The following is a 49,750-nucleotide window of genomic DNA, read 5'->3' as shown; positions in this document are numbered from 1 at the left end:
CTCCGTGAAAAACAGCTGCAACACCCCCACCGGAATAGGCAGAAAGCGCTGCGAGTTTGAAACTGACCAAAAACAGAATGTCAAAACTGACTTCCATAAATTGATCCAAAGGAATCTCACCCACCCCCAAAAAGGGATGGCGAGGTTATTTGGCATTTGACAAGTGCACGCTGTTGAGTTCTCAAGGATCGGATACTCCCACCACCCACCCTCACGGGCTTCGCTGCGGGGCAACTTCTCTAACCTAGACCCACCCAACCAGACTGTCAAACCCGACACGCCGACGCTCCAATGAACACCAACCCGCCAACAGACAACCCAACCCAGGGGATCCAGGCAACCACCACCACAAAACCACGACAGAAACTGTCCAGATCTTGCGAAGGAGGCTTGTCCACCAACATGAGGGGAGCCGGACCCGAAGGCCCTCCGCTCTACCCTGTGGGGCGAACAGGTAATAACTTACGTGGATCCCACGCGGACGACAAATCCCGGTGAACAACGGGCGTGTCGCGACCTCTGGCTCAGGTCGCGAACCGGTCGCATGCGGCGCGCAGTGCGCGACGCATCCCGGGCTCGGCTGCCGAATGGCCGGCATCGGGAACGACGATGAACTCCGCTTCCGGCATCGCTTCGTGAAGTGCCCATGCCGTCATCATCGGCGTGCACATGTCGTAGCGCCCCTGCACGATGACCGTGGGGATGTGTCGAATGTGTGCAGCATCATCGATGAGCTGGTTCTCACGAAACCACCCGCCGTGCATGAAGAAGTGGTTCTCGATACGTGCGAAGGCCGCGGCTCGTGCAGCGTCGGCCATATCGTCGACGGCCCCCTGGTCGCGAACGAGGCTGACCGTTGCGGCCTCCCACTGCGACCACGCCACCGCCGCAGGCAGATGCACCGTGGGGTCCGGGTCGAAGAGTCGGCGGTGGTACGCCTCGATCATGCGGTTGCGCTCCACCGGCGGGATCTGTTCCTCGTATGCACGCCAGTAGTCGGGGAACACTGCGGCGGCACCACCCTCGTAGAACCACTCCAGTTCCTCGCGCCGCAGCGTGAAGATCCCCCGCAACACCAGCTCAGTCACGGCGTCCGGATGCGTCTGGGCGTACGCGAGCGCAAGCGCGGATCCCCAGGACCCACCGAAGACCTGCCATGCGCCAATCCCCAGGTTCTTGCGCAGCAGCTCCATGTCCGCCACCAGATGCCAGGTGGTGTTATGACGCATGTCCGCGTTCGGGTCGCTCGCGTGCGGAGTGGACTTGCCGGCACCACGCTGGTCGAACAGCACGATGCGGTACTTCTCCGGGTCAAAGAAGCGTCGCTGCCAGGGAGAGGTCCCCGAACCCGGTCCGCCGTGCACGAACACGACGGGCTTGCCGTCGGGATTGCCGCTCTGCTCCCAGTAGATGCGGTGGCCATCCCCCACCAACAGCTGGCCGGTCTCGTACGGCTCGATCGCCGGGTAAAGGTCCTCGTCGAAGCCCTGCTCGTCAGTCATGTCGTTCCCCCACCGGTGCGCTGTCGGCGCGCACCTGTCATCGTGCTTTCAGCGGTGCGCTCAGAGCGGGCCATCGAAGGTGTCGCACGCGTTGATCCCCTGCGTGTACCCCGTCCAGAACCAGGTCTGCCGCTGCTCGCTGGAACCGTGCGTCCAGGTGTCCGGGTTGACGTAACCGCTCCGGCTCTGGATGTTGTTGTCTCCCACGGCCGCGGCGGCGTTCAGCGCATCCTTGATCTGCGCTTCGGTCGGCTCCTTCATGTAGGACTCGCCGTTCTTGTCCTTCGACAGCGTGATGTCCTTGATCCATCCGCCCGCGAAGCAGTCCGCCTGCAGTTCGGTGCGCACGCTGTTGCTGTCGGCACCGGTGCCGTTGTTGGGATACTTCTCCATCACGCCGATGAGGTTCTGCACGTGGTGCCCGTACTCATGTCCCACCACATAGAGCTGCGCGAGGTTGCCCGCGCTGGCACCGAACTGATCGCGCATGATCTCGAAGAACGAGGGGTCGACATACACGCTCTGATCCGGCGGGCAGTAGAAGGGACCCATCTGATTGCTGGCGGTGCCGCACGCAGACTCGGTCGTGCCGGAGTAGACCACCTCCGTGGGCTTCACGTAGCCATCCATGTTGGCGGCCCAGAATTTATCGAGCAGGAGACTCGCGGCAGCCAGACGACAGTCGTCGTTCGCGTTGGCGTCGGCCCCCGTCTTGCAGTCGCCGAACTCGCCCGTCGTGGCGGTCGCCTCCTGCTGCTGTGGCTGCGCGCCACCACCGACGATCCCGCTCAGATCCACCTGGCCATTCGTGAGGATCGCGACCAGCGCCACGACGATGGCTCCGAGGCCGACGGCTCCACCGCCCACCACCATGCCGGTACGACGGCCACCGCCGCGCCGCTGCGCGGTGTTGTCGCTGACATCAGCGTTGGGGTTGAACGTCATGGGTCCACGGTACTCGCCCGGGGCCTCATCGCGCGGAACGATGCACACGCGTTCTGCGCCACCACGAGGCGGTTCCCGCATCGGATGCCCCTCTAAACTGAACAGGTCGGCGCGTGCGATGCCCCTGTCCGCAGGCGCCTCGGGAGGAGGGTCCACATGTTCATGCCCCTGTCCGAGTTCCCCGAGATCGACCATCTCATTCCGTTGTTCGCTCAGATCGACCTCGACCTGACGATCATCCTCGTCGTGGCCGGGATCCTCATCATCGCCCTGGTCACCGCGCTGGCACCGAAGGTGGGGGTGGCAGGCCCGCTCGTGCTGATGGCGCTCGGCATCGGCATCACCTTGATTCCTGGAACGCCGAACCTGTACCTGCCGCCGGACTGGATCCTCATCGGCATCCTGCCGCCGCTGCTGTACGCCGCCGCCGTCTCCCTTCCCGCGATGGAGTTCCGCCGAGATTTCAGCGCGATCGGCGGCCTGTCCGTCCTGCTGGTGCTCTTCTCCTCCCTGGTGCTCGGGCTCGTCTTCAGCCTGTTGATCCCTGACGTCGGGTTCGCGGTCGGTGTGGCCCTCGGTGCTGTGCTGAGTCCGACGGATGCCGTCGCCACCTCGATCGTGAAGAAGCTCGGCACCTCGCCACGCGTGGTGACGATGCTGGAGGGCGAGAGCCTCCTCAACGACGCCACCGCGCTCGTGCTTCTCAAGACGGCGATCGCCGCTGCTGCCGCGCCGTTCGCGCTGTGGGGCAGCATCGGCACGTTCAGCTGGGCCGTGGTGATCGCGGTCGGCATCGGTGGAATCGTCGGCTGGGTGAACCTGCGGGTTCGCGCCTGGATCCCGTCGACCACGGCCGCCACCGCCATCAGCTTCGTAGTGCCCTATGTCGCCTACCTCCCCAGCGAGCACCTCGGCGGCTCGGGACTCGTGGCGGCCGTGGTGGCCGGCATCGTGACCGGTCAGGGCGCCGCGCGCTACTTCACCGCCGAGCAGCGTCTGAGCGACCGCGTGAACTGGCGCACGATCGAGCTGATGCTCGAGGGCGCGGTGTTCCTGATCATGGGTCTGGAGCTCAGCTCGGTCATCAACAGCGGTGATGAGGACATCCTCGGTAATGCCGCTTTCCTCGCTCTGCTCTCCTTCCTCGTGATCATGGGCATGCGAACGCTCTACGTGATCCCGCTGGTGTGGCTGCAGGGGCGGCGGGCAAAGCGCGGCGAGACGATCCGTCCGCACCTGGAACAGGCGCGCGACCGGTTCCAGAACGTCACTGTGGAGCAGGTGGCTGAGCGCGGAGCACGCAACCCGGAGCGTCGCCTGGCGAACTTCCGCCGACGCATCTCCCGATCGCTCGGCGATATCGCCTACCTCGAGTCGTCTCAGCTGGGCTGGCGCGAGGGAACGCTCATCGTCTGGGCCGGCATGCGAGGAGCGGTGACGCTGGCGGCGGCACAGACGCTGCCGGAGGATGCGCCGAATCGCAGCCTCCTCATCCTGATCGCCTTCCTGGTGGCCGTCGGCACCCTGCTGGTGCAGGGCTCCACGATCAAGCCGCTGATCCGCGCGCTCGGGCTCACCGGGGCGAAGGATGATGCCGACTACGCCGACCGGCTCACCGAGCTCAACGCCGCACTTCGCGAAGCTGCATCGAAAGCCCTCGCCAAGCCGGACCTGCATCGTGAGGACGGTCGTCCCTTCGATCCCGAGCTGCTGGCGGCCGCCCGCGAGCGCATGGTGGCACCGCCGGACGAAGCGGAAGGCGCCACGATGGATGAGCTGCGCGCCATCCGACTGGTCATCATCCAGGCCCAGCGACAGCGACTCACGTCGGCTCGCTCGAACGGTCGCTACAGCACCGCGATGCTGCGACGGGTGCTTGAGGGGCTGGACGCCGAAGAGCTCAGCATCCGGGCGCACCTGCCGGAGGCATGACGGTCGGGGCAGCCGTACCGCCTTCGCGCCGTCGACTCCGGCCGCAATGTCGGTGGTGTCGGGCACAATGGGGAGCACACGACGAACGACGGAGAAGGACATGACGGACGGCGCGACGGCGGGCACGGACTCCGGCAACGACACGGGACTGATTCCTGTTGCCCACACGGCCGCGGAATGCCCCAAGTGCTTCTCAGAACTCCAGTCAGACAGCACGTGGTGGCGGGCGCGTCCCGAAGGATCACGACTCGTGGGTCTCGTGGTGGTGCGTGACGACATGCCCTCCCTCATCGACCAGCGCGAAGACCTCTCGCGTTTCGGCGTGCCCATTGAAGGATTCCGTCATCCTGCTCCAGAGACGCTCGAGTCATGGGAGCAGAGGCTCACTCGGTTCTTCGGCACGCTCCGGGGTGGTGATGTGCTGGTGATCTCCTCGGTGCACGCGCTCGGTCGCGATGTCTCAGAGGAGCAGCGGACGATGGCAGAGTTGCGCCGACGCGGAATCATCATCAAGGTGCTCAGCCACGGTGCCAAGCACCTCACCGACGCGATTCGGTAAGATACCCGACCACTCGATAGCCGGCTGTTCGATAGCGGGCACCCGTGGTTGCGTGCCTCAACCGCGCACCTAGTTCAGGGTGCGCAGAGGCGTGCGGGCTCGGTGCTCGCGGCACCGTTGTCGCGCAGGATGCTGACGGCGATGCACACCTGGACGGCGTTGCCACGGGGCACCGTCACCGTGGGCAGGTCCACGATCTCGGCCTCCTCGTCACGGCCCGCGCTCACGAGATTCCACAGATAGCGGTCGTCCGGAAGCGCGTCCGGATTGGTCCAGGTGAACACGACGGCGTCGCCCTCGACCCGGCCTGCGACGTTCTGGGGTGCGGGAACGGCCGCCACGACGATGTTCTGCGGTGCCGAGCTTGGTGTCGCATCCGGCGCGCGAACGGACGTCGTGAGAATGCTCGCGGCAAAGACTGCAGCGACCAGGGCAACTGCGGAGGTGATGATCGTCACGCGTCCCCACGGCTTCGACCAGAGAGATGGTGCGGCAGATCGGGTGCGACGGCGAAGCTGTCGTGGTTCGACATCGACCGCGGCCCGAGGGGCAGGAACGGCCGCGGAGTCCACGACAGGATCAGCGGGGGTGAGCGCGGCGGCCGCCGCGAGCGGCGTGATGCTCATGACGCTGCGCACGCGGGTCAGGCCGTCGGCTTCGGCGTCCTCATTCTGACGCCCCGGAGAGTCGTCGATGATGTCGATCACAGTGACAGCCATCGACAGCTCGATCTGAACCTTCTGCAGCGCCCGGGCGAAAGCGAGCGCGGTCGAATGTCGATCTGCTGGCGACTTCGACAGCGCGCGCAAGAGTGTCCGCTGCAGGGAATCGGGCACGTCCGGACGAGGCACCCCCTGCGCCGGCATCCGCTCGATCCGGTCGATCAGCTCGAGACTGTTGGCAGCGCGTTCAGCCTCGAACGGGCTGTGACCGGCGAGTACCGTGTACAGCGTGGCCGCGAGCGCGTAGACGTCCGCCTCGGGACCGCCGAACGGCTGATCGGCGAACATCTCGGGGGCGGACCACGGGATGGAGACGCCGGCGGCGGTCTCCAGTGCCGAGGTCGATGCGATGCCGAAGTCGGTGAGGGCCGGGTGGTCGTACTCCGTGAAGAGCACATTGGCGGGCTTGATATCGCGGTGCATCACGCCGGCGCGGTGCACGGTTTCGACGGCGGCCGCGATCATGATGCCGACGCGGAGCGTTTCCGCCACCGACAGCGGACGGGTCCGGTATCGCGCCTGCAGTGTCGGGCGCGGGGCGTACTCCATCACGAGATAGGGACGCCCGTCCGGAGCCTGCCCCACGCCATACACCGTGACGATCGAGGGGTGGGTGGACAGCATCGCCATCACGTTCGCCTCGGCGGCGAACTCCGCGAGCGCGGACCGACTCATGCGGTCGGTGTGCAGCACTTTGATGGCCACCCGCCGCCGGGGCATGTGCTGCTCGAAGAGGTAGACGTCGGCGAACCCACCCGAGCCGATCAGCTCCACAAAGGTGTAGCCGGGAAGCTCGGGTGGTGGTGCCGCGCGACGTCGGGAACTCACGGAATGTCCTCGAACCTCAGCGTCACATCGTCGCCGATATCCAGCACGTCCCCGGACAGGACCATGGTGGGCTCCCCCGGGTGCAGGCGCAGCGGACCGTCGCCCTCCCGCAACAGCATCGTGCCGTTCGTGGTGTTCAGATCGGTGACCGTGGTCGCCTCGCCATCCCGACGAATCTCGACGTGATTGCGGGAGATGTCGTGCGTCGGGCTGGCAACGGTGATGAGCTCAGGGATGTCGTCGCTCATGCCCTGCTCGATTCGCGGGCGCCGCCCCACGATCAGCGGGCGATCGAGTTCCAGGACTGCCCCGGTCGAGAGGACGACCCTGCCGCCGCCAGGAGCGCCATCCGGAAAGTCGCCCCCCTCGTCCGAGCTGCGATCGCCATCGAGATCAATGCCGAACTCCGCGAAGAAGTCGGGGGCGTCATCGAAGCCGGCCGAGGTCTGAGCGGCATCGGGATCGGTGTCCGCCACCATGCCGGCCGCACGCGCGGCATCCAGAAACGACTGCTCAACGGTCTGCCCATCATGATCACCGGTGCCGCCATCCGGGGTCATGTCGTGCTGTCCGGTGGTGGGGTCCGGCTCGGCCGCCTCGGGGGCGACGTGCTCGCCAGCGTCATCGACCACCGCGGTATCCGTGGCATCGACCACCGTGGCACCGTCTCCTGCGACGCCGCCATCCACAACACCGCCACCGCCACCGCCACCGCCTTCAGCGCTGCCCTCACCAGCGCCGTCTTCACCTTCAGCACTGCCCTCACCAGCGCTGTCTTCACCTTCAGCACTGCCTTCACCAGCGGTCGCTCCGGCATCGCCGTCCGCCTTGTGGTCGTCGACATCGTCGCCGTCGTGCTGTTCCGGATCGGCAGCCTCGCCCTGTTCGGCGTCGGCCGGGGTGGGGGCATCGATCGCGGCGGTGTCGGCGGTCGTCCCAACGGATGCCGTACCGGTGGCGGCTTGCGTCGGGTGCTCCTGCGTGCCCACCGCGACCAGGCCGGCGCGCGCGATTCCGGAGACCAGCGGGAGCAGGGTCTCATCGATCTGCGACTCGGGTGGCGTGACCAGCAGCGCCACGTGAGCGGGGAGTTCCTGCTCCACCCACGTCTCCATGCGTCCGCCGGTGATGAGCTCCTGACGGGTGCCGTCGTCGTAGACGACACGGACGTCGCCGCGCACGGCGATCCGCAGGTCCGCTCCGTGGCGGATTGCGATGGCGAACGGTGGAACCGCGGACAGCGGTGCACCTGCCGTGGCCGTCATCGCGTCGATCACTGCTGCGATGCGGCCGGAGTCCACTGCCGTCCACACGCGTTCCAGCGTGGCCACGGCCACGTGACCGGGCAGGAGCACGAAGCCGTTCTCTTTGGCGACGACGAACCAATCGCCGGTGGCGTACTGCATGGCGCCAATGGTTGTGTGTGTGCTCATCATGATGAGTCCTTCCCCAGATGCGGGCTCTCGCCCTGTCGCATTCCCCGTGGTGTCGCCGATGACGCGGCTGCCCGCGTCCCGTGTCCCCCGCCCCAGCGGGTGCCCGGTGCCGTGTCTTCGTCCGCTTCGAACGAAGACACCTCCCGAGCGTCGACGACGATCACGGTGATGTTGTCCCGGCCTCCGGCCGGCGGTTCGTCTGCCGCAGCTGCTCCGTGAAGCGCCGCGGACATGAGATGTGTGACCGCGGTGCGCGGGTCCCTCGTGTTCGCGAGGATCGCGGCAATGAGCTCATCGCTGACCTCGCTGGTGAGTCCGTCACTGCACACCAGGAGGCGATCGCCCTGTGTCGCGGGAATCATCCAGATGTCGGCGACTCCATCGCTGCCGGCACCGATCGCGCGGGTGATGACGTTGCGCGCGGTTCGGGCGGCGAGGTCAGGGCGGCTATGCGCGAGGAGTTCCTGCACCATCGAGTGATCCACCGTGACCTGCGTCAGGCGGCCGTCCGTCAGGCGGTAGGTGCGTGAGTCGCCTACGTTGGCGATCAGCCAGTAGCCGACCCCGTCCACATCCGATACCGCGACCCCGGTCAGCGTGCTGCCCGGGGGACGACCCGCCCCGCCGACCTGTTCCACGCGCACCCGGGCTCGCGTCAGCGCGTCCTGCAGCTGATCCACAGACACGGTCGACTGTGCCGCGAGACGCGCGCACTCGGCGACGACGATGCCGCTTGCCACTTCTCCCGCGGCGTGGCCTCCCATCCCGTCCGCCACGAGGAACAGCGGAGGCTGAGCGATATGCGAGTCCTCATTGCTGCGTCGTCGTAGGCCCGGATGCGTGGCGGAGGCCCAGTCCACGGTGATGGGAGCGGCGGCGGTCACGACGTCACCTCCACGCGTGCGCGACGCGAACCGATCTCGAGCAAATCACCCGTCTGCAAAGGGGTGAACTCCCCCGGTGTGGCCGCGGTAGTGACGCCTTCGCGACGGATTCGCACGCCATTCGTCGAGTGCAGATCGACCAACCCGATGTCGGCGCCGTTGCGCTGCACTCGGAAGTGCGACTTCGACAGCGAGAGCGAGTCATCGAAGACAACCGCGAGCCCGTCGTCGTCCTGCCCGATCGGATTGCGTCCGAACACGGTCTCTCGCTCCACCTCGCACAGCGTTCCGTCGTCCCACATGATGGTGACGAACGCCGACGCGTTCTGGAGAAGCTGCACGGTCACGGCCTCGGCGGCCGAGGGGCCGGACAGCGAAACGACGGGCAACCGTGGTGGGTCGCTCAGGGGCGCATCGTGGGTGGCTGCGGGCGTCGTGCGCAGGTCTCGCGCGGGTGGAGAGACGACGATAGCGGGTCGTGTCGAGCGGCCGGAACGCTGCGTGATCGTGAGGGGCGGAGCGGGGGGACGTGTGATGGCGGGCGGCTCATCAGCGGCCCGAGAGCGCTCACTTCGCGCCGCCTGCACGGGTGCCAATGAGCTCAACTGCTCGCCGCGTGCTCGTCGCGCAGTGCGCACACGCGCATGCTCGGCCCGCACCCGGTCATCGGTGATGCCGGGCACGCTCTCGATGACCTCGCCCGTGCGCTCCGGAGGTTCGGTCGTGAGATAGCGGCTCACTCGGGACACCGGCACGTCACGGATCGGCTCCGCCGGGCGCGCATCGACGCTCACTCCCGCGAGCCACTCCTCCGCGCGCTTCTCCTCCTGCAGCACAGGCGGCACCACGGGCATCCGTCGGTTCTGCTGCACCATCGAGGCCGCCACGATCCGGTCGTGCCAGCCGCGCCGCGCGCTGCGGTCGAAGAGCGGAGTGAAGAATCCGATGACCACAGCGCACAGGACAAGCAAGACAGCGTTTCGGGCGAGGGCGCGTGCAAAGCCGAGGGGGAGGAGGTCATGTGCGCCGATGAGTCGGATGCCGACGATACGCATTCCGAGCGAGCCCTTCCCGGCCTGGAGGGCGCTGTGCACAAGCAGCCAGGCCGCGGCGACGGCAGCGACCACCAGTCGTGTGTGCCCCGTACCCGCCGAGATCATCGCCGCAGCGATCCCCCCGATCACGACCGCCGGAATCACCGCGTCGATGACACACGCCAGAACCCGGCGAGCGATGCTGGCGGCTTGCCGCTGCGTCATCCTCGCCCCTTTCCAGCCGCCGCGGATAGCGCGGACGTGTCGTCGTCGGGCCCCTCACCGCCACGTGATCGCCCCCGCGCGCCGATCACGGAACGCAGACTGATCCTCGCACGCATCCGATGCCCACGACCGACCGAGCGACGCATTCCGTGGACAACTCTCCCGGCCTCCTGCCAGAACGCCTCCGCCTCGGAACCGTCGGCCGTGGCCGGCCCGTAGATGCTGGCATCGGCACGTCGCGCAAGCGGGACGACCGCGACGTCGGGGAAGGCGAGCTGCAGCGTCTGCGCTGTCTCCACGCGGGTAGCCCCGTCGTGGATCGGAACTCGCAGGTCGACGGCGCGGTCCACGATCTCATCCCAGCCGCCGGCGATGCGCGCCGGAGCGCTGGCCGACCGCTGACGCCGACGCCGTCGGATCGCCTTGACGAGCAGCACGATGATCAGCGGCGCGAGAAACACGGTTCCAGCCCCGGTGCCCACGAGCGTGAGGATCATCGGTCCCCAGTCGGTGACCTTCTCCTCAGGCTTGTCCTTCTCCTCGCCGTCATCACGATCATGTGGTGCGATCGGGGTGTCGTCCGCGGCCTCCTGCGGCGGAATCGGAGGCTGCAGAACCTGCGGCTTCGGATCCGTCCGCGGCCGTGGCGCGGACTCGCGCGGCACCTTGTCTGGCGGCGGTGCTGCGTCGAAGGCGACCCATCCGTGGCCGGCAAACGCGACCTCGACCCAGGCATGCAGGTTGTCTCCGGTCGCGACGAACGGGTCGGTGTCTGCGGCGTCGGCCGCGGGGTACCACCCCATGACCACGCGGGCGGGGATGCCGAGCTGCGTCGCCATCAGCATCATCGTCACCGCATACTGCTCGTCATCTCCGACGATGGTGTCCCCGTCGAGGAAGTCATGGAGGCGGACCGCACCGTGTCCGGAGAGCGACGGCGCATCGCCTTCGAGGCCGTGACTGAAGTAGCCCGACGAGGACAACCACCCGGCCAAGGCCTCCACCTTCTCCAGCGGCGTGGCCGCGTCGACGGTCGCCTGCGCCGCGAGCGCCGCGATGTCCTCCGGCACGTTGATCGCGGGCGGCGTGCGCACCGCCGCGAACTGCGCGTCGGTGAGTGAGGTCTGCGACGGTGCCCGAGCGATGCTCGTCTCCAGCGTGTAGGCCACGCCCGGTCGCAGACCGCCGGTGTTCAGCGCGGTCTGCGTCTGATCGTTGTAGAAGGTGCTACGCCTCGCCGCCGCATCGATCGCCTCCGCACCAGCGTCATAGGTGAGTTCCTGGACCGCCCCCACCGTCGGCAGCCAGACGCCGGTGTAGTCGCCGACAAGCACGTCCACTCGCGTCAGCGACTTCGCATCGGCAGCCCCGGCGGAGAGGGGAAGAAATCGACCCGAGCCGGAGGAGACGTCATCGGAGGCGTGTAGCACGAGTCCGTCGTAGGCGTCCAAGGCTGCCAACCGCACGCGGGCTCCCGCAGGAAGACCGGTGACCGTGAACTGCGCGGTGTCGGCATGATCTCGCACGAAGGCTCGAAACGACTGCAGGGGACTCGTGTAGTCGTACGGGTTGAGCGGTGGCACCACGTAGTCGCGCGCGACCACACGGTCGGTCCGATCGCTGTCGAAGAGATAGGCCCCGCCGGCAGATCCACCCACCATGGCGACCACGAGAACTGCCGTAGCTGCCACCATCCGCCGACGACGAACGACACGCAGGTGAACCGCCGTGGTCTCGGTGGCAGCCTGAAGCAGATGCCGCGACGGATCCAGGGCGTGACGAATGCCCAACCACGCGATCAGGACCACGGCGAATCCTGCCCCCACAGACACCGGCAGCGCAGCGGTGCGTGATCCGAGGAGAGCCACGACCACGGCGCTGAGACCGAGCGGAACCAGAGTCCACGCGGCCGATTTCACTCGCAGCGCCAATGATGTCGACGTCACCGCGCACACCAGCATCAGGATGAACGGCACCAGCGCGTGCTCGGCGATGTCCAGCGGCAGACCCGCCGTCAGGAACGACTTCCACGCGGTCACGGTCCCGGTGGCGAGAGTGGAGAAGCTCTCCAGGGTGGGCACGGCGAAGAACGTCGTCGCCGGCAGCGCCGCGGGACCGCCCACGAGGAAGTAGCCGACGATGGTCGCGACGGCGACGAGCGGGAGCGGCCACCTGCGCGCTGCAGCGAGCATGGCGATCGCAACGCCGAGGGCGATGCCGATGCCGACCGGGACGAGGAAGCCGAAACCCTCGAAAACGGGCTGGAAGCCCCATCCGATCGTCGCGCACAGCAGCGTGATCGCGATGAGGTCGATCACCATCCGCCCATCACCGGGCCGCGCACGGGCGTCGCGTGCGGAGATCATGACAGAACCCGCCGAACCGCGCGGGGAAGCTCTTCGAGGGTGGGGATGTGAATCACATCGGCGCCTCCCACGCGGCGCCTCACGGCCTCCGCCTCGGGGTCGGCGACGACGACGAGAGTGCGTACGCCCGCGGGCATCCGACCGCACGCGGCTTGCAGGGCAGCCGGTGAGGCCTGCGCTCCGGACACCAGGATCACCAGCGCCGCCTGATTCGCGTGGGGCGCGATGCGCACCGCGAGCGCGTCGATTCCGCCGCCGCCAGCGGGAGAGAGCGAGATGAGCGAGAACTCGTCCAGCAGGCGTGCCCCGCTGCTCTCCGTGAGCACGCGGCCCGGCATCAACACGGCAAGATCACGCGAGTCGGCGAGCACGTGAATACCGAATGAGGCGGCGATGCTCACCGCCAGTTCGAATTCGTCCGGATCGCTGTAGTCGTCGGGGTGCGCGCTCAGCCCCACGACGAATCGGGATCGGCGCGTCTCCTCGTACTGGCGCACCAGGACTGCACCGACTCGAGCGGTGGAACGCCAGTGCACGTGACGGAGATCATCGCCCGGGGAGTACTCGCGCAGGGCGTGAAAAGACAGGTCGTCACGGGACAGGTCCGATGTTGGGAGCCCCTCGAGATCACGCACCCGGCCGAGCGACAGACCCGTGAGCGCAACGGTGATGGGGTGGACGTACAGGGTGCGGGCGTCGTCGCGATGCGAGATCCGCTCGAACAATCCGAGCGGGTCGCCGCGCAGCACACTTACGGGCCCGACCGCGAGAGTCCCGCGCGCGGTCGTGGGGATGGAGAAGAGATCATCGCGAGTCTCGCCCGCGGACATGCGCGGGATATCGAATGCGCCGCGGCCCGGGCCGACGGGGAGCACGAGGCGTGCCGGTGGCAACGCACGCGCAGTCGGGTTCGTCACGGTGAGGCTGCCATAGGCACGCTCCCCCGCGACCACGCGCGTGCGGTTGAGCGCGATCCGGATGTCGTAGGCGGTGCGACCGATGAGAAACAGCGCTGACTGGATCACGACGAGACCGGCCACGAGCGCGGCCGTCGCGAACTCCATCCATCCGAGCAGGATGGCTCCCGCACCGACGCCCACCGAGCAAGCCAGCAGCAGCCATCCCAGGGGACGCACGGTTCGGAGCGTGGCTGCCGCAGACGTCACCCGAGTGCGTGGCGTGCGGGTGGTATCCCGAGTCTGGGTTGCCGTGTCGTCGAGCTCCGCACGCGTCGACCGCGCCCGCAGATTGCGGGAACGGCGAGCATCGGCGGGACGAGACGGCGTGGGGATCATTCCGGAGAGTTCCGATGCAGAGGAGCGTCCACGGACGTGACGACCCGCGCCAGCACGGCTTCGCCGGTCATGCCGCTGTACTCGGCTTCGGGATCCAGCACGATACGGTGCTGCCAGACAGCAGCGAGAAGCGCCTTGATATCGTCGGGGATCACGTAGTGCCGTCCGAGCGATGCCGCCCGCACCCGCGCGATCCGCACCATGGCGATGGCACCACGCACCGACACACCCAGGCGAACCGAGTCGTGGTTTCGCGTGGCTTCGGCGAGCATTGCGATGTAGCGCAGCACGGCAGGTTCGACATGGACGGTGGCAGCGAGATCGGCCATATCTGACACGGCGTCGGTCGTGATCATGGCGGACAGCGTCCGCTGGGAGACCCGCGTGCCCGTGCCGCCGAGGATCGCCTCGGTGGCGTCGAGGTCGGGGTAGCCGATGGACGTCTTCACCAGGAAGCGGTCCAGCTGCGCTTCCGGAAGCCGATAGGTGCCTGCGGTCTCGATCGGGTTTTGCGTCGCGAGCACGAGGAAGGGACGTCCGACGGCGTGAGCGACGCCGTCAATGGTGATGCGCCCCTCCTCCATCACCTCCAGGAGCGCCGACTGCGTCTTCGGCGATGCCCGGTTGATCTCATCTGCCAACACGATCGACGCGAACACCGGCCCCCGGTGAAACTCGAACTCCTGTGTGCGCTGGTCGTAGATGGTGACACCCGTCACATCGCTGGGCAGCAGGTCCGGGGTGAACTGGATGCGGCTGTTCGTTCCCTGCACCGTCGCGGCGAGCGCCTTCGCCAGGCTCGTCTTTCCTGTTCCGGGTGCGTCCTCCAGGAGGACGTGTCCTTCGGCGAGCATTGCCTGCAGCACCAGCGCCACGACCTCGGGTTTGCCGATGATCACCCCGCCGACGTGGCTGACGAGGCGCGCGAACGCCTCCGCGAACCACTCGGCCTGCTCGGCGCTCATCGGCACCGGAGCGGCGTCGGGGGGCGCTGACGCTTCCCCGCCTGGTGTTGCGTCGTCTCCCGACGCGGGGGGAGGGTGTTCTTCGTACATCTCGGGTGGGTCCTTGTTGGATCGGGTCAGCGCGGTTGGATCGGGTCTGTGCGGCGGTTGTGACGACGCTAGCCGGACTTCGGTGTGGTGGAGCAGCCTTCGCCGACAATGCACGCGTTCGACCAGGTCCGAGGGGGGTATGGGGAGGAGGAGTCCCACTCCGCCACCAGCCAGATCTCATCGCCGGCCGCGCCATAGCAGTCGCGCAGGGTCTCGGCGCCGTTCGGCGCGAGGGAGCGCTGATAGCGGATGAGGACGACGTCGTTCACGACGCAGTCCCAGAGCACAAGGCCGGCGGTGTCCCCGGTCAGCACCGACATGTTCTCTCCCGAGCGACCGTCGGGCAGCGTGATCGCGGTGTTGGGACGCAGCGTGAGCGGCATCGGCGCGTCGGGATCCACGCCCGTGCTAATCGGGATGATGGTCGGCTCCCCCTTGGCTCCGACGGCGTCGACCGCCCAGAAGCTGACCTCGCCGACGAAACCCCACCCGACGTTCTCGGTGGTGGATCCGCTGGGCAGCTCGGTCTTCACCTGCCGGCCGGTCACCTGCCACAGCACGTTGTTCACCGCGGCGCCGTTGCTCGGACCCGGTGACCACGTGAGCGCGACGTTCGTGCCGTTGACTACTGCGGTAGCGTCCGGGGGCGCCGGCGGCCCCGAGGGGACAACCTTGTTCGAGCTCGCCGATGCGGGCCCGGCGTAGCGATTACCGTTCACGACGGTGACCGCGCGGACCTGCACCCAGTACACCGTGCCGTTGGTGGCCGCGATCGAGCCTCCCTGGGTGCCGTCCGCGAGGACCTGCCAGGGCGCGCCGTTCAGAGCGTACTCGTATTCGATCTGTGAGGGATCGGCACCGTTGCCCGCGACCGCGGGAAATGAGCGCAGTTTCACCTCGCGATCTCCGGGGAGGAGTCCGATTCCGGTGGGCTGGCCGGGTGTGGCGATGGCGTTGACCGGTGCCGACCGCGGACTGGGTGGGCTGAACCCACGATCGTTGGCGGCCACCACCGAGAACGAGTACTGCTCGCGCGAACCATCAACGTGATAGTCGGCCGTTGTCGTCGTCGTCGTCGACGACAGCTGGGTGAGCTCGGCACCATCGCGGAACACAGTGAGCACGTATCCCGTGATCGGCGAGCCGTTTGCCGCGGGTTCCTGCCATGTCACGGTCAGGGTGGCACCCGTGTCCGTGGGCTCACCCACGACGACGGTCGGGGCTGTCGGCGCGCTCGGCGGGCCGGACGGAGTGGCGGGCCCCGACGGTGCTGACCAGTCGGAAGTCAGGCCGGCATCGGTCAGCGCTTGCACCCGGAAGCGATAGGCGACTCCGTTCTGCAGCCCGGTGAACGTCGCGGTGGTCGCGCTGACCGTCTGCACTGCGCTGCCCGCAGGTGGCGCCGGGGATATCTCCACGTTATAGGTGCTCACGGACGGTGCCGAAGCCGCCCACCCCGCGACGATCATGCCGTCAGCCGCGGTGATGGACAACTGGGAGGGTGCGTCGGGGCGCGCCTCGGGCCGCACCGTATCGGACAGCGCGGAGGGCGCGGAGGTTCCGACCGCGTTCGTCGCGGTCACCTGGAATTGGTAGTCGCGACCGGCCTGCAGGGACCCGATCGTGCACGCCGTCGATGCGCACGGCACGGTGACACTGCCGTCGTCGGAGGACACGGTGTAGCCGGTGATCGGCGACCCGTTGGACTCCGGCGGGCTCCAGGACAGCACCACCGAGTTCTCCGTGAGACCGCCGACGGTCGGTCGACCGGGAGCGGATGGCCGATCGCGGACCGTCACGGTCAGCAGACCGTCGACCTGCCGCGCCGCGTCATCCGACCCATCGGCGATGCGGTAGCGCACGGTCAGCGTTCCGACGAAGTCGGCGTCCGGGGTGACGGTGACCTCGGCACCCTCGAACGACACGGAGCCCGCACCCGCGAGGCGCGTGGCACCGACCACTCGCAGAGGTGCCTCTGGATAGGGGTTGGTGTCGTTCGCTGTGACATCGATCGTGCGCGCGACGCCCGCGACGGCGTCGGTGATGACGTCGGCAACGGCCACGGCGAAGGGGCGCTCGCTGCGCGTGGTGCGGATCTGGAAGGTGGCGGCGACAGGATCGGACTTGCCGTCGGTGGCGGTCACCGTGATGCTGCCGACGAGGCCCACGACACCGTCGGCCGTCGCCGACGCGGACAGTGTCTCTCCGCTGATCGCAGCGGTGATGCCCTCCGGCGCGGACCCCACCAGGGCGTAGGTCATCGCTGCCATATCGCCGTCATCGGGATCCCGCGTGAGACCGGCGAGAGAGAGCGACGTGGCCGTCTCGCCTCGTGGCACCGTCATCGTGGCGCCGGAGAAGGACGGCGCAGTGTTGGTCGCGTCAGCAGGCACCACCGTGATCGGGATCGACAACAGGGCCGTGCGCCCGGCGGGATCGTCCGCGGATGCGCCGTCGGTGACGAGAACAGTGAGCGCGTCTGATCCGGAGTAGTCCGCTCGCGAGCGGTACTGGAGCGTCCGATCATCGATGATCAGTCCGCTGCCGTCGTCTTGCAGCGCCGAAACCTGATCCCGATCGGCGATCATCACGGGCAGCCCGCCCTCAGCGCGCACGTAGTCGGCGAGGGCCACGGTCACCAGTTCGCCGGATCGCACCGTCACTGCACCCGCCGTGGCAGACAGCTCGGGGCGGAGGTCATTGACCGCCGGAACGAACAGGAACGCCGAATCCTGCAGGCCGTCGGCATCGGTGACGGTGTACGGGATCAGCTGGCGCTGCGCTCCGACCGTGACGCGAACACTCTGATCGGCCTGGAGCTCCGCGTCCGTCGCTTCGGGAAGGGACACCGTCAACGCGGCGGCCGTCCCATCCGGATCGGTGTCGTTCGCACGGACGTCGACGGAGACGACGCGGTCCTCGGGGATCTGCTCGAGCCGGATGCGATCATCACGAGACAACGGCGGCTGGAGCGGCACGGTGCTGTCGACGGTCAGGTCGATGACTCCGACGGCGGTCGCGCCGCGACTGTCCTGCACGGTGTACTGCAGGGCGGTGCGGATCTTCTCGCCGTCGGGGAGGGCGGGGGTGGTGACGACGACACGGGAGCCATCGACGTGCGCCTCCAGCCCGGGAATGTCTGCGGGCACGACGAGCGCGTCGCGGATCAGCGTCAGCGGGGTATCGCCGTCAGGGTCGCTGTCGTTGTCGAGAGGACTGACATCGATCACCCGTTCCGGAGCGGCGATCACATGGTCGGCCACCGCGAACGGCTCCTGATTGTCGGGCAGAGCGCCGGCGATTCCCACACGCACGGTGGCGATGGCCTCGGCACCGAGTCGATCGCGCACCCGGTACGTGAACAGATCGGTGCCCGCAGAGTCGGGGAACGCCTCGTACTCAATTCGGTCATCCGCTGTGGCGATCACGCGCCCTCGGGTAGGAGCGCTGGCGATGCCCACGAGTTCGACGGAGTCCCCCTCAGGGTCGATCCCATCGAGCGGAACCGGGATCGGAACGACGCCGCCCGCGATGACACGCGCCGTGAGATCGCGGGGAGTGGGAGCGACGTTGTCTGCCTCGTCGATAGGGATCACCTGGAAGGTGACGTCGGCTGCGACGCGCTGTCCGAGAGCGTCGGTGACCTCATATCGGGCGCGCACATCGCCCGGTTCCGCGCCGGCATGGAACCGCACGGTGTCTCCGGAGACGAACATGCGATCGGCAGCGTCCGCCGGCACGACGTCCTGGAGCTCCCGAGAGAGCGTCAGTGGCGAGTGGATCGGCGAGGAATCGTTGTCGAGGACGTGAGCGGTGGCGGCATCGCCGGCGCGCACCACCACGATGTCCGGCACCGCCTGCGGTGCTGCCTGATCGGTGGATGGCTGGAGCGGGATCACGATGACATCGCCCTCGGCGGACTGCGCGCCGTTGGAGATCACGTAGCGCACCCGCGTCTGCTGAGCGAGCCCGGTGTCCGCGATCCGCAGGGTCTGGTTGTTGACCAGAGAGATGGAGATGCCGGGATCGTCGGTGGTGATCGACTGAACCACCAGCACACCACCCGCGGGGTCGATGTCGTTGTCGAGAACGCCGACCAGCACCTCACCACCGACGGGCAGCAGTGCCGTATCCTGCACGGCGACGGGCGGCTGGGCCGCTCCGGCCGCATCAGCGACGTCGACGCGGACGACACCCGACGCCGAGGCCGATCCTGCCGAGACCCGATAGGTGACGTAGCGCGTGCCCGGCGAGTCTGCCTGGAAGCTGAAGGAGCCGTTGAGGTAGTCGGGCACCACCGTGGCGGTGGCGTGCTCTTGGACGAGCGCCAGCTTCAGCGGATCCTGGCCGGCCGAGACATCGTTCGCAAGGGGCGAGACGATGACCTGCTCTCCCACGCGGGTGACGACATGATCGGCGTTGGTGACGGGTGTGGTGCTCCCGGGGGCGCGAACATCGAACCGCAGCGCACCGGAAGCGCTTGCCGTGCCGTCCGACAGGACGACCTGGACGTCCACCGGGCCGCTCGTGCCGCCGATGGCGCGAAACGTCACGCGTCCGTCCGGGGTGAAGGACACTTCGTCACCGTCGGCGACCACGGCCGACTGGAGATAGATGTCATCGCCGTCCGGGTCGCGCCAGTCCGGCAGCACGTTGTATGTGGTGGCGGCACCAGCCTCCACCGGGATGATCTGGTCGGCGCGCACCTGTTCCGGAGCGCCGTTCTGGGACGACGGATGCACGGTGACGGTCACCATCGCGCCGGCGGTGCCGCCCCGCCCGTCGTCGACGGAGTATGGCAACGTCATCGTGCCCGTAGCGGAATCCGCGATGTCCACCTGCAGCGCCTGCGCGTTCAGGATCGGGGTCATCGCGCCGAGCTGAGTGGACGGATTCTCGACGCTCACGGTGAGGACGTCGCCATCGGCATCGCTGTCGTTCTCCAGGACCGGCAAGACGGTGGCACGGCCGGCACGCACGCCGAAGAAGTCGTCATTCGCCACGGGATCGGTGTTCTGGTCCCCGCGTTCGGGCTGCGCCTGCTGCGGAGTGTCGTGCGCGGAGTCCCCGCGCTCGTCGCTCTCGCCGTCTGGCGGGGTGAGATCGTTCCAGTTGTCGATCCGCTGCAGGGCGGAATCGAGCATCCAGGCGACGCCGTTGACGGTGTCGTTCAACAGCACCGACTGCCGGTTCACCCGAAAGGTGAGGGCCGTCTCGGAGCCGACGCCCTCGATGTTGGTATCGATGAGCTCGGCGTCATCCGCGCACTCCCGCAGGAAAGCAGCGGTGCCGCCCCACGCCGCGTAGGTGCACCCGGACATGCGCACCGGTGCCGCCGGGATGCCGCCCGGGGTAGCGGGCGCACGCTCGGCGATGTCGCCGCCGTCCAGAGGGACGGTCACCACGGCGTCCGGAGAGGCGAATCGGACCGCGGGGTCGGCATCGGAGGGCTGCTGTGGGACGAGCGCGGCAGCATCGATGGACTCGGGCAGCTCGGCAAGCCGGCCCGTCGCCGTGTAGAGAGTCCGCGAGGTGCGATCCAGTACCACCGCCTCCGAGCCGACGGCCGTGATCGCGAGCTTGTCGTTCGCGTCGACCGCGTCGAGTTCGCGCGTCTGGACATCGCCAACGCTTCCCATCGCGGAAACCGGGATCGAGAGGAGTTCCCCTGATTCCGCCGACGCCGCATGCACGGTACCTGTGCGGTCGACGACGACGACTGAGCCGGGGCCGAGAGTGCGCGTGGCCGGCATCGATGCGGAGAAACCGGCGAGGGCGGACGCCGTCATCACCCAGAGGTCGCCCGTTGCGGTGTCGTGCACGCTCACCGTTGTGCCGCCCAGCGAGATCTGCGCGGTCGCGGGCACAGCCACCGGCCCTCGCACCGTGTAGCTGACCGGGTCGAGCACACCGACCTGGCCGGCTGAGGTGATCAGAACCGTGGAGCCGGACTGAAGCACGTCGTAGTCGGTAGCCTGCGAGCGCGCCACGCCATCGAGGACCGCGGCGCTGGGGTTGACATGGCCGACGACGAGCGCACTCTGCTTCGTGATCCACACGCCGCCGTCATTGAGCTCGATCTCGGCAGCAGGCGTTCCGTCGTAGGCGATCGCCATGGTGGCCACGGTGACACCCGCGGCGATCATCGCCACAGTGGTGGCGATCGCCGTGCGGCGTCGGCCCATCCATGTTTTCGCCGTCCCCACGCGGCACCCCAACTTCCCTTTCGCACCGTTCCCCGCGGATTATTCCGCAGCTTTCCCCAAAGCGGAACGGTCAGATCAGCCTACCCGGCGCCGCAGACATCCGTGTCGCCCCGATGGCCGTCTATCCACAGGCTGGGGCAAACTCATTCAGAAGCGTCAGAGCCCACGGGGAAGTTGTCGCGGAACAGGCGATGCGGGTCGACCCGCTGCTTGATGCGTCGGAGTCGGGCCAGGACGTGCGGCGGAAATGCCTCGTCGATGCGCGCGGGCCGATTGGAGGCCTCGAAGCTCGTGTACAGGCCGATGGAGTGGCTTCCCAGCGGCTCCCACATCAGGCCGAGTCGGTCCGCGTCGCTGCCGAATGCGACGAGGGAGAGCTGTGCCTCGCGGTGAGCGAAGGCGGTCTCGTCGGCGTCGACGTCGGATGCGGCACCGCCGAGCGCGCGAATCTGGAAGAAGGGGGTCTGCCCGCTGCGCACCAGAGCTGCCGCCGCCGTCACGACCTCGGGCGAGAGATCCCGGAACAGTCCCGACCGCGTGATGGGCGCGCCCTGCCCCTGCTGCGGACCGTCATCAGCACCCGCAACCACCTGCGCGTAGGTGGTGATATGCGCGGACTGATCGAGAATCGGTGCGACCTGCGCGAACGGCTGCAGGCGCGACAGCACGATGTCCGGGTCGGCCTGATCCACCACGATCGCTGCGATCGCGATGAAGCGACCACCGCGCTGTGGCGCAACAGTCAAGAAAGCCGTGGTGTCACGCGGTGATTCGGTGACCACCCGACCCCACACGGTGAACAGCTCCTCCAGATCGCTGGCGTCATAGATCAGGCGCGCGTGGCCGATGGGCCCGACCTCGATCGCCTCGAAGTCAAAATGCGTGACGATACCCATGTTGGCTCCAGCCCCGCGCACCGCCCAGAAGAGGTCGGCATCGTGCTCAGCGTCCACTCGATGCTTGCTCCCGTCGGCGAGCACGATCTGCGCCGCACGGAGTCGATCGATCGTGAGACCGTATTCGCGCGAGAAATAGCCGATGCCTCCTGCGGTGGCGAGACCGCCGACGCCCACTCCGCCGGAGTCGCCGGAGGAGAGCGCCCATCCGTGCTCCCCGAGGGCCGCGGCCACCTCGCTCCAGCGCGCTCCCGCGCCGATGCGGACCAGCCGGCGCTCTTCGTCCAGCACCTCGATGCTGTTCAGTGCGCGCAGGTTGATCACCAGTCCACCGTCGTTGGTGCTCTGCCCACTGATCCCGTGCCCGGCGCTGCGCACCGAGAGCGGGACGTCCGGGTGTCGTGCGGCGAAGCGGACGGCCTCGGAGACCTGGGCGGTGTCCTCGGGCAGCAGCACGAGTGCGGGGCTGCCCCCGCGCGTGTAGGTGTTGCGCACGTTGGCGTAGTCGAAGTCTCCCGGCTCGATCGCGCGCAACCCGGCGGGGACGTCGTCATAGGCGATACCGGCCACGCGGGCAGCCCGCACGGAGCGAGAGCGCGTGTCGGCGGCCGCCGTACCGCGGGCGGCGCGCTCATGCTCCACCAGTTCACGGACGGCCGGCGCGACCTCCTGACCGAACCGGTGCAGGGTCTGCGGGTCGTCAGAGGCCAGGATGAAGGTGCTCACGCCGCTGTTCAGGGTGAGCGCGGCGAGGCGGTGCGCCCAGGACCGAGTGTCGGCTTCGGGCCCGATGTTGAGCAGGCGGCGGATCTGCTCGGGTTCACGCCCGGCCGCGCGCGCGGCATCGTCGATACGCACCATGCCCTCATCCAGGTCGCCCGGCTGCATCATCGACTCGGAGGGCAGCCAGCCGTCACCCGTGCGCCCGATGAGTCGCAGCATTCGCGGCTTCAGTGCACCGATCCAGATCGGGATGTCGTGCGCGGGGCGCGGGCCTCGTTTCGCGCCATGCACCGGATAGGCGGGGCCGTCGTGGAACACCCCGCCCCGGGCATCGGTGCGCCAGGTGTCGCGCACGATGCGGATGGCTTCTTCCAGCGCGGTCACCGCCTCGCCGGCGGTGCGGCGAGGTCCGCCCATCGCCGCGATGGCATCCCAGAAGGCTCCGGCACCGAGCGCGAGGTCGAATCGGCCACCGGAGAGCAGATCGAGCGAGGCCGCGGCGCGCGGCAGGGTGGGCATGCGCAGCGGCACGTTGATCACGTTGGCGGCGATGTGGATGCGCTCCGTCACCGCCGCGACATACGCCATCAACGTCCAGGTGTCGAGGAACGCGGGCTGATACGGATGGTCCTGGTAGGTGACCAGGTCCAGCCCAGCGGCCTCCGACACCTGTGCCAGCACCACCGGATTCTGCGCGGGCGATGCCGTGGGCGTGATGAAGCTTCCGAAGCGGAGGTCGTGACCGTAGTCCATGGTGCTCCTCGTCTGTCGACCCGCGCGTCGGCTCTTTCAGGCTATTCCTGCACGGAGGGGGCGAGGGTCGCCCCTCGGTGACAGCCCCGCACGTGATCGTCGACCATGCCGGCGGACTGCATCAGGGCGTACATGGTGGTGGGGCCGACGAAGCGGAACCCCCGACGCAGCAGCTCTTTGCTCATCGCCTTCGACTCCGCGGTCTGTGCCGGGACATCGGCGAAGGACTCCGGAGCGACATGCGTCGCGGGCGCGAACGACCACATGAGCTCATCGAACTCCCCCGGAGCCATCTCGATGAGGACGCGGGCGTTGCCGATGGCCGCGTGGATCTTCGCCCGGTTGCGCACGATGCCGGCGTCTGCGAGCAGGCGCTCGACGTCGCTCTCGTCGTAGCGGGCGATCTGCTCGGGATCGAACCCGTGGAACGCCGCGCGGAAGTTCTCGCGCTTGCGAAGAATGGTGATCCAGCTGAGTCCGGCTTGGAATCCCTCGAGAGTCACCTTCTCGAAGAGGCGCTGGTCGCCATGCATCGGCTGGCCCCACTCCTCATCGTGGTAGCGGGTGTAGATCTCCTCGTGCCCCGCCCAGGCGCAGCGCGCAATTCCGTCGTTCCCCGTGATCACATCCGCCATGCCCTCCAGGCTAGCGGTGGGGTCGGACAGTGAATCCGGTCGGCACGGGACCGGCTGCGCGTCATCGTCGGCACCAGTGCTTCTAGGCTGGGACCGTGCGTGCAGAACAGGTGACGGCGGCAGTGGCGGAGCACGGCGAGGGCCCGGTGTGGTGGCCCGGCTGGGGCGGTCTGCGATTCGTGGATGGCAGCCGCGGTGACGTGCTGACGCTGTTGCCGGGCGGCGACGTGGCGCGGATGCACGTCGATGCGTTCACCGGATTCCTGCGCCCGCGCAGCAACGGCGGCTGGGTGGTGGGCGGGGAGCACGCGCTTCTCGGCGCGGATGATCCGCAGACGATTCCCGTCGAGCTGGTGCGGTTGCTGAACGATCCGACGATTCGGCTGAACGATGCGGGTACCGACCGCGCCGGCCGCCTCTACGCCGGATCGATGGCGTATGAGGGAACCACCGACGCCGCACAGTTCTGGCGTATCACCGGTGACGACGTGCGCGTGCAGTTCTCCCCTGTCACGGTCTCCAACGGCTTCGACACCTCTCCCGACGGATCCCTGGGCTACTACGTCGACACCGCGACCGGCCGCGTGGACGTCTGCGATGTGACCCCTGACGGGCTGGTAGACCGACGTCCGTTCGCCGTGATCGACCCGGTGCTGGGGCATCCGGACGGCCTGACTGTCGCTGCGGACGGGTCGGTGTGGGTGGCGCTGTGGGATGGGCACGGTGTGCTGGGCTTCGACGCCAACGGCGTGCTGCGCGAGCGCATCGAGGTCCCGACCGCGCGCACCACGGCGTGCGCGTTCGGCGGCGATGATCTGCGAACGCTGTACATCACCAGTTCCCGCCAGGGCATCACCGACGATCCGCTTGCCGGAGCGCTCTTCGCCGCGACCCCCGGCGTCACCGGCCTCCCCGTCACCCCCTACGCCGGATAGCACACCCGCGAGACTTCCGTCTGTGGACGACAATCGGCGCAACGCGGGGATTCTCACCCACAGACGGAAGTCTCGCGGGTTATGGGGTCAGACCGTGGCGCGGCGGACGCGCTGGGTCTGCGTGCCCAGCCCGTCGATCTCGATGCGCATCTCGTCGCCGTCCTGCAGGTACTCGAACCGACCCGACAGCGCGACGCCCTCCGGCGTGCCGGTGTTCACGAGGTCACCCGGCTCCAGCACCATGTACTGGCTCAGCTCCCACACGAGCCGCGCGACCGAGAACACCATGTCGGCGGTGCTGGAGTCCTGACGGGGCTCGCCATTGACGAAGCTGCGGAGTCGGAGCGCCTGCGGATCGACCTCGTCGGCGGGAACGAGCGCGGGCCCGAGCGGATTGAACGTCTCGGCGCACTTGCCCTTGGACCACTGTCCGCCCGACACCTCGATCTGGTACTCGCGCTCGGACACGTCGTTGGACACGACATATCCCGCGATCGCCTCGAGCGCGGCCTCCGGCGACGCGAGATAGCGCGCACGACGCCCGATCACCACACCCAGTTCGACCTCCCAGTCGCTGCGCTGCGAATCCGGCGGAAGCAGAACGTCGTCGTCGGGACCCACGACCGTGTTGGGGTGCTTGAAGAAGATGACCGGACGCTCGGGAGGAAGAGAACCAGACTCGGCGGCGTGAGCGGCGTAGTTCATCCCGACACAGACAACCGCCATCGGCCGCGCGATCGGCGCCCCGATCCGCAGCTGCTCAGCCTCCGGCTCCGCAGGGAGCTCCCCGGCCGCGAGCGCCGCGCGGGTGCGGGCGATCCCGTCGGCTGCGAGGAAAGCGCCGTCGATCTCGGCTGTCAGCGACGACAGCGAGCGCAGCACGCCCTGATCGTCACGGACGAACGGACGCTCTGCTCCGGCGGTACCCAGACGCATCAACTGCATGGTGACTCCTGATCTCTCGCACGGCATCGCACGTTCGGCCGCGCCGTCCTGGCGCGGAAGGTCAGTGCTCGATCGGCCATACCCAGACGCATCAACGGCATGGTGACTCCTCATCTCTCGCGCGGCATCACGCATTCGGCCGCGCCGTCCTGGCGCGGAAGGCCAGTGGTCGATCGGCCGTCCCTGCACTGGTGCGCGGCAGACCGCGCCGACCGCCCAATCTCGCCCAGTCTGCCGGGGTTCAGTTCCCGGCGGCCACCCGGGCGTAGTCGCGGTTCACGATGGCGGCCCCCGCACTTCCCGAGAGGAAGTCGATGACGTTCTGCGCGGCGTGGATAGGCAGATCAACGAGAGCTTCCGGCGAGTACCAGGCGGCGTGCGGGGTGAGGAGCACGTCGTCCCGGCCGCGCAATACGCTCTCGGTGGGCAGCGGTTCCGCGGCGAAGACGTCCAGCGCCGCACCGGCGATCGTTCCCGCATCCAGCGCCGCGACCAGCGCATCTTCGTCGACCAATGGCCCGCGGCAGGTGTTCACGATCACCGCACCAGCGCGCATCGTGGCCAGGGCCGCCGCATCGATGAGGTGATGAGTCTCGGCCGTCAGCGGAACGTGCAGGGTGAGCACGTCGGCGGCGGCAACCGCGTCAGCGATGGTCGCCGCCTCGCACCCCGCTGCGGCGATCGCGTCGACCGAGGCGTAGGGGTCGGCCACGAGGACGCGGAAGCCGATGCCACGGAGCGAGCGCGCCACCAGCGAGCCGATGCGGCCGAATCCCAGCACGGATACGGTCGTGGCAGAGGGGCGGACGGCGGCGGGACGGGCGTCGACGGCGCGCCACGTGCCCTCGCGCACTGCACGATCGTAGGACGCGAGGCCGCGAGCCTCCGCCATGATCATCGCGACGGTGTGCGCGGCGACCTCCTCGATGCAGTAGCTGGGCGTGTTCGCGACGGCGATGCCGCGCGCCGTGGCCGCGTCGACGTCGATCATGTCGTAGCCGATGCCGAGCCGGGAGATGATGCGCAGCTTCGGCATCGTGTCCATCACCTCTCCCGTGATTCGCGCCCACTGGACGACGAGCGCCTCGACCTCGGCGCCCGCGTCGGCGAAGACGTCGGGGGTGGCTTCCGCAGCGCGTGCGGCGTCGATACCAGCGGCGGAGAGCGCGTCCTCGACGGGGGTGCCGGGCAGGTCACAATCGGTCACGAGCACACGAGAGGCTGTCATGCGGAAAATGCTATAGCATTTCTGCATGACAGCACGACGTTCTCTCATCACGGGTGCGAGTTCCGGTATCGGGACCGCTGTCGCCCTCGAAGTGGCGGCACAAGGCCATGCCCTCTGGATCACCTACACGGGTCGCGAAGAGGCTGCGGCGGATGTCGCGGCGCGATGCCGTGAGGCCGGCGCGACGGAGGTTCACGTCTCCCGCCTCGACCTGCGTGATGCCGCATCGGTGGACGCGCTCGTCGCCGAGATCACCGAGGCGTGGGGCCATCTTCACGTGCTGGTGAACAACGGCGGCGTGTGCCCGTACACCGCCTACCCCGACATCGATCTGGACGAGTGGGACTTCGTGATGGAGACCAACGCACGCGGCACATTCTGGCTCACGCGCGCGGCCCTCCCGTTGCTGCGCGCGGCCGAGGGCGATCGCAGTGTGATCAACGTCGCGTCGATCGCCGGACAGGTCGGAGCGCTCGCGACCGGCATGCACTATGCCGCCAGCAAGGGCGCGATCCTGGCGCTCACCCGCAGTTTCGCCCGCCACCTCGCGTCCGAGGGCATCCGTGTCAACGCGGTGACGCCCGGCGCAGTGGACAGCGCGATCACCGCGAACCTCACTCCCGAGGCCCGAACGAAGCTGGAAGCCGGCATTCCGCTCGGCGCGTTCGGCCAGCCCGAGGACATCGCCTGGATCATCGCGGGTCTGGCCTCCCCGCGCGCGGCGTTCGTCACCGGCGCCACGTACGACGCCAACGGAGGCACCCGCATTGACTGACCGCACCGCACATGACACCGTTCTCGCGCAGCTGGACGCCTTCAACGCGCACGACCTGGACGCCTTCGTGGCCACCTATGCGGAGGACGCGATGATCACCGGCGTCGCCGCCGATCCGATCATGGGAGCAGCAGCGATCCGTGCGTTCTACGAGCCGCGACTCCAGAACCCCGAGCTGTCGTGCGTGATCGACTCCACGGTGCTGTTCGGCGAGCGGTGGGTGATCGCGCGGGAGTACGTCATCAACGCGGGCGTGTCCACGGAGACGATCGCGACGTTCGACGTTGCCGAAGGTCGCATCGCGCGCGCGTCGATGCTGAAGGCGTAAGCCCCCGGCGCGGAGGTTCGGGTGCGCCCGACACGACGCGAGCACGTCATCTCGGGTGTCGCGGGTGTCGCGAAACGAGGACATTTACGCCAAACGAGGACGAAACCCGCCCGCAAGCGGTACGTACGCGTCATCATCCTCGTTTCGAAGCACGCCCGCCGGCGATCACCGTGCTCGCCAAAGGCGACGCTTGCCCCCAGGTCCGGCGCCGGCGCGCGCGTGGTCTCAGCAGCGGTAGAGGTGACCGAAGCAAAACGCGCGTGCCCCCGGCAGAGGATCCCGTGAGAACCGACGTTGCGCAGTGTCGCGAAACGAGGACATATGCGCCAAACGAGGACGAAACCCGCACTCTTGCGGCACGCACGCGTCATCGTCCTCGTTTCGGAGCACATTCTTCGCGGGGCTGACGGATCTCGCCGCTGACCGCACCCAGGTTCGGCGATTCAGGCGTAGCTCACGTCGCGACGGCGCGCGCTCAAGCACCGGTGGGTCGACCCGTGGTCCCGGAGCAGCCCGGACGACGCGGGCTCAGCCGCGGGGCGGGTAATACGCGGCGATGGAGGGGCGGAGGGACAGATCACCGAAGCCGGAGGTCCACCCACCATCCACGGCGATCGACTGTCCCGTGAGGTACGGGGTCTCGTCCGACAGGAGGAAGGCTGCGAAGGCGGCGACCTCCTCCGCCGTGGCGATGCGACCCATCGGCGGTCCTTCCGAGAGCGCGCGTTCCTCGGCCACGGGATCAGCAGCGTTGGCGATCTGCGCCTCCAGGTGCGGGGTGCGGACGCCGCCGGGAGCGAGGGTGTTGCAGCGGATGTTCGCCCCGCCGTACGTCACCGCGACGCTGCGGGAGAGGGCGTCGATGCCGCCCTTGGTGAACTCGTATGCGGCATACTCGGGGTGTCCCGCGCGGCCGTGGATGGAGCCGATGTTCACGATCGCGCCGCCGCTGGACTGGGCGAGGAAGGTCTGCACCGCCACCGAGCAGCCCCAGATATAACCGAGGCCGTTGATGTCGACGATCTCACGCACCGCTTCAGTGTTCAGCTCGTGCAGCGGAGTGGCACGGGTGATGCCGGCGTTGTTGACCCAGCCGGCGAGTGGTGCGCGCGCCGTGGCTTCGGCGGCGGCCCGCTCGTGCGTCGCGACATCCGACGAGTCCCCCAGGACGACGGCGGCGACAGCGCCGGATTCAAGACTGCCGGAGCCGGCGGAGCGCTCCAGCCCCACCACGATCCAGCCGTCGGCGGTGAGTCGTTCGGCGATGGCGCGGCCGATGCCCTTGCCGCTTCCGGTCACCACGACGCTGCGGTGTTCCTGGTCGTGTCGCATATCAGTGCCTTCCTGAGGGGGTGAAGTCGAAGCGTGACGGATCGAGGGAGAACCCCAGTCCTGGCACGGCAATTGGCGTGACCCGGCCATCGAAGCGCGGGCCGCCTACGACGAGAGTCGGCGCCGGATCGTAGGGATTGCCGCCGCGCGCGAACGTCTCGACCTCGATGCCCAGATGTGACGTCACCTCGGGATACACGTGTCCCGAAACCGGGACACCGCGCTCTCGAGCCCACGCGATCAGCTCGCGCGCCGGCGTGATCCCGCCCACGGCGATGACGTCCAGCCGCAGCACGTCCACGTTCCCAATGGTGACCAGTCGCCGCAGCACCTCCGGGTCGGTGACCTCGTCGCCCACCGAGATCGGCAATCCGCTCTCGCGGCGGATGCGGGCGCAGCCCTGGGCGTCTTCGGGAAGCAGCGGATCCTCCAGCCAGTCCAACCGGATGTCGCCCCACTGTCGCACCTCTGCGATCGCCTCGTCCGCGTCGCGCCAGCCAAAGCCGGCATCGACGACGAGACCGGTCTGCGCGGGCAGCTCATCGTTCAGGACTCCGATGAGCTCGCGCATATATGCGGGATCCGGCATGCGTGAGATCTTCACACGCTTCCAGCCGGACGCCTGCGCGAGCACCTCGTCGGCGACCTCTCGCGGCGCACGATCCGCCGACGGGTATGCCGCGACGAGCATGGCATCTCGGGGGTCGCCGCTCTCACCGATGAGCTGCCAGACCGGAACCCCGGCGCGCTGGGCCGCCACGTCCCATGCGGCGACGTCGACGAGGCCGATCGCGCGACGCACGAGCCCCACTCGTCCGACGATGGCACTGCCCCGCAGCATCCGATCCCACGTGTCGGCGGGATCGTCCGCATCTGCGCCTACGGCGTGGGAGGCGACCAGTCGCCGCACGATCTCCGCCATCGGCGCTTCTCGGCTGAGACAGTACGCGTGGCCGGCACGACCCGCGTCATCGGTTACTCGCACCGCGGAGTACTCGCGCCGCGTCACCGTCATCGCCCCCAGGCGCAACGGCTGCGGCAGGGGCAGCACCGCGGTGGCGGCGCTCACGTCGGTGAGGGTCATCACTCGGGCTTCTTCGCGAGGGGCACGCCGTAGTCCACCATGAACCCGCCGTCGACGTACAGGGTCTGTCCGTTCATATAACTGGCGTCGTCAGACACCAGGAAGCTGACCGCTGCGGCGATCTCACTGGCGTCGGCGAGCCGGCCGGCGGGAATACGCGCCAGAATCGTGGCGGGGTTGAGCGTGCCCGCGGCCACACCCTGCTGGAACACGCCGGTGTCGACATATCCCGGTGCGACGGCGTTGACCCGCACGCCACGGGCGGCCCATTCGGCTCCCGCAGTGGAGGTGAGACCGATGACGGCAGCCTTGGTCGTGGCGTAGGGCGCGCGTCCCGCCGAGCCGCGCGACGAGATCGAGGAGATGTTGACGATGCGGCCGCCACCGTTCGCCAGCATGCGCCGACCCGCGGCCTGCAGGCACGCGAAGACACCGTGCAGGTTCACGTTGACCACGGCCGCCCACTCGTCCCAGGTGAGATCTTCGATGCCGCGGTGGCGCTGGATTCCCGCGTTGTTCACGAGCACCGCGATAGGACCGAGCTCCGCCTCGATGTCACCGAACACGCGGTCGACGGCCACGGGATCGGTGACATCCAGCTCGCGCCAGATCACCCCCGCGGCGTTCTCCTCGGCGGTGAGGCCAGGCACACGATCCGCCGCGACGACACGGTAGCCGTCCGCAGCGAGGCGCTGACCGATCTGCCAGCCGATGCCGGCGGCTCCTCCGGTGATGACGGCGATGGGTGCGGATTCGGTCATGAGCGGGTCCTTCTTCTGTCCTGCGGTGTGGTGTTCATCCCGGCACCGCGATGAGATCGCGAGTGTCGGTTCAGTGCTGCGGCGTGGTTCTGTATGCGGGAGTCGGTTCTGTCCTGCGAGTACTGGTTCTGTCCTGCGGTTCTTCTGTCCTGTGATTACTGGTTCTGTCCTGCGAACACTGGTTCTGTCCTGCGGTTCTTCTGGCCTGCGAACACTGGTTCTGTCCTGCGTTTCTGTCCTGCGAACACTGGTTCTGCCCTGCTCACACGACCGACGCGATGAGGTCTGCGGCGTGGCCTTCGAGACGCGCCAGCGACCCGGCGGCAAGCGGCGTCTGCCAGGCCTGATAGGCGCCGCGTTCATACGCGTCGTCGCTGGGGAGGTAGACGAAACCCGGACCATTGCTGAGGTTCGCAACAACGACGGCATGGTCCGCAAAGCGCGCTCGCAGAGCGGTCTGCAGATGCGAGTATGCCTCGCCGGGGTGAGCCACGAGCACCGCACCGCCAAGTCGCCACACCCAGACCGGGTGCTGAACGGTGGGGCCGTCGATGTAGCCCTCCCGGAGGTTTCGTGCCCGCAGCAGGCGCTCCTCGCGGCTGCGCGCGTCGATGTCGGCCCACTGTTCGGCCAGCTCGTCCAGGGAGGGGAGATCGACCAGGTCCAGCTCGACAGCCGCGTTCACCACGGCCACCGCGGTGTCTGCGGCAACGGGAGTGGCCTGCCACATGCCCAGGGGTGCACCGGATTCGACGACGCCCGTGAGCTGCAGGGCGGTCCCTGGCACCGGCAGCGACGCGAGAGCTGCGAGCACCGCATGGCCCAGGGAAGACCCGTGGCGATCGGCCACGGCGAGATCGCCGGTGTACTGCTCGCGTGGGGCCAGCTCGCCGGATGCTCCCTGCAGGAATGCCACTGGCGCACCCGTGGCGTCCTCGACCAGGTCGCGCATCGCCCCGACGTAGTCCGGCGAGATCAGCCGGTTCTGCCAGCTGAGCGTGGTGGGGTGGCACGCATAGTTGACGATGGTGGCGAGGGCCGCGCCATCGCGGGTGAGGCGACCGACCAGCACGGTGTCGTCCGCGGTCTCCTCCGGCGCGAACGCCACGAGCGCGCGGCCATCCAGCGTGAGTTCACGGTTGCCCGCGAGCGAGCACCGCCCAACCGCCCACTCCAGACGCGCCGGCGCGAGCGCATCGAGCGCCTCGCGGGCGGCGTCGGAGGCCTGGGCGGCGAAGTGTTCCAGATAGCCGGGGATCAGCTCCCCACCCTCGAGATGCGTGTCCGCCGCGCACAGCACCGGGCCGGCGTGCGTGTGGCTGAGCGAGATGATCAGACGTTCGGGCGGCAGGCCGGTGGCGGCGAGGACGGCGGAGCGCACGCCGATCTCATCCGCCACCCGGCGCCACCACGTCGCGTCCGCCGTGATCAGTACGACGGGCTCATCACCGTCCGAAGCGCCGTCCAAGCCGCCCGCCGAGCGGAAGGCCACGGCCGTCAGCGTCATGTGTCGATGCTGGCCCTCCGAGGCGTTCCAGTCCGCCGGCCCCCAGTTGCGCGCTCGGATGCCGATCGGCGGATCGATCATCCGGCGCGCGACGCCCGCTTCCAGATCGGCGGCCGGCACCGGGATCCGCTCGTTCAGTCCGGTCATGACCGTCCCTTCGTCAGCAGCGTGGTGGTGGAGGCTCCGGTCCGCTCGTCGAGCTCCGCGGCCAGCCGCCGACGCTCGCGCTCCTGCACTGGATCCGCCACGGGAATCGCCGCCATCAGCGATCGGGTGTACTCGTGCTGCGGGTCGGCGAACAGGTCGTCCCGCGAGCCCATCTCCACGATTCTGCCCTGCTGCATCACGGCGACAGTGCTCGACATGTAGCGGATCACCGCGAGATCGTGACTGATGAAGAGGTAGGTCAGTCCGAGCTCGCGCTGCAGCGCTCGCAGTAGGTTCAGCACCTGCGCCTGGATGGACACGTCGAGCGCGGAGACCGATTCGTCCAGCACCATGAAGTCCGGCTCCAGCGCCAGGGAGCGCGCGATCGATACACGCTGACACTGTCCGCCCGACATCTCGCGCGGGTAGCGCTCGGCGAACTCGTCGCCAAGGCCAACGAGCTGGAGCATCTCACGCACCTTCTCGGCACGCGACGCCTTCGTGCCGATGCCGTGCGCCTTCAGCGGTGCCGCGATCAGCTCGCTCACCCGCTGACGCCGATTGAGCGCGGAGAACGGGTCCTGGAACACCATCTGCATGCGTCGACGCAGGTGGCGAAGCTCCCCGCCGCCGATGCGGTGCGGGTCGACGCCGTCGAACGCCACCGCACCATCGTCGATCGGGTTCAGAGCGAGCACCGCCTTCGAGACGGTGGACTTCCCCGATCCCGACTCCCCCACCAGGCCGAAGGTCTCCCCGCGGCGCACGTCGAAGCTGACGCCATCCACCGCCGTGACCACGCGGCCAGAGCCGAGCCGGAACCGCTTCGTGACATCACGAACCGACAGCAGCACATCGCCGGGTTCGCGCGGCGGCAGGGACTCGGCGACGATGGCATCCGTCCCCCGCTCCAGCACCTCCACCGCCGTCGGAATCGGCCGGTCCACGTCGATGGTGAGATCGACGACCGCGCCCATCAGCGCCTGCGTGTACGGATCCTGCGGTCGCGCGTATACGTCGTCGACCGCGCCGATCTCCACGGTGCGACCGTGACGAAGCACCTGGATGCGCTCGCAGAATCCGGCCGCGATCCCGAGGTCATGCGTGATCAGCACCACCGCCGTGCCGTACTCCGCGGCCAGCCGATCCAGCAGGTCGATGATGCGCGACTGCGTGGTGACGTCCAGCGCGGTGGTCGGCTCGTCCGCGATCAGCAGCTTCGGACGCGAGGACATCGCCATCGCGATCATGACGCGCTGTCGCATGCCGCCGGAGAACTCGTGCGGGTACTGCGCCATGCGCTCCTCGGGATACGGCACCCCGACGTCGGTGAGCAGCTCGACGGCGCGCGCGTGCGCGGCCTGGCGCGAGACCCGGTCGTGCAGACGGACAGCCTCGATGAGCTGGGCGCCGATGGTGAGCACCGGGTTGAGCGAGCTCATCGGATCCTGATAGACCATCGCGATCTCACCGCCGCGCAGCTTCGCCATCTCCCGCTCGCTGAGGGCCAGCAGGTCCCGACCCTGGAAGCGGATCTCGCCGCCGAGGCGCGCACCGGCGTTCAGGCGCATCACCGACAGGGCGGTGAGCGACTTCCCGGATCCGGATTCGCCCACGAGGCCGAGCTTCTCGCCAGGCGCGACCTGCAGGTCGATGCCCTTCACGGGCGTCGCGGATCCGTAGGAGACGGTGAGTCCGCGGATGTCCAGCACGGGTTCCACGCTCATCAGCGCACCCCCTTCTTCTCGCCGCCGCCGAGTTGGTCAGCCAGCACATTGAGCAGCCAGATGGTGATGAAGATGAACAGGGCAGGGAAGATCACGTAGCCGATCGACTGGTACATCTTCTGGTAGCCCTGCTGCACGAGCGTGCCCCAGGTGGCCTCCGGTGGCGCGATGCCGAGGCCGACGAAGCTGAGCGACGCCTCCAGCAGGATCGCGTTGGCCGCATTGATCGCCGCCTGCACGACGATCGCTCCGCGGACGTTCGGAAGGACCTCCGTCAGCACCAGACGCGAACGCGAGGCGCCGAACGCGACCGCCGCGGTGAAGTAATCCTCCTTCAGCTCGGTGAGCACGGAGGAGCGCACCAGTCGCGCCGTCGTCGGCGTGAGCAGGATGCCCACGATCACGGCGAGTTTGACCGGATCGGCGCCGAAGGCGGAGACGAACACCAGCGCGAACAGGATCTGCGGAATCGCCATCACGGTGTCGGCCAGGCGCATCAGCAGCTCGTCCAGCCAGCCACCGAGGAAGGCCGCTGCCATACCCCAGACGAGGCCCAGCAGCATCGCGAGCACCGTGGCACCCAGTGCGATGAAGATGGTCAGCTGACCGCCGAACAGGATGCGGCTGAGCAGGTCGCGCCCCAGCTCGTCCGTGCCGAGCAGATGCGCGCCACTCGGACCGACCAGACGGTCGGGCGACTGCGCCGAGGGATCGTAGGGAGCCACGATCGACGCCAGGATGCTCGCCAGCACGATGAGCCCCAGCACGCTCGCGGAGATGATCGTGAGGATCGGCGGCCGCCGCCGACGCGCCGCGCGCACCGGAGCGGTCACCGGGATGAGTGTGTCAGCCATGACGACCCTTCGTCCGGAGGCGGGGATCGAGGACGCCGTAGAGCAGATCGACGATCAGGGTGGTGATGATGAACATCGCGGAGATGAGGAGCACGACGGACTGCAGCACGGCGTAGTCGCGCTTGAAGACCGCGTCGATCGCGAGCGAACCGAGACCCGGGATGCCGAACACGTACTCCACGATGACCACGCCGCCCAGCGTGTAGCCCACGATGAGTCCGAGCATGGTGAGGCTGGGGATGAGCGCATTGCGCAGCCCGTGGCCGATCACCACACCCCACCGCGACTGTCCTTTGCCGGTGGCCGTGCGGATGTACGACGAGTCCAGCACCTCGATCATCGAGGCCCGGAGGTAGCGGATCAGCAGCGGCGCTGCGGCAATCGCGAGCGTGAGGGCTGGCAGCACCATGCGCACCAGGTTCTCACCCGGATCCTCCTCGAACGGCGTGTAGCCGCGCGCGGGCAGCAGCTTGGTCTGCACCGCGAACACGATGATCAGCGCAATGCCGATGAGGAACTGCGGCAGGGCCATTCCCACGGTGGAGAAGGCCGTGACGATGCGGTCCACCACGCCCAGCGGGCGAAGCGATGCCAGCACGCCCAGCGGCATCGCGATGACCACCGCGAGCAGGATGCCGAGGAAGGTGAGTTCGAGCGTGGCCGGCAGGCGCTGCCCGATCAGCTCGGTGACCGAGAACTGATTGAAGTAGCTCTGCCCGAAATCGCCGCGAACTAGTCCGCCGATCCAGGTGAGATACTGCTGGATCACGGGGGCGTCGAGGCCCGCCTCCTGGCGGAGACGCTCGATCATGGCAGCGTCGACGCCCGGGGTCGAGCCGAGGCGGGTGATGACGGGATCTCCCGGCAGCAGCCGCAGGACGATGAAGATGATCAGCGAGGTGGCGATCAGCATCGCGATGCTGATCGCCACCCGCCGTGTGGTCTGTGCGATCACTGAAGCGCCGCGCCTTCGAGGTGGAGCTGGCCACCGCCTTCGACCCAGACACCGGTGACCTTGTCACCCGTGGCGGTGACAACGGTGGACTGCAGCGGCACGATCAGCGGAACCTGCTGGTTGATGATCTCCTGCACGGAGCCCCACTTCTCCTTCCGGGCCTTCTCATCCGGCTCTGCCATCGCGGCGGAGAACGCGGTGGAGAAGTCGTCGTCGCTCCAGTTGCACTCGCAGCGACCGGGCAGGTAGAAGTTCAGCGAGTACGCCGGCTCCGTGGGCGTGGACTGGAAGTTCGGCACGATCGTGGCCGGGTAGCTCTTGCCCGCCGGGTAGAACTTGTCCACCCAGGTTCCGATGTCGTTGTTGTCGATCTTCAGGGTGATGCCGATCTCCTTGAGGCTCGCCTGCAGGATCTCACCGCTGGTGTTCCATTCCGGGTACTGACCGGCGACGCCCCACCAGGTGAGCGTGTCGCCCTCCTTCACGCCGGCCTCGGCGAACAGCTCCTTCGCCTTGTCCAGGTCGTAGCTGTAGTCGACCAGGTCGCCGCCGAACCAGGAGTTCTCGGCGTTCAGCGCGCTGTTGGTGGGCGAGACGACGCCCTGACCGGAGTATGCGGCGTCCAGGATCGCCTGGCGGTCGGTCGCGTAGGCGAGCGCCTGACGAGCGCGCACATCGTTGAAGGGTGCCGAGGTGGTGTCCATCTCCCACGAGGGCCACTGGCTGGGGCTCTTCGGGCGCACCATCACCATGTCGCCGCCCGACTCGAGCTGGGCGACGTCGCCCTGCGGCACAGACCACAGCACATCGATGTCGCCCGATCGGAGGCCCGTGACGGCCGCGGTTGACTCGGCGGCCTTGACGATGGTGATCTCATCGAGTGCGGGCTTGTCACCGAAGTACTTCTCGTTCGGCACGAGCGTCACGCTGTCGTCGGGGGTGAACTTGGACACCACGTAGGGACCCGTGCCGATCGGATCCTTATCGATCGAGTCGACATTCGAAGCATCGATCATCTTCACCCACACCAGCGCGGCCGGGAACGTGGCCACCGGCTCAGACAGCGTCACGGTGAGGGTGGTGTCGTCGGCGGCCGTCACGTCGGAGATCATCGAGATCTTGTTCTTCTCCTGCGTGGCCGTGTCGGGATCCACGTAGTAGTCCAGGGCGGCCTTGGCCGTCTCTGCTGTGAAGGGGGTGCCGTCCGAGAAGGTCACGCCGTCGCGCAGGGTGAACGTCCACGTCTTCTGATCGGCCGACGCCTCCCACTTCTCGGCGAGGTCGCCGACGACAGCGCCAGATTCGTCGGTCTTGGTGAGTCCGTTCCACAGCAGCGGGAACAGCACCTCTTCCCAGGCGAACGTGCGGATGGCCGGGTTGAGCTGCGGGATGCCCTGCGCCGCGGCGACCGTGAGAGTGCCGCCGGTGGCGGACCCGTCGCCCTGTCCCGCGCCGTTGTCGGATGCACCCGCGGAGCAACCCGCGGTGGTGAGCAGGGCGGCGACCAGCGCGCCGGCCAGCAGAAGACGTCCTCGTTGCATTGCAGGTTCCTCGCCTCTCGGGATTTCGGGTGACTCCCCCGAGAGTGCTGTGCGGGGGAGCCTGTTCGCTATAGCATGTAGCAAAAGCAGCCACGTGTCCAGTGTCGCGACTTTCCGCTTCGGCGGTGCACCATGGAGAGCGCGACCGTGCGGGATGCGAGCGCAGAACGGGGGAACGATGCAGACGGTGTCAGACCAGAACGTCGCCAAACAGGTGACCGAGGAGCTTCGCGACGCCATCTACGCGGGCGAGCTCAAGCCGGGCGAGCGGCTGGTGGAACGCAAGCTCGCGGCTCGCCTCGGTGTCAGCCACATCCCCGTCCGCGAGGCACTGGCGCGGCTCGCCGAGGAGCGACTGGTCGAACGGGAGCCCCGTCGCGGTGCGCGCGTGGCCCGGATGACCCGCGCCGACCTCGACGAGATCACCTCACTGCGCATCGTGCTGGAGCAGTTCGTCGCCGAGCGTGCACAGGAGCGCTGGAATGAGGATGCCCGCAACCGGCTCGACACGATCCTCGACGCGATGGATGCCGCAGAGCCGGGCGATACCGCCGAGATCTTCCGCCAGGACCGCGCCTTCCACGAGACGCTGTCGGAGCTGGCCGAGCACCGCCTGCTCTCCGACATGTCCACGCGACTGCAGGGGCGCATCGCGTCGTTCCTGCTGGCCACCACCTCCGAACTGAGCGCCGATCAGCAGCACGCCCACACGCAGAGCCACCGGGTGATCGTCGATGCGCTCGCCTCCGGGGATGCCGCGCGGCTGCGCGAGGTCATCGCCCACCACATCGTCGAGGGCGCCGCGCGTATCCCGCTCGACGATCCCAGTTCATAGCGCGCGACCAGTCAGCGGCATTTAGGAGATCCTGCCTCCCCTTCCTCATGCTCCCTCTTGCTGTAACACGCGGATCATGTGTTCTCCGCCCAGCCGCGGTCTTCAACTGGTGTCGACCACCGCTCGTGCTTGATGTGTGCCCATGCATACGGAAATGGAACCAATCAGCGGCGTGCGGACATTACTGAGAAAGGAATCTCGACGGCAAGCGGAGGAGGTGGAGATCATGGCGCGCCACGCGACTGTCGCTTCTGGAAAGCGAACGTCAATCAACGGATGCCGGCCAAGGCGCCGGCCGACTGTTTGGATCGATGCCGCTGAGGTGCACCAGAGTTCGAGCCCGCCCATCGTCGGACGCCACGACGAACAACTGAAAACGTCTGGCCTGCGAATGATGTCTGGCCCATGCGAGCGCCTCATCCACATCTGCACAGTCGATCAGATCCCAGGCTTCGAGGTTCCAGCTAAATCCGGGCGCCGGCTGCGTCCAGTACCGGACCTCATACTCGGGGTCCAGCTGCTCACGCTCCCGATCACGTCCTCGCCGCATGCGTGCGTCCATACCCGCAAATCCTCTCAGAAACAACGAAAGGGACAACAACGAAGTTCATCCGTATCGTCACGATAGCTGCCTTGTCAGCAGCGCTGTTGGCCGCTGACCCTTCAGCTTTCGCGAGCCAGTCAACCACCGGGACTCCGTCAACGGAGGTCACGAGTCGAAAGACCCCTCGACGCAACTGCAATCTGTCAAACAGTCGGACGAAACGACGCAATTTGTCGGTGACAACATTGCGCTGACGGTCAACGCCCCAACTGCCACTGCGCGTTCAGATCAGCGCGGCATAGCTGCTGCTGACATCACCTGCAACCTCGATGTCCAGTGGCCCCACGGCTCAACTCATGTGTCGGGAACCATCAACGAGGTGGTCCGAATCGACTGCAAATACGTCACGGGCGGGAAGGCACCGATGGGGGGCCTCCGCCTGGCGATGTTCCTGGCACGAGTGAGCCCGAACTTCATGCAGTGGCATGCGAGCCCGGTGACGAACACCGGCGCGAGCTCAATTCAGAACAACAAGGCTGTCTCCTGTGCTGAAGGCCCTGGCGATTTCCGCGGATGGGGTTGGGGAACGCTCACCCCTCCTCCCGGATACTCGCTGGTTGGGCCGGCCGATTACGACAAGTTCGGCGACACGAAGGCAACGGCTTGTGGGGTCGCAAACAAGGAAGCATCAACGGAACCGGGGGTAGCTGAGCGCATCTCAGTGACATTCACACAATCCGGCGTCAGCTCATAGCGCACCACCTGTTCGCTGGGCGTGGAGCAGGAGCGAGGAGAATTCGCCCCTGCTCCACCTGTTTCCGCTCGGCGATCCCGCCTCCTAGCCGACTGCTCAGAAGTAGTCGGCGGCGCCGAAGTGCCGCGGATGAGTGAGGCTCGGCTCGCGGGTCAGCGCGCGCACCATCGCCGTGGTGTCGGCTTCGTCGATCGCCGCGGGAGCGAAGCGAGCGATCACATCGTCGAGTTCTGGCAGCGCCGGGATCGCGATGCTGCACGAGGTCACCCCGGCCGCAGCCCACGAACCGGCGACGGCGGAGAGCGCCTCATCCGCGCTGTGACCGAGAGTGCAGGCCAGTTCGTCGATCACGCCGAGACCATCCTCGACGTGTTCGATGGCGTAGGCGTTGTCCACGCGGTGCAGAGTCGTACCGCTCAGTCGATACGCCGCGGCACGGAAGTCGAGGTCGCCCCGGCTCGGCGCCAGAGACACACGACCGGTGCGCGAAGCCCGGTAGACGGCATCGACCGCGCGCAGGCCATCCTCGTCGGTCGGCGCCGACACGACATCTGCCGCTGCGCTGACGGAAGCAGACCACGCACCGCTGCGGACCCGACGCATCGGCAGCTGCTCGAATCCGCTGGAGCGATACACACCGGGGGTGTCCGTGAACAGCAGCGCCCACTCCCGACCCGCCGCGCGCGCATCGTCCAGCGAGCGCTCCACCATGCGAGCCGCGACACCGCGGCCTCGCGCGGACGGCGCCACCGCGACACTGCCGATCGCGTGCACGGACGCGATCCGGTTGTCCTCGTGCAGCATCTTCGGCATCCCGTACACCGATCCGACCACCTGGCCGTCGAGCACGGCGACCTGCGTGCGCCGGTGACGATCGGCATCCAGCAGCCATTGATCCGGGGCCAGCGGCGGCGTGAACGCGGCGGCCCACAGCGCAAACAGCTCCGGTTCATCCGCGAGCGCGGCGTGACGGAAGGTCAGGTCAGTCATGGAGTCCTTCTTCAGAGACGGTGCCGCGCAGCACCCGGGCGGCAGTGACGGCGTTTGCCGCTGCCGCGCGGGATTCGGACCACGGATACGGCACCGCGCCGGCACGTGCCGCGTCCGCCACCGCAGCGGACAGTTCCGCGAAGCCGAACTCGGTGCCATCGGTCAGCACGGCGCTGTGGATCCCCATGTCCGTGAACACGTCCAGCTCGTAGCGGTCGTCGCCGGGAAGGCCCGAGACGGTGAGCTGGATCGGAACCTCGGCGCCGTCGTACCGCACTCGTGCACGCGCCTGCGCGAGATCCTCCGATGTCCGCTTGTCCATCCACGACAGCGCACCGTCGATCGCGGTGAGCGTGGCGCCCGGGAGCACGGCGTCAACCAGCTGCCAGGCGTGCGAACCCACCGAAAGCAGGGTTCCGCCCCCGTCAGTGGGGTCGTCCTGCCATTCGCGTCCGGGCGATCGGAACGGCGCGGCGTCGTGATGCGCCAGCACCCGCACCCCGAGAACCCGCCGTCCACGGATGCCTGCGACCAGGGCCCGCACCGCGGGAGCGAACGCGAGCGGCGTGGCCGTTCCGAACTCTCCGTCGAGGCCGTCCAGCGCCGCGAGGTGATGGGAGGTGGCCGCCACCACCTTGTTCACGAACACCGTCGGGACCGCGTTGATCACGGCAGGGAGCAGTGAGGGCACCAGCGCCGTGCGCGACGTCACGATGACGGCGTCCGGAGCCAGCGAGACCAGCTCCGCGATCGTCAGCTCCGCCACCCCGAACCGTGACGCGAACTCCCGACGGCGCACGGGATCATCGTCGTCCGCGACTCCGACCAGCTCCACACCCAGCGCACGCAGATTGCCGGCGTCGATCGCCGGGTGCGCGTGAGCGACGCCGAGGAATCCGATGCGAACGCTCATCCCGGTTCAGGCCATCGTGGCGATCTGTTCGCGCGTGACGGTGTGCTGCAGCGGACGGTCGGCGAGATACGCCTCGACCTCGTCGGCCACAATGCGCCCCTGGTGCAGACGACCCTCCACCGTCCCCGCCGCGCGATGCGGGGTGAGCAGGACGTTATCCAGCGAGCGGAAGGGGTGATCCAATGGCAGGGGCTCCTGATCGAACACATCGATCGCGGCGTCGATGCGGCCGGTGGTGACCTCGGCCAGCAGCGCCTCCTCGTCCACCAGCCACGATCGCGCCGTGTTGACCAGCCCCGCACCGTCGCGCATGAGCCGCAGTTCCCGGGCACCGATCATGTGGTGCGTCTGTGGGAGCGAGGGAGCGTGCAGTGCCACGATGCGCGCCGCGCTCATGCCCTCGTCCAGGTCGACGAGACGAGCACCGAGAGATGCGGCCTCCGCTGCGTCGATCGTGGGGTCCACGAGCAGCGGCTCGGCACCGAGCGCCCGCAGCAAGGAGAGATACGAGCGTCCGGTGCGCGAGGCGCCGACCACCGTGATCGGGCATCCGCCGATCTCGTGCTGCGCCCCCGGTTGCACCGCCGCTTCCCACCCGGCACCCGCGTGCATCGCGTGATCGAGCCGGTGGACGCGGTGCAGCAGCGACAGCGTGAACGTCAGCGACACCTCTGCCACGGGCCGTGCCATCGCTGCGCCGGTCTGCGAGACGCGGATCCCCGCGTCCCACAGCGCATCCGTCACCAGGAAGTGCACGCTCGCGCCACTGTGTGCCAGCAGGCGCAGGCGCGGCATGCGAGCGAGAGTCTCCGCATCGACGGCGGCGGCACCCCACGCCGGGATGTAGACCTGCGCCTGAGAAGGATCAGCCACCTCGGCCAGGGCGTCCACGCGCACCAGCGCGCCCTCCGGATCCGCGCCATCCGCCACTGCGAGAGCGGCGGCCGCGGCTTCCAGCCTCGACCAGCTCTCCGTGCTGAAGAACTCCCCCACGAGAGGCGTGGGAACGGCGACGATGATCCGGGGTGCGCTCATGCCAACCACCTTTCCAGATGCGCGGCGACGAAGGCATCGTCGGCGAGATCGGGATAGGCGACGCGCGTGCGGGCGATCTCCTCCGATTGCCCCGGCGACAGTGATTCGGCGGGATCCAGGCACCAGGTCCCCTCCAGCAGACCCTGCTGGCGCAGCACCTCGTGCACGCCCGCGATGACACCGTGGAAGTCGTGCCCCGGATCGAACACGGCCTGATTCACGTCGACCAGATCCGCCGAGCGCGCCGTCAGCATCCGCAGCAGCGCGTCATCGCCTGCCATCGCGCGATGCACCTGATCGAGCATCCGCACGGCCGCGTGCGTGCCAACCGCCCACTGTCCGAGCAGCCCGCCCACGAAACGCAGCGTCCGCGGTCCGGTCGGCGAATCGACCGTGTACGTGGCGAGCAGGTCGGCGAGGATCGCGTCATCGTTGCCGGTGTAGAGCGCGATCTCGTCGGAGCGACCGGATTCGGCCACACCGCGCACCAGCTCAAGCGTGCGGTAACGGTCGAACGGTGCAGCCTTCACGGCCACCACGGCGTCGATCGAGGCGAACTCACGCCAGAAGGCCCGATCCAGCGTGGGGCCTCCGATGGCGCTCTGCAGGTAGAAGCCCACCAGCGGCATCACCTCGCCAATCGCGCGGGCACGATCGAGCAGTTCCGCGGGCGTCGCCCCCGGCACCCGCGGGCTCACGAGCACCGCGTCGTAACCGAGCTCATGCGCCAGCTTCGCCTCGGTCACGGCCTGCGCGGTGTCCCCCGAGACACCCGCGATGCGGATGACCGACGAATCGCCGCGTGCCTCAATCTCCTCGACGGCAAGCCGCAGCACCGGCTCGAACAGTCCGTGCTCCGGGTCGCGGATTTCGAACTGCGTGGTGTGGACGCCGATCGCCACTCCCCCGACGCCGGCGTCGAGGTAGTACCGCGTGAGCGCGCGCTGACGTCGCTCGTCGAGCGTGCGCTCGGCGGTGAGGGCCAGCGGGTGAGCGGGGATGACCGCCCCGCGCGCGAGGGTGGCGGCAGCCTCGGGGCGAAGCGCGTGCATCAGAACTTCCCGTCGCGAACGGCCCACTTGGTGGGCTTGGCGATGGTGGGAAGCCCGGCCTCGAGCCACGCCGTCTGCCAGCGGACGAGAGTGTTGGCGGACACCGTCGGGTAGCCGAACAGCGCCATGCAGCGGCTGGAGTCACTGAGCAGAGCGGTGGCCTGCGGCTCGTCGACGAGCGTCACCTCGTGCCCCGCGATGGCACCGACTCGGCGAGCGATGGCGGCGACGCTCAGCGTCTCCGGGCCGGTGAGGTTGACGGTGAACACGTCCGAGCTGGCGTGGCGCAGACTCCGCAGCACCACCTCGTTGGCATAGCCCTGCCACACCACGTTGACGTTCGCGGTGGCGACGGAGACCGGCTCGCCCGCCAGCACCGCGGCGGCGATGTCGGCCACTACGCCGTAGCGAAGGTCCACGGCGTAGTTCAGGCGGATGATCGAGACGGCGGTCCCGCGCTCCTGCGCACCGAACTCGAACACGCGCTCCCGACCGAGGCAGGACTGCGCGTACTCGCCGATCGGTGCCGGCGTCACGTCCTCGCTCGCACCGCCGGAGGACGCGGGCAGGAATGGATACACGTTTCCGGTGGACAGCACCGAGATGCGACTGTCGCGGTAGCGGCGGGCCACGCGATCGGGGAGTGCGGCATTGACCTCCCACGCCCACGACGGGCTGGTGGCGGCGCCGAACTTCGCACCGATCATGAACACCACCTCGGCGGCGTCGGGAAGCGCGGACAGGTCATCGGCCTCGACGAGATCGAACGGCACGACGGTGACGCCCGCGCTCTCGAGACGCTCGCGCAGGGCGACGTCGCCGAAGCGGGAGACGGCGTACACGCGGTCGTCGGTGCGACCCGCGGCGTTCATCGCGTTGCGGGCGAGCATCGCCAGCGTCGGGCCCATCTTGCCCCCGGCGCCGAGGATCGCGAGGTCCCCGGATCCGGCGCGCATGTCCTCAATGAGAGCCGCACTCGGCTCGGCCAGCGCAGACTCGAGGTCGGCCTCGGAGGTGAAGGTGAAGTCGGTCACGACATTCCTTTCGATCAGCCCTTGATACCCGCACTAGCGACGCCCTCTTGGACGTAGCGCTGCGCGATGAGGTAGGCGAGGAAGATGGGCAGCAGCGCTACGACGGAGCCGGCGAGCATCACGCTCAGCGGAACGCTCTGCTGCTGCAGGGACGAGATGCCCACGGTCAGGGTCCACATGTCGCTGGACTTGCCGACGATGAGCGGCCACAGGAAGTCGTTCCAGTGCCACAGGAAGACGAAGATGCCGAGGGTCGCGAGCACGGGCTTGCACAGCGGCAGCACGATCCGCAGGAAGATGCGGAACTCCCCCGCGCCGTCGATGCGCGCGGCCTCGAACAGCTCGTCCGGCAGACCCTGGATGAACTGGCGCATCAGGAACACCGCCTGGGCGTTCGCGAGCGACGGCAGGATGAGGCCCCAGTACGTGTCCACACCGCCGAGCCAGGCCATGAAGATGAACGTCGGAATGAGGGTGACGTGGAACGGGACCATGACCATCGAGAGGAAGGACCAGAACATCACCTCCTTGCCCCGGAACCGCTTCTTCGCGAAGGCGTAGCCGGCCATCGCCGACAGGAACAGCACGAAGACGACGGAGACCAGCGAGTAGATCAGCGTGTTGCCGAGCCACACCAGCAGGTTCTGCCCGCCGAGCACCTGCTCGTAGGAGGAGAAGGAGATGTTCCCCCACGGCAGGAGGGAGCCGGGAAGCTCCACGGCCATACCCGGCTTCAGGCTGAGCACCACCATCGCGTAGAACGGGAAGAAGCTGAAGACGGCGGCGATGCTCAGCCAGATCCAGCGGCCCACGATGCCCCAGCCGGTGGGCTCGAGAGCGCGGTAGGAACGCTGACGACGCGGTACGGTGGTGGCGCTCATTTCTGCTTTCCGATCACCAGGCGCTGGATGAGCGCGACGGCCAGGGTCATGATGAACAGCGCGACGCCGATCGCGGCCGCGTATCCGTAGTTGAAGTACTTGAAGCCCTGGTCGTACAGCATGTAGACGAGGGAGTAGCTGGCGTTGGCGGGGCCGCCGCCGGTCATCACGTAGATCACGTCGAAGACCTGGAACGCCGCCGTCGTCTCGATGACGGCGAGGAAGAAGAACGTCGGCTTCAGGTGCGGCATCAGGATGAAGCGGAAACGCTGCCAGGAGTTGGCACCATCCATCAGTGCCGCCTCCTCGAGCTCACGCGGCACGTCCTGCATGGCGGCGATGAGGATCATCATGCCGTAGCCGAATCGCGACCAGACGCCCACGATGATCAGCGCCGGGATCACCAGCACCGGACTGCCGAGCCAGGAGCCGCCGAGACCCAGCGGCGCCATCAGCTGCGACCACGGACCATCTGCGGAGAAGATCCACTTGAACACCGCACCGGCCAGCACCAGCGAGGTGATGACGGGCAGGAAGAAGATCGAGCGGAAGAAGCGCGATCCGCGGAAGGCCCGACGCACACCGAGCGCCATCACCGTGGACAGCGCCAGCGCGATCGGCACGGAGAACACCGCGAACAGCAGCGTGACCGACAGCGCCCGCCAGAACAGCGGATCGGCGATCATGCGCTGGAAGTTGGCGATGCCCTTCCAGTCCAGCTCCCCCGAGATGTCGTAGTGGAAGAAGCTGAGCCCCACACCCACGATCGACGGCCCGAATCGGAACGCGATGAAGAGCAGGAAGGCGGGCAGCACGAACAGGAAGGCGACGCGGGCTTCACGACGCGAGAGCAGACGCGACATGCGCGCGCCCGGTGAGAGTGCGGCCCGTGCCGCGCCCGCGGGCTCGGCGTCGATCCGCGGCGGTTCAGTGGTCTTCATTGACATGACGGACTCCCTGAGAGGTGAAATCGAGATCGGGAGCGCGTCGAATCAGTCGACGCGCTCCCGACAGGTCACTGCGACAGCAGCGGGCCGGTAGCGGAAGCTGCGGCGTCGAGGGCGTCCTTCGCGGACTTCTGCCCCAGCAGAGCGCCCTGGATCTCCGGGGCGAGCACGCCCATCACGGCGCGCGAGCTGGTGAACAGCTCACCCACGGTGGCGGTGGGCACGTTCTCCTCCATCTTCGACATCACCGGGTCATCCGCGTAGAGCGCACCAGTGGAAGTCACGGCGGAGAAGTACCCAGCCTCGGTGAGGTACGGCTTGACGATGTCACCGCTGGTGGCGAAGTCGGCGAACTCGCCGGCCGCTTCCTTGGCCTTCGAGCCCTTCAGCAGCGCGAGCGATCCGACGGTGCCGTAGGCCACGGCCTTGTCCTTCTTCAGCGGCGGCAACACCACGATGTTCTCGGCACCCCAGAACGACTCGACCTCACTCGGGACGTTGGTCCAGGAGCAGCCGACCTTGCCCTTGGCGAGAGCGGTCTGCTCCAGCGGCAGGTTGGTGCTCAGCGCGTCGGGCTCGATGGCCTTCTCCTGCGCCAGCGTGGAGATGAAATCGAGTGCCTCCTGGCCCGGCTTGCCGTTGAAGTCCACCGCGGAGCCGTCCTTGTTGAACACGCTGCCGCCGGCCTGCCACAGCAGCGGGTAGAACGACATGTTCAGCGTGTTCTCCGGAGCGGCCGGGTAATTGATGGCGTACATGCCCTTCTCCGTGAACTTCGGAGCCATGGCGAGCACGTCGTCCCAGGTCGAGGGGTAGTCGGTGACGCCGGCTTCCTTGAACGCAGCGGCGTTGCAGATCAGCGGGTTGACACTGGTGAGGATGGGCGCGCCCATCATGTTCCCGTCGATGGTGACCGACTCGGTGACGTTCGGAAGGATGTCGGCCTTCTGCTCGTCGCTCAGGTACGGGCCGATCGGCTCGATCGACTTCTGGTACGCGGCGAGCTGGTCCGGGATGAGGTAGACGAGGTCAGGACCCTTGCCCGCGGCGATGGCCGTCTGCAGTCCCTCGTCGCGGTTCGCCCACGGGAAGATCTCGTAGTCCACCGTGATATTCGGGTGGTCCTTCTCGAAGGCGGCGACGGTCTCGTCCCAGAACGCCTTGTGCTTGGCTTCGTCGGCGATGACCGGGTAGAGCCACACCGTGACCTTCTGGTCACCGCCTGCTGTGGCGTCGCCGCCCGCTCCGGCGTTTGCGCCGCAACCGGCCAGCAGTCCCACGGCGGCGAGTCCCGCCGTGGCTGCGATCAACTTCTTCACGCGCATGATGCTCCTTTGCTCACGCCCCGGTGCTCAGGGGGACTGGGTCTATTATGACAATGCGCTGTGATATTTCGTCAAGCCCTTTTTTGAAACTGTTGACCGACATGGTTTCGACTGCTGTCATCGAAGGGCTGGCTAATCACACTCGTGTGGTAATTTTCCGGAAACGATGCAAAGGAGCGCCGATGCCGACCGTGGCCGAGCAGACGATCGTCGCCCGCACCGCGCTGCGTCTGCGCGATGGAGGGCCGACAACGGCCACCGACCTCGCCCGCACGCTGGAGATCTCGCGCACCTCGGTGGAGAACGCGCTGGCGCAGCTGCAGGATGCCGGGCTCGTCGCCGATGCGCAGCCGCTGCCGGGTCGCGGCGCCGGCCGCCCCGCCCGCCACTATGGCTTCTCCGCGAGCGCGGGGCTGGTCGCGGGCGTCGATGTGGGTGTGCACAGCGTGCGCGTGGTGCTGTCCGATCTCGCGGGCGTGGTGGTCGCACACGAGCGCGCTGCAGGCCTGGACCCCGACGATGACGCCGCCACCCAGCTGGACGCCGTCGTCGCGGCCATCGACGCGGCGGTCGCGGCTGTCCAGGCGCCGCACGGCGGTCTGCGAGCGGTGGGAGTGGCGCTTCCCGGCATCGTCGATGACTCGGGTCGTGTGGTGGCCTCCGTCATCCTCACCGCCTGGCCCGGCGTCGATGTCGCACGCCTGCTGCGGGATCGTCTGGGCTGCCCCGTGGTGCTGGACAACGGTGTGCGCCTTGCCGCGGTGGCCGAGCATCACCTCGGCGCCGCACGGCTCGTCGACGATGTGCTCTACCTCTCGGTGGGCGCGCGCATCGCGGCCGGCATCATCCTGGACGGACGTCCGCGCCGCGGACCGCACAATGCGGCGGGCGACATCGGCCGGCTCGCCTTCCGCGGCATCGATGAGGACACCGGACAGATCGCCTGGCGCACAGCCGCCAGCGGCGAAGAGGTGTTCGCGCTCGCCGAGTCCGGCCATGCCGAGGCGCGTGCCGAACTGACCGGGTTCATCGAGGAACTCGCCCGCGGCATCGCCACCCTGGCGATGACCATCGATCCGGCGATGGTGGTGATCGGCGGTGGCATGTCGCTGGCTCGGGAGGCGCTGCTCGCGCCGCTGCGCTCCGCTGTGATGCGTCGCATCCGCATCCCCGTAGACCTGCCGATCGTGGCCGCCCGCCTGGGTGGCGAGGCGGCCGCCCACGGCGCGCTGGTGTTCGCGTTCATCCGCTGCGCCGACGACGTCACGGGCCTGCCCGACCTCCCCCCGCCTCCCATCGCCCCCATCGAGGACGCGGCCCTCGTG

General features: G+C 68.0%; 38 protein-coding genes. 7 read left to right on the top strand and 31 right to left on the bottom strand.

The features are described 5' to 3' along the window. Positions 1-524: 524 nt before the first annotated feature. Positions 525-1,502: a prolyl aminopeptidase gene (pip, locus tag ACI3KU_RS14805; protein ID WP_404923075.1), complete on the bottom strand. Its 978-nt coding sequence runs from the start codon at positions 1,500-1,502 to the stop codon at positions 525-527. A 60-nt stretch (positions 1,503-1,562) separates the two neighbouring features. Further along, on the bottom strand, positions 1,563-2,447 hold the full coding sequence (locus ACI3KU_RS14800) for a neutral zinc metallopeptidase (RefSeq protein ID WP_404923074.1): 885 nt from the start codon (positions 2,445-2,447) through the stop codon (positions 1,563-1,565). 156 nt (positions 2,448-2,603) lie between these two features. On the opposite strand from ACI3KU_RS14800, the gene ACI3KU_RS14795 reads away from it, so the two are divergent. Further along, on the top strand, positions 2,604-4,379 hold the full coding sequence (locus ACI3KU_RS14795; protein WP_404923073.1) for a cation:proton antiporter: 1,776 nt from the start codon (positions 2,604-2,606) through the stop codon (positions 4,377-4,379). A 100-nt stretch (positions 4,380-4,479) separates the two neighbouring features. After that, the gene (locus ACI3KU_RS14790; RefSeq protein WP_404923072.1) at positions 4,480-4,938 is read left to right on the top strand and encodes a recombinase family protein; all 459 of its coding nucleotides are present in this window, start codon (positions 4,480-4,482) and stop codon (positions 4,936-4,938) included. A gap of 74 nt (positions 4,939-5,012) precedes the next feature. Here the strand turns inward: ACI3KU_RS14790 and ACI3KU_RS14785 are convergent, their stop codons facing one another. From ACI3KU_RS14785 to ACI3KU_RS14740, 10 genes are all read right to left on the bottom strand, one after another. After that, positions 5,013-6,488 carry a serine/threonine-protein kinase gene (locus ACI3KU_RS14785; protein WP_404923071.1) on the bottom strand — a complete coding sequence of 492 codons (1,476 nt, stop codon included), beginning with the start codon at positions 6,486-6,488 and terminating at the stop codon, positions 5,013-5,015. Further along, a complete protein-coding gene (locus ACI3KU_RS14780; protein ID WP_404923070.1) occupies positions 6,485-7,924 on the bottom strand; it encodes an FHA domain-containing protein in 1,440 nt (479 codons plus the stop codon). The genes ACI3KU_RS14785 and ACI3KU_RS14780 overlap by 4 nt, the downstream gene beginning before the upstream one ends. Continuing rightward, entirely contained in the window at positions 7,921-8,808 is an 888-nt protein-coding gene (locus ACI3KU_RS14775; RefSeq protein WP_404923069.1) for a PP2C family protein-serine/threonine phosphatase, read from the bottom strand. Before ACI3KU_RS14775 ends, ACI3KU_RS14780 begins: the two co-directional genes overlap by 4 nt. After that, the gene (locus ACI3KU_RS14770; protein ID WP_404923068.1) at positions 8,805-10,067 is read right to left on the bottom strand and encodes an RDD family protein; all 1,263 of its coding nucleotides are present in this window, start codon (positions 10,065-10,067) and stop codon (positions 8,805-8,807) included. Before ACI3KU_RS14770 ends, ACI3KU_RS14775 begins: the two co-directional genes overlap by 4 nt. Next, positions 10,064-12,433 carry a transglutaminaseTgpA domain-containing protein gene (locus ACI3KU_RS14765; protein ID WP_404923067.1) on the bottom strand — a complete coding sequence of 790 codons (2,370 nt, stop codon included), beginning with the start codon at positions 12,431-12,433 and terminating at the stop codon, positions 10,064-10,066. The genes ACI3KU_RS14770 and ACI3KU_RS14765 overlap by 4 nt, the downstream gene beginning before the upstream one ends. Beyond that, the gene (locus ACI3KU_RS14760; RefSeq protein WP_404923066.1) at positions 12,430-13,569 is read right to left on the bottom strand and encodes a DUF58 domain-containing protein; all 1,140 of its coding nucleotides are present in this window, start codon (positions 13,567-13,569) and stop codon (positions 12,430-12,432) included. Before ACI3KU_RS14760 ends, ACI3KU_RS14765 begins: the two co-directional genes overlap by 4 nt. A 155-nt stretch (positions 13,570-13,724) precedes the next feature. Continuing rightward, positions 13,725-14,699: an AAA family ATPase gene (locus ACI3KU_RS14755; RefSeq protein WP_404923065.1), complete on the bottom strand. Its 975-nt coding sequence runs from the start codon at positions 14,697-14,699 to the stop codon at positions 13,725-13,727. A gap of 152 nt (positions 14,700-14,851) precedes the next feature. Continuing rightward, positions 14,852-20,968 (bottom strand): Ig-like domain-containing protein, encoded by a 6,117-nt coding sequence (locus tag ACI3KU_RS14750; protein ID WP_404923064.1) that lies wholly within the window; start codon positions 20,966-20,968, stop codon positions 14,852-14,854. Between the two features lie 164 nt (positions 20,969-21,132). After that, on the bottom strand, positions 21,133-23,361 hold the full coding sequence (locus ACI3KU_RS14745) for an LLM class flavin-dependent oxidoreductase (protein ID WP_404923063.1): 2,229 nt from the start codon (positions 23,359-23,361) through the stop codon (positions 21,133-21,135). A gap of 41 nt (positions 23,362-23,402) precedes the next feature. Then, a complete protein-coding gene (locus ACI3KU_RS14740) occupies positions 23,403-23,996 on the bottom strand; it encodes a DNA-3-methyladenine glycosylase I (RefSeq protein ID WP_404923062.1) in 594 nt (197 codons plus the stop codon). Between the two features lie 95 nt (positions 23,997-24,091). Between ACI3KU_RS14740 and ACI3KU_RS14735 the strand changes: the two genes are divergently transcribed. After that, positions 24,092-24,931, top strand: coding sequence for an SMP-30/gluconolactonase/LRE family protein (locus tag ACI3KU_RS14735; protein WP_404923061.1), 840 nt, complete (start codon positions 24,092-24,094; stop codon positions 24,929-24,931). An 87-nt stretch (positions 24,932-25,018) separates the two neighbouring features. Here the strand turns inward: ACI3KU_RS14735 and ACI3KU_RS14730 are convergent, their stop codons facing one another. Next, positions 25,019-25,876, bottom strand: a complete 858-nt coding sequence (locus ACI3KU_RS14730; protein WP_404923060.1) for a fumarylacetoacetate hydrolase family protein — start codon at positions 25,874-25,876, stop codon at positions 25,019-25,021. Positions 25,877-26,117: 241 nt separating this feature from the next. Next, the gene (locus tag ACI3KU_RS14725) at positions 26,118-27,104 is read right to left on the bottom strand and encodes a C-terminal binding protein (protein WP_404923059.1); all 987 of its coding nucleotides are present in this window, start codon (positions 27,102-27,104) and stop codon (positions 26,118-26,120) included. A 25-nt stretch (positions 27,105-27,129) separates the two neighbouring features. Here ACI3KU_RS14725 and ACI3KU_RS14720 point away from each other — a divergent pair, with 25 nt between their 5' ends. Together ACI3KU_RS14720 and ACI3KU_RS14715 are read left to right on the top strand one after the other, a co-directional pair. Further along, entirely contained in the window at positions 27,130-27,879 is a 750-nt protein-coding gene (locus ACI3KU_RS14720) for an SDR family NAD(P)-dependent oxidoreductase (RefSeq protein WP_404923058.1), read from the top strand. Then, entirely contained in the window at positions 27,872-28,207 is a 336-nt protein-coding gene (locus ACI3KU_RS14715) for a nuclear transport factor 2 family protein (protein WP_404923057.1), read from the top strand. The genes ACI3KU_RS14720 and ACI3KU_RS14715 overlap by 8 nt, the downstream gene beginning before the upstream one ends. A gap of 528 nt (positions 28,208-28,735) precedes the next feature. On the opposite strand, the gene ACI3KU_RS14710 is transcribed toward ACI3KU_RS14715, so the two are convergent. The 8 genes from ACI3KU_RS14710 to ACI3KU_RS14675 all read right to left on the bottom strand — a co-directional run bounded on the left by ACI3KU_RS14710 (position 28,736) and on the right by ACI3KU_RS14675 (position 38,115). Continuing rightward, entirely contained in the window at positions 28,736-29,539 is an 804-nt protein-coding gene (locus ACI3KU_RS14710) for an SDR family NAD(P)-dependent oxidoreductase (RefSeq protein WP_404923056.1), read from the bottom strand. Position 29,540: 1 nt separating this feature from the next. Continuing rightward, the gene (locus ACI3KU_RS14705) at positions 29,541-30,623 is read right to left on the bottom strand and encodes a mandelate racemase/muconate lactonizing enzyme family protein (protein WP_404923055.1); all 1,083 of its coding nucleotides are present in this window, start codon (positions 30,621-30,623) and stop codon (positions 29,541-29,543) included. Beyond that, positions 30,623-31,384 carry an SDR family NAD(P)-dependent oxidoreductase gene (locus tag ACI3KU_RS14700; RefSeq protein ID WP_404923054.1) on the bottom strand — a complete coding sequence of 254 codons (762 nt, stop codon included), beginning with the start codon at positions 31,382-31,384 and terminating at the stop codon, positions 30,623-30,625. Before ACI3KU_RS14700 ends, ACI3KU_RS14705 begins: the two co-directional genes overlap by 1 nt. A gap of 262 nt (positions 31,385-31,646) precedes the next feature. Next, a complete protein-coding gene (locus tag ACI3KU_RS14695; RefSeq protein WP_404923053.1) occupies positions 31,647-33,038 on the bottom strand; it encodes a hypothetical protein in 1,392 nt (463 codons plus the stop codon). Beyond that, positions 33,035-34,765, bottom strand: a complete 1,731-nt coding sequence (locus ACI3KU_RS14690) for an ABC transporter ATP-binding protein (RefSeq protein ID WP_404923052.1) — start codon at positions 34,763-34,765, stop codon at positions 33,035-33,037. The genes ACI3KU_RS14695 and ACI3KU_RS14690 overlap by 4 nt, the downstream gene beginning before the upstream one ends. Next, positions 34,765-35,619, bottom strand: a complete 855-nt coding sequence (locus ACI3KU_RS14685) for an ABC transporter permease (RefSeq protein ID WP_404923051.1) — start codon at positions 35,617-35,619, stop codon at positions 34,765-34,767. The genes ACI3KU_RS14690 and ACI3KU_RS14685 overlap by 1 nt, the downstream gene beginning before the upstream one ends. Then, complete coding sequence (locus ACI3KU_RS14680) at positions 35,612-36,574, bottom strand: ABC transporter permease (RefSeq protein WP_404923050.1); 963 nt, start codon at positions 36,572-36,574, stop codon at positions 35,612-35,614. The genes ACI3KU_RS14685 and ACI3KU_RS14680 overlap by 8 nt, the downstream gene beginning before the upstream one ends. Further along, positions 36,571-38,115 (bottom strand): ABC transporter substrate-binding protein, encoded by a 1,545-nt coding sequence (locus ACI3KU_RS14675; RefSeq protein ID WP_404923049.1) that lies wholly within the window; start codon positions 38,113-38,115, stop codon positions 36,571-36,573. Before ACI3KU_RS14675 ends, ACI3KU_RS14680 begins: the two co-directional genes overlap by 4 nt. Before the next feature lie 178 nt (positions 38,116-38,293). Between ACI3KU_RS14675 and ACI3KU_RS14670 the strand changes: the two genes are divergently transcribed. Further along, positions 38,294-38,950, top strand: coding sequence for a GntR family transcriptional regulator (locus tag ACI3KU_RS14670; protein ID WP_404923048.1), 657 nt, complete (start codon positions 38,294-38,296; stop codon positions 38,948-38,950). A gap of 265 nt (positions 38,951-39,215) precedes the next feature. Here ACI3KU_RS14670 and ACI3KU_RS14665 read toward each other — a convergent pair whose 3' ends face one another. The 9 genes from ACI3KU_RS14665 to ACI3KU_RS14625 form a co-directional block, all read right to left on the bottom strand. Next, positions 39,216-39,512 carry a hypothetical protein gene (locus ACI3KU_RS14665; RefSeq protein ID WP_404923047.1) on the bottom strand — a complete coding sequence of 99 codons (297 nt, stop codon included), beginning with the start codon at positions 39,510-39,512 and terminating at the stop codon, positions 39,216-39,218. 832 nt (positions 39,513-40,344) lie between these two features. Further along, positions 40,345-41,238, bottom strand: coding sequence for a GNAT family N-acetyltransferase (locus ACI3KU_RS14660; RefSeq protein ID WP_404923046.1), 894 nt, complete (start codon positions 41,236-41,238; stop codon positions 40,345-40,347). Then, positions 41,231-42,151, bottom strand: a complete 921-nt coding sequence (locus ACI3KU_RS14655; protein ID WP_404923045.1) for a hypothetical protein — start codon at positions 42,149-42,151, stop codon at positions 41,231-41,233. The genes ACI3KU_RS14660 and ACI3KU_RS14655 overlap by 8 nt, the downstream gene beginning before the upstream one ends. Before the next feature lie 6 nt (positions 42,152-42,157). Next, entirely contained in the window at positions 42,158-43,186 is a 1,029-nt protein-coding gene (locus ACI3KU_RS14650; RefSeq protein WP_404923044.1) for a hydroxyacid dehydrogenase, read from the bottom strand. Then, positions 43,183-44,238 (bottom strand): dihydrodipicolinate synthase family protein, encoded by a 1,056-nt coding sequence (locus ACI3KU_RS14645; RefSeq protein WP_404923043.1) that lies wholly within the window; start codon positions 44,236-44,238, stop codon positions 43,183-43,185. The genes ACI3KU_RS14650 and ACI3KU_RS14645 overlap by 4 nt, the downstream gene beginning before the upstream one ends. Then, positions 44,238-45,272, bottom strand: coding sequence for an NAD-dependent epimerase/dehydratase family protein (locus ACI3KU_RS14640; RefSeq protein ID WP_404923042.1), 1,035 nt, complete (start codon positions 45,270-45,272; stop codon positions 44,238-44,240). Before ACI3KU_RS14640 ends, ACI3KU_RS14645 begins: the two co-directional genes overlap by 1 nt. A 14-nt stretch (positions 45,273-45,286) precedes the next feature. Next, positions 45,287-46,153: a carbohydrate ABC transporter permease gene (locus tag ACI3KU_RS14635; protein WP_404923041.1), complete on the bottom strand. Its 867-nt coding sequence runs from the start codon at positions 46,151-46,153 to the stop codon at positions 45,287-45,289. Then, positions 46,150-47,100: a carbohydrate ABC transporter permease gene (locus ACI3KU_RS14630; RefSeq protein ID WP_404923040.1), complete on the bottom strand. Its 951-nt coding sequence runs from the start codon at positions 47,098-47,100 to the stop codon at positions 46,150-46,152. Before ACI3KU_RS14630 ends, ACI3KU_RS14635 begins: the two co-directional genes overlap by 4 nt. A gap of 68 nt (positions 47,101-47,168) precedes the next feature. After that, entirely contained in the window at positions 47,169-48,425 is a 1,257-nt protein-coding gene (locus ACI3KU_RS14625; RefSeq protein ID WP_404923039.1) for an extracellular solute-binding protein, read from the bottom strand. Between the two features lie 182 nt (positions 48,426-48,607). On the opposite strand from ACI3KU_RS14625, the gene ACI3KU_RS14620 reads away from it, so the two are divergent. Further along, positions 48,608-49,750: ROK family protein (locus tag ACI3KU_RS14620; protein WP_404923038.1), on the top strand; the 1,143-nt coding region annotated here is incomplete at its 3' end.

The organism is Microbacterium sp. ZW T5_56 (genome assembly GCF_044987425.1).
Taxonomy (GTDB): Bacteria; Actinomycetota; Actinomycetes; order Actinomycetales; family Microbacteriaceae; genus Microbacterium.
This window is presented reverse-complemented; position numbering and strand designations above follow the sequence as displayed.

Bases quoted from the DNA above. Each gene is read 5' to 3' on its own strand.
- pip (WP_404923075.1), bottom strand. From the start codon at position 1,502: ATGACTGACGAGCAGGGCTTCGACGAGGACCTTTACCCGGCGATCGAG.
- ACI3KU_RS14800 (WP_404923074.1), bottom strand. From the start codon at position 2,447: ATGACGTTCAACCCCAACGCTGATGTCAGCGACAACACCGCGCAGCGG.
- ACI3KU_RS14795 (WP_404923073.1), top strand. From the start codon at position 2,604: ATGTTCATGCCCCTGTCCGAGTTCCCCGAGATCGACCATCTCATTCCG.
- ACI3KU_RS14790 (WP_404923072.1), top strand. From the start codon at position 4,480: ATGACGGACGGCGCGACGGCGGGCACGGACTCCGGCAACGACACGGGA.
- ACI3KU_RS14780 (WP_404923070.1), bottom strand. From the start codon at position 7,924: ATGATGAGCACACACACAACCATTGGCGCCATGCAGTACGCCACCGGC.
- ACI3KU_RS14770 (WP_404923068.1), bottom strand. From the start codon at position 10,067: ATGACGCAGCGGCAAGCCGCCAGCATCGCTCGCCGGGTTCTGGCGTGT.
- ACI3KU_RS14765 (WP_404923067.1), bottom strand. From the start codon at position 12,433: ATGATCTCCGCACGCGACGCCCGTGCGCGGCCCGGTGATGGGCGGATG.
- ACI3KU_RS14750 (WP_404923064.1), bottom strand. From the start codon at position 20,968: ATGGGCCGACGCCGCACGGCGATCGCCACCACTGTGGCGATGATCGCC.
- ACI3KU_RS14745 (WP_404923063.1), bottom strand. From the start codon at position 23,361: ATGGACTACGGTCACGACCTCCGCTTCGGAAGCTTCATCACGCCCACG.
- ACI3KU_RS14740 (WP_404923062.1), bottom strand. From the start codon at position 23,996: ATGGCGGATGTGATCACGGGGAACGACGGAATTGCGCGCTGCGCCTGG.
- ACI3KU_RS14730 (WP_404923060.1), bottom strand. From the start codon at position 25,876: ATGCAGTTGATGCGTCTGGGTACCGCCGGAGCAGAGCGTCCGTTCGTC.
- ACI3KU_RS14725 (WP_404923059.1), bottom strand. From the start codon at position 27,104: ATGACAGCCTCTCGTGTGCTCGTGACCGATTGTGACCTGCCCGGCACC.
- ACI3KU_RS14720 (WP_404923058.1), top strand. From the start codon at position 27,130: ATGACAGCACGACGTTCTCTCATCACGGGTGCGAGTTCCGGTATCGGG.
- ACI3KU_RS14710 (WP_404923056.1), bottom strand. From the start codon at position 29,539: ATGCGACACGACCAGGAACACCGCAGCGTCGTGGTGACCGGAAGCGGC.
- ACI3KU_RS14705 (WP_404923055.1), bottom strand. From the start codon at position 30,623: ATGACCCTCACCGACGTGAGCGCCGCCACCGCGGTGCTGCCCCTGCCG.
- ACI3KU_RS14700 (WP_404923054.1), bottom strand. From the start codon at position 31,384: ATGACCGAATCCGCACCCATCGCCGTCATCACCGGAGGAGCCGCCGGC.
- ACI3KU_RS14695 (WP_404923053.1), bottom strand. From the start codon at position 33,038: ATGACCGGACTGAACGAGCGGATCCCGGTGCCGGCCGCCGATCTGGAA.
- ACI3KU_RS14690 (WP_404923052.1), bottom strand. From the start codon at position 34,765: ATGAGCGTGGAACCCGTGCTGGACATCCGCGGACTCACCGTCTCCTAC.
- ACI3KU_RS14685 (WP_404923051.1), bottom strand. From the start codon at position 35,619: ATGGCTGACACACTCATCCCGGTGACCGCTCCGGTGCGCGCGGCGCGT.
- ACI3KU_RS14675 (WP_404923049.1), bottom strand. From the start codon at position 38,115: ATGCAACGAGGACGTCTTCTGCTGGCCGGCGCGCTGGTCGCCGCCCTG.
- ACI3KU_RS14670 (WP_404923048.1), top strand. From the start codon at position 38,294: ATGCAGACGGTGTCAGACCAGAACGTCGCCAAACAGGTGACCGAGGAG.
- ACI3KU_RS14665 (WP_404923047.1), bottom strand. From the start codon at position 39,512: ATGGACGCACGCATGCGGCGAGGACGTGATCGGGAGCGTGAGCAGCTG.
- ACI3KU_RS14660 (WP_404923046.1), bottom strand. From the start codon at position 41,238: ATGACTGACCTGACCTTCCGTCACGCCGCGCTCGCGGATGAACCGGAG.
- ACI3KU_RS14655 (WP_404923045.1), bottom strand. From the start codon at position 42,151: ATGAGCGTTCGCATCGGATTCCTCGGCGTCGCTCACGCGCACCCGGCG.
- ACI3KU_RS14650 (WP_404923044.1), bottom strand. From the start codon at position 43,186: ATGAGCGCACCCCGGATCATCGTCGCCGTTCCCACGCCTCTCGTGGGG.
- ACI3KU_RS14645 (WP_404923043.1), bottom strand. From the start codon at position 44,238: ATGCACGCGCTTCGCCCCGAGGCTGCCGCCACCCTCGCGCGCGGGGCG.
- ACI3KU_RS14635 (WP_404923041.1), bottom strand. From the start codon at position 46,153: ATGAGCGCCACCACCGTACCGCGTCGTCAGCGTTCCTACCGCGCTCTC.
- ACI3KU_RS14630 (WP_404923040.1), bottom strand. From the start codon at position 47,100: ATGTCAATGAAGACCACTGAACCGCCGCGGATCGACGCCGAGCCCGCG.
- ACI3KU_RS14625 (WP_404923039.1), bottom strand. From the start codon at position 48,425: ATGCGCGTGAAGAAGTTGATCGCAGCCACGGCGGGACTCGCCGCCGTG.